Here is a 56,928-nt window from a genome sequence, read left to right as displayed (position 1 = left end):
CAGCTGCGGCTCGAAGATGCTCGACAACTTCAAGGCCCCGTACGACGCCACGGTAGTGTCCAAGCTGGCCGCTGCCGGCGCGGTGAGCCTGGGCAAGACCAACATGGACGAGTTCGCGATGGGCTCGGCCAACGAATCGAGCTACTACGGCGCCGTCAAAAACCCGTGGAACCTTGAGCACGTGCCCGGCGGTTCGTCCGGAGGGTCGGCCGCCGCAGTAGCCGCCCGCCTGTTGCCAGCCGCTACCGGCACCGACACTGGCGGTTCGATCCGCCAGCCCGCCGCGTTGACCAACCTCACCGGCCTGAAACCGACCTACGGTCGCGTCTCGCGCTGGGGCATGATTGCCTACGCCTCCAGCCTCGACCAAGGCGGCCCGTTGGCGCGCACGGCTGAAGACTGCGCCATCCTGCTGCAAGGCATGGCCGGTTTCGACCCGCAAGATTCCACCAGCATCGATGAGCCCGTGCCGGACTTCAGCGCCAACCTGAACACTTCGCTGCAAGGCCTGCGCATTGGCGTACCGAAAGAGTTCTTCAGCGAGGGCCTCGACCCGCGCATCGCGGAGCTGGTGCACACCAGCATCAAAGAACTCGAAAAACTCGGCGCCGTGATCAAGCCCATCAGCCTGCCCAACATGCAGCACGCGATCCCTGCGTACTACGTGATCGCGCCGGCAGAAGCGTCTTCCAACCTGTCGCGTTTTGATGGCGTGCGCTTCGGCCATCGCTGCGAAGACCCGAAAGACCTCACCGACCTGTACAAGCGCTCGCGCGCCGAAGGCTTCGGCCCTGAAGTGCAGCGCCGGATTCTGGTGGGCGCCTATGCGCTGTCGGCCGGTTACTACGATGCGTACTACCTGCAAGCGCAAAAAATCCGCCGCCTGATCAAAAACGACTTCATGGCTGCCTTTAATGAAGTCGACATCATCCTCGGCCCAACCACGCCTAACCCGGCCTGGAAAATCGGCGCTAAAAACAGCGACCCGGTCTCGGCCTACCTGGAAGACGTCTACACCATCACCGCCAACCTCGCGGGCCTGCCGGGCCTGTCGATGCCAGCCGGTTTTGTCGACGGCTTGCCAGTGGGCGTGCAGTTGCTGGCACCTTACTTCCAGGAAGGTCGCCTGCTCAACGTCGCTCACCAGTACCAGTTGAACACTGACTGGCACACGCGCTCACCTGCCGGCTTCTGAGGAGAAACATATGCAATGGGAAGTTGTGATCGGGCTGGAAATTCACTCCCAGCTCGCCACCCAATCGAAGATTTTCTCCGGTAGCGCCACCACTTTTGGCTCGGAGCCGAACACCCAGGCCAGCCTGGTTGACCTGGGCATGCCGGGCGTATTGCCGGTGCTCAACGAAGAAGCCGTGCGCATGGCCGTGATGTTTGGCCTGGCAGTGGACGCTGAAATCGGTCAGCACAACGTCTTCGCCCGTAAAAACTATTTCTACCCGGACCTGCCCAAGGGCTACCAGATCAGCCAGATGGAATTGCCGATCGTCGGCAAGGGTCATTTGGACATCACACTGGAAGACGGCACGGTCAAACGGGTGGGCATTACCCGTGCGCACCTTGAAGAAGATGCCGGCAAGAGCCTGCACGAAGACTTCAGCGGCTCGACCGGTATCGACCTGAACCGCGCTGGCACCCCGCTGCTGGAAATCGTTTCCGAGCCGGACATGCGCAGCGCCAAAGAAGCAGTCGCTTACGTCAAGGCCATGCACGCCCTGGTGCGCTACCTGGGCATCTGCGATGGCAACATGGCCGAAGGCTCGCTGCGTTGCGACTGCAACGTGTCGATTCGCCCGGTGGGTCAGGCCGAGTTCGGCACCCGCTGCGAGATCAAGAACGTCAACTCGTTCCGCTTTATCGAAAAGGCGATCAACAGCGAAGTACAACGCCAGATCGAGCTGATCGAAGACGGCGGCAAGGTGGTTCAGCAAACCCGCCTGTACGACCCGAACAAAGACGAGACCCGCGCCATGCGCAGCAAAGAGGAAGCCAACGACTACCGTTACTTCCCGGACCCGGACCTGCTGCCGGTCGTCATCGAAGACTCGTTCATCGAAGACGTTCGCGCCACCCTGCCGGAACTGCCGCCGCAAAAGCGCGAGCGTTTCCAGTCGCAGTTCGGCCTGTCGACCTATGACGCCAGCGTCTTGGCATCCAGCCGTGAGCAAGCGGACTACTTCGAAAAAGTGGTCAGCATCAGCGGTGACGCCAAACTGGCCGCCAACTGGGTCATGGTCGAGCTGGGCAGCCTGCTCAACAAACAAGGCCTGGACATCGACCAGTCGCCGGTTACGGCCGAACAACTGGGCGGCATGTTGCAGCGCATCAAGGACAACACCATCTCCGGCAAGATCGCCAAAGTGGTGCTTGAAGCCATGGCCAACGGCGAAGGCAGCGCAGACGACGTCATCGAAAAACGCGGTCTCAAGCAAGTGACCGACAGCGGCGCGATTGAAAAAGTGCTGGATGAAGTGCTGGCGGCCAACGCCGAGCAGGTTGAGCAATACCGTGCGGCAGACGAAGCCAAGCGCGGCAAAATGTTCGGCTTCTTTGTCGGCCAGGCCATGAAAGCCTCCAAAGGCAAAGCCAACCCGCAACAAGTCAACGAACTGCTCAAGAGCAAGCTCGAAGGCTAACGCACCGGCTACACACGATACCTGTGGTCACGGACGAGGCCTCAGGCTGCGAGGGGTTGCGAAGCAGCCCCCCCCTTTATCGGGAAGGCCTCACCCGGCCTTGTCGCAGCCTGGCACCTCGTCAGCGGCTACACCGGTTAACACGCTTACGAGGATTCCCCCCCCATGAAGCAGCTACTCGGCGCCTGCGCCCTGCTGAGCCTGCTCGCGGGTTGTGCCAGTCACGACATAGACCCGCGCGGCTATGACAAAACCGGCGTTGCCTCTTATTACGGCGCCCGCCACCATGGCAAACGTACTGCCAGCGGCGAACCTTTCGATCAGCACGCCCTCAGCGCCGCCCATCGCCAACTGGCGTTCGGCAGCCGCGTCCTGGTCACCAATCTGAGCAATAACAAATCGGTTGTGGTGCGCATCAATGATCGCGGCCCTCACACCCGTGGCCGATTGATTGATCTTTCGCGCCAGGCCGCCCGGCAGTTGGGTATGCTGCGCAGCGGCACCGCCAATGTCCGAATCCAGGGCTTGAGCGATTAATCAGGGAGTGGCTGCGATTTGGGCTTGAACGCGTTATCGACATGGAACCTGCTGCAATTGCTCTGCGGTCTCGGCCTGCTGGTCGCCGGTGCAGAACTGCTGGTGCGCTGCGCCGTCAGCATGGCAGCCACGCTCAAAGTCCGCCCATTGCTGATCGGCCTGACCGTGGTCGCACTGGGCAGCAGCGCCCCGCAAATGACCGTCAGCCTGCAAGCCGCCTTCAATGACACCCCGGACATTGCCGTCGGCAGCGTGATCGGCAGCAACATCTTCAACGTGCTGGTAACCCTGGGGCTTTCCGCACTGATTATCCCGTTGCGCGTCTCTCGCCAGCTGGTACGCCTGGACATCCCGCTGATGGTGATTGCCAGCGCACTGGTGCTCGCCCTGGCCCTCAACACGGAACTCGACCGGCTGGACGGCGTAATCTTGCTGTGCGGCCTGACAGGCTACCTGGGCCTGTTGCTGCGCCAGTCGCGCCATGGCAGCCATCATCATGTCAGTCACGACCAACCCCAGCATTCCTGGCTGCGCAATGTGCTGATGATGCTCTGCGCCCTGCTCCTGCTCGGGCTTGCCGGTCGGCTATTGCTAGGCGCGGCGGTTGATGTCGCGACGCAGCTCGGGCTGTCGGAGCGCATCATCGGCCTGACCATCGTTGCCGTGTGCACGTCGCTGCCGGAGCTGGCCACCTCGCTGATTGCCGCCTTTCGCGGGCAACGTGAAATTGCCGTGGGCAACGTGATCGGCAGCAACGTCTTCAACCTGCTGGGCGTGCTGGGCATCACCGCACTGGTGTCCCCCGCGCCGCTGTCCGTTTCACCGAACGCCCTGGCCTTTGACTTGCCCGTCATGCTCGGGGTCGCGGCCTTGTGCCTGCCCATTTTCTACAGCGGCTACCGCGTTACGCGGGCAGAAGGCGTGTTGCTTCTGGGGTTGTATCTCGTCTACGGGCTGCATGTCGTGTCCTTCACCACCGGCATGCCGCTGGCCGGAAAACTCGAACACCTGATGCTGTTTTTTATCCTGCCGGCGCTGCTGGTGTATGTGCTGTTCAGTACCCTGCGCGCGTGGCGTCGACAACACTGAGGAGTCTTCCCTTGAATAATAAAAAGACCGGACTTGAAATGCGCCGCCAGGTGATGGGCGATGAATTTGTGGACCGCGCCCTGGGCAACGCCACTGACTTCACGCAGCCGTTACAAGACTTCGTCAACGAGCACGCATGGGGCGGTGTGTGGAACCGAGAAGGTTTGCCCCTCAAGACCCGCAGCCTGATCACCCTGGCCACCCTGACCGCGCTCAAGTGCCCTCAGGAACTCAAAGGCCACGTGCGCGGCGCGCTGAACAACGGCTGCAGCGTAGAGGAGATCCGCGAAGCCCTGCTGCATTGCGCGGTGTACGCGGGGGTTCCGGCGGCCATTGATGCATTTCGGGCAGCGCAGGAAGTCATCGACAGCTACGACGTTTAAATCCAGCCGCCCCACTGCAAGACAAAAATCCCGATATTGGTCGTGACCGCCGCCATCACCGTGGTGATCACGATGATGGCAGCCGCGAGTTCATGATTGCCATTGGCGGCGCGCGCCATGACAAAACTGGCCGCGGCAGTCGGGCTGGCGAAATACAGAAACAGCGTGCCCAGTTCCGGCCCGCGAAAACCGTACAACCATGCGCCCCACGTGGTGATGAGCGGCAGGCCAATCATCTTCAGCAAGCTGGCGCTGAAGGCCAGATCGCCACTTTTGCGCAGGGCCGCGAGTGACAACGTGCCGCCGATACAGATCAGCGCCAACGGCAAGGTCATCGCCGCCAGATATTCCCCGGATGCCTGCAACCAGCCGGGCAACACTATCTTGAATGCAGCAAACGGCACGGCTGCCAGCACACTGATAATCAGCGGGTTGCGAAACACGCTTTTGCAGATGCTCCACGGGTCGGATTTGATCACCGGGCTGTACACGGCCAGCACGATGGTCGACAACGTGTTGTACAGCAGGATCACCAGCGCCGCGAGCACAGCCCCCAACGAGATGCCGTAGGCGCCGTACATACTGGCGGCCAGCGCCAGCCCGATCACCGCGTTATTGCCGCGAAAGGCGCCCTGCGTGTAGATGCCACGGTCTTCGCGTGGGCACCGCCAGATCGACCAGCCCCAGGCCAACGCGAAGCTCACCAGGGTCGCCACCGTGAAGTAGCCCAAGACTTTAGGCTGCAAGGCGGCATTAAGGTCCGCGTGCACAATGCCCAGAAACAACAACGCCGGCATGGTGACGTTAAACACCAGAGCCGACGCGGTATGGATGAAGCTGTCATTGATCCAGCCGACACGCTTGAGCACTACCCCCACAAACAGCATGGCAAACACGGGCGCAGTGATGGTCAGGGTCTGAAGGAAGATAGCCAGCATGCCAAGCAATTCCGATTGCAATCGTCAGACCGCGAATCTTATGCCAGGGACAGGAGCAACACCTAATATTGAAAAGCCATTATTGCCCGGATCAATCGAACTGGGCGCGCATCCAGGCTTGGTACTGGGCCACTTCAGGCTCACCTTCGCGAGGCGCCCAAGGCGCCAGTTCGCCATCCCCGACAGGCCGGTAGGGTCCGGCTTTGCACTCGAACATCACGCTGTCAGGCTCAAGCACTACCAGGCCATGAAATACTCCCGGCGGCAGGTCTACGCCGAGGCTTTCGCCCCCGGCCATCAACACGCGCGTTTCGAGCAACTGACCGTTGCGGTCAAAAATCAGCACCCCCAGCTTGCCCCTGAGCACCAACAGGGTTTCAGCCTTGTCGCTGCTCAGGTGACAGTGGGGCGGGATGTACGTGGCGGGTTGCAGGCCCACCACCATGCGATGACAAGGCTCCTGCATCTGATGCAGGTTGTGGTGCTGGCGACCACGAGGGTTACCGGCAGCCTTCTCGGCCAGTTCGTTAAACAGTGTCTGATCGAGAAAGCTGGGGGTAGTCATGGTTTCAACGTCCTTGTTTACAAACCTTTAACGGCATAAATGCCGGCGGCGTTACGCCAGTAGCCTTTGTAGTCCATGCCATAACCGAATACGTAGCGGTCGATGCACGGCAGGCCTTCGTAAGTGGCCTTGAGGCCAGCACTTGCCTTGCGGTCGTGTTCTTTGTCGATCAACACCGCCGTGTGCACCTGACGTGCGCCAGCGTGATTGCAGAAATCCACAATGGCGCTCAGGGTGTGACCTTCATCCAGAATGTCGTCGATGATCAGCACATGGCGGTCCATGAACGACACTTCCGGCTTGGCCTTCCAGAACAGATCGCCGCCGCTGGTCTGATTACGGTAGCGCGTGGCGTGCAGGTAAGACGACTCAAGCGGAAATTTCAAATGCGTGAGCAGCTTGCCGGCAAAAATCAGCCCGCCGTTCATCACACAAAAAACCACTGGATTCATCTCGGCCATGTCGGCCGTGATTTGCGCGCCAACACGGGCAATGGCCGCCTCGACTTCAGCTTCGGTGTACAGGCAGTCAGCCTCTCGCATGACTTGACGGATATGCTCGAGATCAGCAGACATGACGCTCTCCAGGGGGGGTTGCTCAAGAAAAGCGGGCAAAGGTACGCATCCGCATGGCTCAGATCAAGCATTTATGGACTAACGTGCTGTTATGTCTATAGGACATCACCCCGGATTAGATTAATCTAGGCCGGTTTTTTTGCCTGCCCCCGGAGCTTTTCCCTATGCCTATCCGTGAGATCCGCCATCCGCTGATCCGTCACAAGCTCGGCCTTATGCGCCGTGCCGACATTAGCACGAAGAACTTCCGCGAGCTCGCTCAGGAAGTCGGCGCGTTGCTGACCTATGAAGCCACCAGCGACCTGACGCTCGAAACCTACGAGATTGAAGGCTGGAGCGGCCCTGTTCACGTTGAGAAAATCGCCGGTAAGAAAATTACTGTCGTGCCTATCCTGCGCGCCGGCATCGGCATGCTCGAAGGTGTGCTGAGCCTGATCCCGGGCGCCAAAGTCAGCGCCGTCGGCGTTGCCCGTAACGAAGAAACCCTGCAGGCCCACACTTATCTGGAAAAACTCGTACCGGAAATCGACGAGCGTCTGGCGATGATCATCGACCCGATGCTGGCCACCGGTTCTTCGATGGTTGCAACCATTGACCTGCTGAAAAAAGCCGGCTGCAAAGAGATCCGCGCCATGGTGCTGGTTGCCGCCCCCGAAGGGATCGCTGCGGTAGAAGCCGCTCACCCGGACGTCACCATCTACACAGCGTCCATCGATAACCGTCTGGACGAACACGGCTACATCATTCCGGGCTTGGGCGATGCCGGCGACAAGATCTTCGGCACCAAGCAAAAGGACGCATAACATGCAGGACGAGTTCAACGACCCGCTCTGGCGCCAGATCCTCTCTGGCGCGCAGATGCTCTTCGTGGCCTTTGGCGCGTTGGTGTTGATGCCTTTGATTACAGGCCTGGACCCTAACGTTGCGCTGTTCACGGCGGGTCTCGGGACTCTGCTGTTCCAGATCGTGACCCGGCGCCAGGTGCCGGTCTTTCTGGCTTCGAGTTTCGCTTTCATTACCCCGATCATTCTCGCCAAGGGTCAATTCGGCCTGGCGGCGACCATGGGCGGCGTGATGGCAGCCGGTTTCGTGTACACCTTTCTCGGTTTCGCGGTAAAGCTCAAGGGCACCGGTTTCATTGATCGCCTGCTCCCGCCCGTGGTCATTGGCCCGGTGATTATCTCCATCGGTCTGGCGATGGCACCGATTGCCGCGCACATGGCCATGGGCCGCGCTGAAGATGGCACCGAGCTGATCCACTACCAGACCGCCATGATGATCTCGATGCCAGCCTTGCTGACCACCCTGATCGTGGCGGTGTTCGGTAAAGGGATTTTCCGTCTGGTTCCGATCATTGCCGGTGTGTTGGTGGGGTTTGCCCTGGCCTTCTATTTTGGCGTGGTCGACACGGCCAAAATTGCCGCAGCCCCCTGGTTTGCCTTGCCGCAGTTCACGGCGCCGGAGTTCAACTGGCAGGCGATTCTGTTTATCGTCCCGGTGGCATTGGCCCCGGCCATTGAGCACATTGGCGGCGTGATTGCCGTGGGCAGCGTGACCGGTCGTGACTACCTGAAAAAGCCCGGCCTGCACCGCACCCTGTTCGGTGACGGTATTGCTACCACGGCTGCTGGTCTGCTGGGCGGCCCACCCAACACCACCTACGCCGAAGTGACAGGCGCCGTGATGCTGACCAAGAACTACAACCCGAAAATCATGACCTGGGCGGCCATCTTTGCCATCAGCCTGGCATTTATCGGCAAGTTCGGCGCACTGCTGCAAAGCATTCCAGTGCCGGTCATGGGCGGGATTTTGTGCCTGCTGTTCGGCTCGATTGCGGCGGTGGGGATGAACACCCTGATCCGTCATCAGGTCGACCTGAGCGAGGCACGCAACCTGGTGATTGTTTCGGTCACGTTGGTGTTCGGTATTGGCGGTGTGCTGATCGGCACCGGGATGGGACCTGAAGACTTCGGTCTCAAGGGCATCGCGCTGTGCGCCATTGTGGCGATAGCGCTGAACCTGCTCCTGCCGGGTAACGACAGTTGGAAAAAGAAAAAAGGTGACGAGCCGATTATCTAAACCGGCCTGCGTCACCTGCAACCCTCTCCCCTCGGGAGAGGGTTTTTTATTTCACAGCGCCAGCGGCGCCCTTTCGCATAACGTATTCAACGCAGCCGCCCATTCAGGGTTGTCGTTGAGGCACGGCACCAGCACCAACTCCTCGCCCCCCGCCTCGATAAACTGCTCGCGACCGCGATCGCCAATCTCTTCCAGCGTCTCGATGCAGTCGGCGACAAAGGCTGGGCACATCACCAGAATTTTCTTCACGCCCTCTTTGGCCAGCGCATCCAGTCGCGCTTCGGTATAGGGTTCGATCCACTTCGCGCGCCCCAAACGGGACTGAAAAGCCACCGACCACTTACCGTCCGGCAAGCCCATTCGCTGCGCAAACAACTCAGCGGTACGCAGGCATTGCGCGCGATAGCAGGTAGCCATCACCGCAGGGGACGCGTTTTGGCAGCAGTCTTCATTTTTGAAACAGTGATTACCGGTCGGGTCGAGCTTGTGCAGGTGCCGCTCGGGCAAACCGTGGAAGCTCAGCAGCAGGTGGTCGTATTCCTGCGCCAGATGCGGTTTGGCACTGGCCACCATCGCTTCCAGATACTCGGGCTGGTCATAAAACGGCTGCAGGATTGAGAACTGAATCGGCAGCTTTTTAGCCTTGACCACCCGCTTGGCTTCTTCAATCACCGTGGTCACGGTGCTGTCCGCAAATTGCGGGTAGAGTGGCGCAAGGGTGACCTTCTTGATGCCCTGAGCGGCCAGCCGGGTCAGCACGGTTTCAATGGACGGCTCGCCATAGCGCATCGCCAATTCCACCGGCCCCTGCTTCCACTCGCGGGTCATGGCCTGCTGCAAACGACGGCTGAGCACCACCAACGGTGAACCTTCATCCCACCAGATTGACGCGTAGGCATGCGCCGACTGCTCGGGGCGTTTGATCAGGATCAGCGACACCAGCAAGCGTCGAACCGGCCATGGCAAGTCGATCACGTACGGGTCCATCAAAAACTGGTTCAAGTAGCTGCGAACATCCGCTACCGACGTAGACGCCGGTGAACCCAGGTTTACCAGCAACAGCGCGTGGTCGGTCATGCAACATCCTATTTCAGAGGCGGGCGGACACATCATCGAGTGCCGCTCGCAAATCGGTGAACTGAAAAGTGAAACCGGCTTCGAGCAAGCGTGCGGGGGTCGCCCGCTGCCCGCCCAATAACAACTGCGACATTTCACCCAGCAATACGCGCAATACAAACGCGGGCATGGGCATCACGGCCGGGCGATGCAGCACGCGGCCAAGGGTTTTGGCGAACTCGGCGTTACGCACCGGGTGCGGGGCGCAGGCATTATAAGGACCGGTTGCCGCATTCTCATGCACAAGAAAATCAATCAGGGCGATTTGGTCCTGGATATGAATCCAGGGCATCCATTGCCGACCATTGCCTATCGGCCCGCCGAGCGCCAGCTTGAAGGGCAGCAACAGGCGTGACAAAAAGCCGCCCTCGGCTGACAACACCAGCCCGGTGCGCACCAACACCACACGTATCCCCAATGCCTGCGCACGCAGCGCGGTCTCTTCCCAGGCGATGCACAGGTGACTGGCAAAATCTTCACTGACCGGCGCGGCGTCTTCGGTCAACTCGCGCTCACCGCCATCCCCATACCACCCCACTGCCGACCCCGAGACCAGCACTGAAGGCTTCTGCTCGCGGCTTTCGAGCCATGCCAGCAGGGTTTCGGTCAGGGTGATCCGACTGCTCCAAAGCAACATCTTGCGCTTGCGCGTCCAGGGCCGATCCGCAATCGGTGCCCCCGCCAAATTGATCACGGCATCCACGGGGTCCTGCCCCAGCTCTTCGAGCGTGGCGATGCCCCTGACGCCTGTTCCACAGCGTTCACTCACCTGCGCGGGGCGTCTGCTCCACACCGTCAAACGATGACCTTGGGCCAACCAGTGACGACAAAGCTGGCGCCCTATCAAGCCTGTACCGCCTGTCAGCAATATGTGCATCTGTTCAACCTCGCAGGAAGTTTTATCGCAAGCACTGGTCTATTTTTAGAGAAAGCCCCAATTCGTCGCGCCGTCGGCTGTGTATAAGAATAGGCCAGATGGACCCAGCGAGCACGCTAAAACTTATACCAATAAATAGATTTGTACAGGTATTACCGTCGGCGTAGTCTGTGCAAACAGGAATCGAGGCCACTATGACTGTACCCATCGCAATCATCGGCACCGGCATTGCCGGTCTTTCAGCAGCGCACGCCCTTCAAACAGCAGGTCACACGGTGCACCTGTTCGATAAAAGCAGGGGTAGCGGTGGCCGTATGTCCAGCAAACGCAGTGAAGCAGGCAACCTGGACATGGGCGCGCAGTACTTCACTGCCCGCGATCGACGTTTCGTCGAAGAAGTGCAACGCTGGCAAGCCAAAGGCTGGGCCAGTGAATGGGAACCGCATCTGTACAACCACAAACATGGCCAGTTGACTCCCTCCCCCGACGAGCAAACGCGCTGGGTCGGCAGCCCGCGCATGAGTGCGATCACCCGCGGCCTGCTGGGCAAATCCCACGTGACCTTTTCCTGCCGGATCACCGACCTGATCAAGGGTGAGGCACACTGGCACCTGCAAGACGCAGACGGTCAGGATCATGGCCCCTTCAGCCATGTGATCATCGCGACTCCCGCGCCACAGGCCACGGCGTTACTGGCCGTGGCCCCTAAATTGGCCAGCATGGTGGCCAGCGTGAAGATGGACCCCACGTGGGCCTTGGCGCTGGCCTTTGAAACCCCTCTGGCGACCAAAATGGATGGCTGTTTTGTACAAGACAGCCCGCTGGACTGGCTGGCACGCAACAGCAGCAAACCGGGCCGTGACAACCAGCCCGACACCTGGGTGCTGCATGCCACCAGCGCCTGGAGCCGACAAAACCTCGACCTGCCCAAAGAAGCGGTCATTGAGCAACTGCACGGCGCCTTTGCCGAGCTGATGCACTTCCCCACACCGGCCCCGATTTTTACGCTGGCCCACCGCTGGCTCTATGCACGACCCGCCACGGCCCATGAATGGGGCGCTTTGGCAGACTCAGACCTGGGCTTATATGCCTGCGGCGACTGGTGTTTGTCTGGCCGGATCGAAGGTGCCTGGCTCAGCGGCCAGGACGCCGCCCGCAAGTTGCTTGAGCATTTGGAATAACGCCCCGCAGGACACGCTCCCCGGACGCCGCCTCGTGCGGCGTCTGCCTACACGGCCTTGGCGTGGGCAGCCTACTCGGGATGCGATACCCCCATAAACACCCAATACCTGTACAAGCTATTTGACTTGTACAAGATCAAGCCTATGATGACCTTAAGTTGTACATCAAACAAAAGATGTACAAGTAATTCTTGGAGGTTCATCACATGGCCAGCGCCGTCTCAGCTCATGACAAACCGAAAATCGCCATCAGCGCCTGCCTGCTGGGAGCTGAAGTTCGCTTTAACGGCGGCCATAAAGAGTCGCGCCTATGCAGCCAGGCCCTGAGTGAACATTTCGAATTTGTGCCGCTGTGCCCCGAGGTCGCCATCGGTCTTGGCATTCCCCGTCAACCCATCCGTCTGATTGGCAACCCGCAACAGCCCCTGGCCGTCGGCAGTGTCGACAGCGCGCTGGACGTCACCGGCCCCCTGCATGACTACGGGGTGGACATGGCGGCCGAACACACCGACATCTGTGGCTACATTTTTATGCAGAAGTCCCCGTCCTGCGGGCTGGAGCGGGTCAAGGTCTATCAGGACGGTGGCCGCCCGGCCGAACTCAGTGGCCGCGGCATATACGCCCGCGCCTTCTGTGACGCGCACCCCAACCTGCCGGTGGAAGAAGACGGTCGTTTAAATGACCCGGTATTGCGCGAGAACTTCATGACCCGGGTCTACGCCTACCGGGACTGGCAAGCGCTGCTCAAACAAGGCATCACACGGCGCAGCCTGACTGAGTTCCATGCCCGGTATAAATATCAACTGATGGCAAACCATCCGGTCCAGTACAAAACCCTGGGCAATTTACTGGGCAGCCTTGGCAAACAAGACCCGCGCGCTATTGCACCGCAGTACTTCAGCGAGCTGATGAAAGCCCTCAAACGATGTGCCACCCGCCGCACGCACACCAATGTGCTGCAACACCTGAGCGGCTACCTCAAACAATCCATCAGCAGTGCCGACAAGCAAGAGATCCAGCAGATCATTGGCCAATACTTGCAGGGCATCGTGCCGTTAGTGGTGCCGCTGACCCTGCTCAAGCACCACTTCCGTCAGCACCCGGACCCCTACATCTCGCGTCAGGTGTACCTGCAGCCGCACCCGGAAAACCTCAGCCTGCGCAATGCCATCTGACCATGAACGACGACCTGATTATGTCCAACACACCTGATACGGACTACAGCCAGGCACTGGCACAAGGTTGGCTGCCCATACGTGATGTTTCGCGTATTACGGGGGTCAACGCAGTGACCTTGCGCGCCTGGGAGCGTCGCTACGGATTGATCGTCCCCCATCGCACCGCCAAGGGGCATCGGCTGTTTTCCACAGAGCATATTCAGCGGATCCAGCAGATTGTGCTGTGGCTCAACCGCGGCGTGGCTGTCAGCCAAATCAAGCCATTGCTTGATGCTCCCGGTCCGTCTGACGAAGCACCCGGCAGCGACTGGCAGGTTTGGCGTCATACCCTGATTGAAGCCATCAGTGAATTGGCCGAGCGCCGCCTCGATGATTGCTTCAACCAAGTCATGTCGCTCTACCCCACACGCCCCTTGTGCGAGCGACTGTTGATGCCGCTGCTCGATGAGCTGGAACAGCGCTGGCAAGGGCAGTTCGGCGCCCAACTGGAGCGGGTGTTCTTTCACACCTGGCTGCGCAGCAAGCTGGGCGCGCGCATTTATCACAACAACCGTTCGCTCAAAGGCGAGCCCGTGCTGCTGGTTAACCACTCGGACCTGCCCTTCGAACCCCAGCTGTGGCTCACCGCCTTGCTGATCAGCAGCAGTCATTGCCCGGTTGAAATGTTCGATGCGCCTTTGCCGGTGGGCGAGCTGGGCCTGGCGGTTGAGCGGCTGGAGCCGCGTGCGGTGGTGCTGTATTCCAGCAAGACCATTAACACCCAGGCATTGAACAAATTACTCAACGGCATCGAGTGCCCGACGTTGATTGCCGGTCCGGCGGTACGCATTCATTACGACGTGTTGTCCGTTAGCACAACCGAGATCGCAGGGCTGTGCCTGGCCAACGACCCCGTCGAAGCGCATCTACGTCTCAACCAACTCGGGCTTTTGTAACGCTCTGCAAGGGGCTCAAGGAACTGACATGCAACTTTTTTGGCTACGAAGCGACCTGCGTCACATGGACAACACCGCCCTGAGCGCCGCCGCAGAGCGTGGCCCCACACTGGCGGTCTATGTGATCAGCCCGCAACAATGGCTGATGCACGATGACGCGGCCTGCAAAGTCGACTTCTGGTTGCGCAACGTGCATACCTTGAGCGAGCGTTTGCGCCAGCTCAATATTCCTCTTTTGATTCGCACCGCCGCCACGTGGGAAGACGTCCCTTCAGTGCTCCTCACGCTGTGCCAAGAGCAAGGCATTCAAGCGTTGCACACCAATCAGGAATACGGCATCAATGAAACCCGCCGCGATACGGCGGTGGCTCAAACCCTCGAAGCCCACGGCATCGCCTTCCACAGCTACCTCGACCAACTGCTGTTTCAACCGGGCAGCATCCTCACCCAGTCGGGCTCGTACTTTCAGGTGTTCAGCCAATTCCGCCGAGTCTGTTACAACCGTTTGCACATGGCCCTGCCGCAGACACTCGCCGCCCCTGCGGTTCAAGCGCCCTTGAATATCCAAAGCGACCCGGTGCCTGCTGCAGTCGACGGGTTTGCCACGCCCGATGACGCGCTGCGTGCGCTGTGGCCCGCCGGAGAGCAAGAAGCCCAAACACGCCTGGCGCGCTTCGCTGATGAACACATCCACTATTACAAGGATGAGCGCGACCTGCCGGCCAAGCCGGGGACCAGCCAGCTTTCCGCCTACTTGGCGGCGGGCGTAATTTCCCCGCGTCAATGCCTGCACGCAGCACTCATGAGCAACAACGGCGAGTTCGAAAGCGGTAGCCCCGGCGCGTCCACCTGGATCACCGAGTTGCTGTGGCGCGAGTTTTATAAACACATTCTGGTCGGTTACCCCCGCGTCTCACGGCATCGCGCCTTCCGCCCCGAGACCGAATTTCTGCCGTGGCGAGAGGCCCCTCAGGAGTTGGCGGCCTGGAAACAGGGCCGCACCGGCTTCCCGATTATTGATGCCGCCATACGCCAACTGCTGGAAACCGGCTGGATGCACAACCGTCTGCGCATGGTGGTGGCGATGTTCCTGACCAAAAACTTGCTGATTGACTGGCGCGAAGGCGAACGCTTTTTCATGCAGCACTTGATTGACGGCGATCTGGCAGCCAACAACGGCGGCTGGCAATGGAGTTCTTCCACCGGTACCGATTCCGTCCCGTACTTCAGAATTTTCAACCCGTTGAGTCAGTCTGAGCGCTTCGATCCCGAAGGCACCTTCATCAAACACTGGCTCCCCGAATTGGCTGATTTGAATAAAAAACAGGTGCATAACCCGGCCTCAGTGGGCGGCCTGTTCGGCGCAGTCAACTACCCTGCTCCTATCGTGAACTTGAGCCAAAGCCGCGACCGCGCGCTCAGCGCCTTCAAAAATCTTCCTACCAGGCACATGTTGGAGATGAGTCATGACTGACGGGCGCAGAATCTGGCTCACAGGAGCCAGCAGCGGTATCGGTGCGCATCTGGCTCAGGTGCTGCTTGAAACAGGCGCCCGGCTCGCCGTCAGCGCACGAAACCCGCAACCGCTTACAGCCCTGTCTGAGCGCTATCCCGGACAAGTTCTGGTTGTCCCCGGCGATTTGACCGACTGCGCTCAGGTGCGTGAGATCGGCATGCACATTGCCCAGACCTGGGGAGCGCTGGACACCGTAATTCTCAATGCGGGCACCTGCGAATACATCGACGTCGACCACTTTGATGCCGCCCTGATCGAGCGCGTCGTACGCACCAACTTATTGGCCACCAGTTATTGCATCGAGACGGCGCTGCCCTTGCTGCGCGCCGGCTCGCGCCCACATCTGGTGGGCGTTGTGAGCTCCGTCACCTATTGGGCGCTGCCACGGGCAGGCGCCTATGGCGCGTCAAAGGCGGGGCTGCGTTACTTGCTGGAATCCCTGCGGCTGGATCTTGCCCATGAAGGGATGGACGTTACCCTCGTCAGCCCGGGCTTCGTGGACACGCCGCTGACTGAAAAAAATGACTTTCCGATGCCCATGCGCTGGTCTGCCGACAAAGCAGCCAACCATATTGCCCAGCGTCTGGAGAAACGCCCGCTGGAGATCGCCTTTCCAACCCCTTTCATCGCGCTGTTGCGCCTGTTGTCCAACCTGCCCAAGCGCATGCAAGTGGCGCTGGGCAAACGTCTTGCGCGTAATGGCGAGCAACCACACCCATGAAAATCGCGATTATCGGCAGCGGCATATCAGGCCTGACCTGTGGCTATTTACTGCACAAGACCCACGACATCACGGTGTTTGAAGCCAGCGACTGGGTCGGAGGCCACACCCATACCGTCACTGTTGACGTCAACGGGCAATCCTATGCGGTCGACACGGGATTCATCGTTTTCAACGATTGGACCTATCCCAATTTCATCAAACTGATGGACCAACTGGAGGTGCGCTCCAACGCCACTGAAATGAGCTTCTCCGTGCACGATACTGACACGCGGCTTGAATACAACGGCAATACGCTCAACAGCCTGTTTGCCCAGCGCGGCAATCTGCTGTCGCCTGCTTTTTGGGGCATGTTGCGCGACATTTTGCGTTTTAACCGCGAAGCCGTCCGCGACCTGGACGAGCAGCGTATCGCTGCTGACACCCGGCTCGGCGACTATTTGCAACAGCGCGGCTATGGCGAACGTTTCATTGAGCACTACATCGTGCCGATGGGCGCCGCCATCTGGTCCATGTCACTGGCCGACATGCTGACGTTTCCCCTGCAATTTTTCGTACGTTTCTTTAAGAACCACGGCCTGCTCAGCGTCAGTAATCGCCCGCAATGGCGTGTGATTGAAGGAGGCTCAAGTGCTTACGTCAAACCGCTGAGTGCCGGCTTTGCTGATCGAATTCACCTTAATTGCCCAGTGACTCAGGTCGAGCGCTACGAGCAAGGCGTACTGATCCACACGGCAGCCGGTGTTGAGCGATTCGACAAAGTGATTTTTGCCTGCCACAGCGATCAGGCCCTCGCCTTGCTGGCCCAGCCCTCAACGGCCGAAAAGGAAATCCTCGGCGCGCTGCCCTACGCTGACAACGATGTTGTGCTGCACACCGATACGCGCCTGTTGCCTGACCGAAAACTCGCTTGGGCCAGTTGGAATTATCGCCTGGGGTCAGCCGTACAAAAACGCGCTGCCGTGACCTACAACATGAACATCCTGCAAGGTATTCAGAGCGAGACCACGTTCTGCGTCAGTCTTAACCAAACTTCAGCCATCGACCCGCTAACAGTGCTGGCCAGCTTTACCTATGCCCACCCGCAATACAGTTTGCAGGGCATTGCCGCACAAGCGCGCTGGCAAGAACTGCTGGGCGCGAACAACAGCTATTTTTGCGGCGCCTACTGGGCCAATGGTTTCCATGAAGATGGTGTGGTCAGCGCACTGCGTGTGGCCAACGCCTTCGGGCATCGCTTATGAACAGCGCCCTGTATACCGGGTGGATCGCCCACCGGCGCTTCGCGCCCACCGCCCATGCATTTCGTTACCGCATCGGGCTGCTTTATCTCGACCTGGATGAACAAGAGGCGGTCGTGGGCCTCTCCCCTTTGGCCGGAAAAAGCCGACTGGCGCCCTTCTCTTTCCGTGAAACCGATTACCTGAAAACGTACACCCAGACGGGCATGCGCCTGATCGACGCGGTGCGCCAACAAGTCGGTATCGCGTTGGGGCGCACCCCGCAAGGCGCAATCCGCGTGCTCACGCAACCGCGCAGTTGGGGGCTTTCATTCAACCCGGTGAGTTTTTTTTACTGCTTTGAGGCTGACGGCACCTTGGCTGCTGTCTTGTGCGAAGTGACCAATACGCCCTGGCGCGAGCGCTATCACTATGTTCTCCCGGCGCAAGGTGACGGTTTTCAGCACGTCGCCGTGGCCAAGGCTTTTCATGTGTCGCCGTTTCTGCCGCGCGATCTGCAATACCGCATGAGCTTCAGCGCGCCCGACGCGCGCCTCGGTGTCCACATGGCCGACTGGCAAGGTGAGTTAAAACTGTTTGATGCCACCCTCAATCTGCAACGCACGTCGCTGGACCGTGCGGGACTGCATCGCTATGTGCGCCAGTTCCCATGGATGACGGCGAAGACGTGCGTGGCGATTTACTGGCAAGCCATGCGGCTTTTTCTCAAGCGCACACCGATTTTTTCCCATCAGGCCGCCGATGGCGCCTTTCGCATTGCTACTGCGCATAACAAGGAACAACGCCATGAAAAGCCCTAGCCTGGTGAGCAAATCGTCATCGTCGAGTACCCATAATCTGACCAGCGCGCTATTGCGCCGCGGGGTGATGCGCCAATTGGCCCAGTTGAAAAACGGCCACCTGACCGTCGTCGAAAAAGGCGAGCGCCGGACATTCGGCGACCATGGCGCGGGGCTTGTGGCGGAGGTTCACATCCACGACGCCAGCGTGTGGGGCATGATCGCCAGCAACGGTTCGATTGGCGCCGGAGAAGCCTTTATCCATGGCTACTGGAGTTCCCCGGACCTCACAAAAGTGATCCGTGTGCTGGTCAGCAATATGGAAGTGCTGGATGCCATGGAAGGAGGACTGGCGCGTCTGAGCCGCCCATTCATTCGGGGCCTGCACTGGATCAATCGCAACACGCGCAAGGGTTCGCAGAAAAACATTGCGGCGCACTACGATCTGGGCAATGAGATGTTCGAGCAGTTTCTCGACCCGACCATGATGTATTCCGCCGCCCAGTTCCTTACGCCCGACGACACGCTGGAGCAGGCGCAGCTCAATAAATTGGCGCGTATCTGTCAGAAACTCGGGCTGACTGCCGACGACCATTTGCTGGAAATCGGCACGGGCTGGGGCAGCATGGCGTTGTTTGCCGCTCAGCAATACGGGTGCAAAGTCACCACCACGACCTTGTCCAAGGAGCAGTACGACTACACCCTCGCGCGCATCCATGCACTTGGCCTACAAGATCAAGTGACATTGCTGCTTGAGGATTACCGTGATCTGACAGGGCAGTACGACAAGCTGGTGTCCATCGAAATGATCGAAGCAGTCGGTCACCGCTTTTTGCCCAGCTATTTCAAACAGTGTTCCCACTTGCTCAAACCCCACGGCTTGATGCTGCTGCAAGCCATCACCATCCGCGAACAACGCTATGAGCAGGCAAAACGCAGTGTGGATTTTATCCAGCGCTACATTTTCCCCGGCGGCGCTTTGCCCAGCGTGCAGAAGATGCTCGAAATCGTCGGCCAGGACACCGACATGAACTTGATGCACATGGAAGACTTCGGCCTGCATTACGCCAAAACCCTGCACCTGTGGCGCGAGAATTTTCGACGCGCCCATGGCCGTTTGACTGAGTTGGGCTACGACGAATACTTCCTGAGGCTGTGGGAGTTTTACTTGTGCTACTGCGAAGGCGGCTTTCTGGAGCGCAGCATTGGCACCGCGCAATTGCTGCTGGCCAAACCGGGCGCCACTCTCGAACCGCTGTTGGGCCGACTCGATGCTTAACAAGACGCTGGCCAACGCCGCGCTGTTTCAGGTCGGCTGGTTTGCCTGCGTGCTGGGCGGCCACAGCGCCTGGCTCCTGCTGGCAGGCGCGGCCTTGGTTATTCAAGTGCTGTGGATAAAAGCTGACATCCGCCTGGTGCTGCTGGTGTGCGTGCTGGGCAGCGTCATCGACAGCGCTCTGTTGAACGCGGGCGTGTTTGCATTCGACAGTCCAGGAAAGATCATCCCGTTCTGGCTGATGCTGCTGTGGGCCCTGTTGGCCACTACCTTGAATCATTGCCTGGCGTGGACCGCGAAACCGCTCTGGCTTTGCGCAGTGCTGGGCGCCGTGGCAGGTCCGCTTTCGTACTATGCAGGGCAGCGCCTGGACGCCGTGGCGTTTCCATTGGGCCTGTGGCCTACCCTGATCGGGCTGGGGGTTGTTTGGGGGGCGTTGTTCCCAACCCTGCAATGGCTGGCAGGTAAATTTTCTCACCCGGCCGGATAGGTGCAGCTGTCAGCTGTTTCACACCTTGATGCGGCACTGCCTTACACTGCGCGCCTATGACCACCATCCCGTTGACTGAAATAACCGAACCCGCCGTCACGTGCTCGACCTGCGCGGCGTGCTGTTGCCAGCTCGAAGTGATGCTGATCACAGACACGGGTGTGCCCGAGCGTTTTATCGATACCGATGACTGGGGAGGCGAAGTGATGTTGCGCCTGGACGATGGCTGGTGTGCAGCCCTGGACCGCAACACCATGATGTGCACCATTTACGAAAAGCGTCCGCTGATTTGCCGCGAGTTCGAAATGGGTGAGGTTGAATGCCTCAACGAGCGTCAAGGCATTGCCACCGCGTATCGCTGAGGTTACAGCGGCATTGTGTAATGCAGGGCGTAGCTCTCAACCCCGTCATTGGTACTGGAAAGCCCGGCGTTGGAGTAATGCGTCGCACGAATCCCGACTTCATGACCACCGTTGAAACGCAGGCCAACACCAATGCGGTCTTCAAACTGGAACGCGGTGCCCAGCTTTTGCTCTTCCACTTCGGTCTTGGAGAACAACGCCATGCCGATCCCCGCTTCGATGTAAGGCTTCACCGTTTCGCCGGCAAATTCGTACACAAATACAGGGGAGAACGACAGGCTGTTACTGCTGGATGACTTCTTGCCATCCCAGAACGTGTAAGCACCATCCCAATAGCCGGTCAGGCGACCGACATCACTTTGTAGCCAGCTCTTGTCCCAATCGGACTTCAAACCCAGGCGATAGGTCATGCTCGATTGGCTTGTATGCCCTACCCCAAACTCGATACCGGCCGCTTGTGCCGTGTAACTGTGCCCCAGAACCGTTGCTGCGAGAGCAGCCAAGCCTAAAAAGCGCTTCATAAGAAAATCCTATTTTCGTATGCATAGGTCATTTGTTGTGTGCCCCATCAGGCAGGCGTTATGAATCCGATCACAACGTGAAAGTTCAACCCATTTGAACGGACACACATTTTTCTACAGGGCAAAGCTTCGCACAACGCCAGACTTATTCCACAGTGCAGGTAGGATATTTCTCATCTGTTCAGGTAAGGCGCTTGTCCAGAACTGGGTTTCTTGAGCCGGCCCAGTGGCCAAAAGCCCACGTTCACGGAGTAAACGCTGCAATTGACGGGCGACAGCCGCACCGGTATCGATCAGGCAGATCGACGGCGGGAGCATCTGACGGAGCAGAGGCTTGAGGAAGGGATAGTGGGTACACCCCAGGATGATCGTGTCGCACCCGGCAGCCAGCAGCGGCTCGACATAGCCTTGCAACCGTGAGCGCAAGGCCTGGCTTTGCAGGTCGCCGGTTTCGATCAATTCCACCAGCCCGGGGCAAGGCTGGGTGATGACGCGCACATCATTGGCAAACCGGTCCAGCAAGGCGGCGAATTTGGCGCTCTGCAACGTGCCCGTGGTGGCCAGAACCCCCACGACGCCACTTCGGGTCGCGGCCGCAGCAGGCTTGACGGCAGGCTCCATGCCAACGATTGGCCAGTGCGGATAGCGTTGTCGCAAATCTGCCACACCCGCCACCGTGGCGGTATTGCAGGCCAGCACGATGGCTTTGGCGCCCTGTTGCTGAAAGAAGTCGGCAATCACCGCACAACGCTGGCGGATAAATTCCGGGGATTTCTCGCCATACGGAATATGCCCACAATCACCGACGTACAGCAGCGACTCATTGGGCAGTAAGGCGTGAATCTCGTTGAGCACTGACAAGCCGCCGACGCCCGAGTCGAAGACGCCAATCGGTGCTTCACTCATGGGCTGAACCGCACACGCTGCACGCCGGGTCACGCTTGACCCGCAGCTCGCGAAAACGCGTGCCGAGGGCATCAATCAACAGCAGTCGACCGACCAGCGGTTCACCAAAACCGGCCAGTAGCTTCAAGGCTTCAAGGGCTTGCAAACTGCCCACCAACCCCACCAGCGGGCCGATGACGCCGGCTTCGCTGCAGGTCAATTCATCTTCGCTGCCGTGCCCGTATAAACAGTGGTAACAGGGGCTGGAAGGCTGGCGCGAATCGAAGACCGACAACTGGCCTTCCAGGCGGATCGCAGCCCCGCTCACCAACGGCTTGCGCGCCGCCACACACGCTCGGTTCACGGCTTCACGGGTGCCAAAGTTGTCGCAACAGTCGAGCACCAGATCCACGGCGGCGACTGCATCGGCCAATGAGTCTTCGTCCAGCGCCGTACGGTGGGCAATCAGGGTGATCGCCGGGTTGGTCGCGGTAAGCCGGGTCAGGGCCGAGTCGACCTTGCTCTCACCGACACTGGCCGTGTCGTGCAGGATCTGGCGTTGCAAGTTGGTGACGTCGACGCTGTCGAAGTCAGCCAGGTGTAACTCGCCCACCCCCGCCGCGGCCAGGTACAACGCCACCGGCGAGCCCAGCCCGCCAAGGCCGACGATCAATACACGGCTGTTTTTGAGGGCCAACTGCCCGGCGATATCGACCTGTTGCAACAGGATCTGTCGGCTATAGCGCAACAGTTCCTGATCGGTCAGCACGGCAGGCGACCCAACGTAATACGTTCGTGAGTGCCCAGGTCTTTGCGGCTTTCAACCTCAACGAATCCCGCGCCCTGCAACAGGTCACGCACGGCAGGCGCCTGATCGTAACCATGCTCAAGCATCAACCAGCCCCCGGCATTCAGGTGGTGCGGGGCTGCGGCGACAATCTCACGAATGTCATCCAGCCCGTCAGCACCGGCGACCAGCGCACTTTCGGGCTCGAAACGCACGTCCCCTTCATCCAGATGCACATCCCCGGCCGCAATGTAAGGCGGGTTGCTGATGATCAAATCAAAACGGTGGCCTGCCAACGCGCTGAACCAATGGCTGTTGAGCACGGTGACATTATTCAATTCAAGGCGCTGCCGGTTGCGCTCTGCCAGCGCCACAGCTTCGAGGATGCGATCAACGGCCGTGACCTTCCAGGCCGGGCGTTCACTGGCCAGGGCCAAGGCGATGGCGCCGCTGCCGGTGCCCAGGTCCAGCACGCTGGCCGGGGTTGCAGGCAGCAATTGCAGGGCCGTCTCCACCAGCAGTTCGGTATCCGGACGCGGGATCAACGTGTGCGGGGCCACTTCCAGATCGAGGTTCCAGAAACCTTGCTGCCCCAGAATGTAGGCCACGGGTTCGCCCGCACGGCGGCGTTGCAGGAAGTCGGCAAAGGTCAGTGCGGCTTCGCTGCTGACAATTTTCTCGGGCCATGTGTGCAGGTAACTGCGCGACTTGCCCAAGGCGGCTGCCAACAACAGCTCTGCATCCAGACGCGCCGTCGGTGAATCGGGCAATTGGGCGGCGCGCAACAAGCTGGCAATGATGGTCATTTATTCACCCAGGGCTGTCAGTTGATCAGCCTGATATTCCGCTAACAACGGTTCGATCACGGCTTCGACGCCGCCTGCGAGCACTTCATCCAGTGAGTACAACGTGAGGTTGACGCGATGGTCAGTCACTCGGCCTTGGGCAAAGTTGTAGGTGCGAATGCGCTCGGAGCGATCTCCCGACCCCACCAACAGTTTGCGTTCACTGGCAATCGCGCTCGCGGCGGCGCTGGTTTGCTGGTCGTTCAATTTAGCTGAAAGCCACGACATCGCCCGCGCACGGTTTTTATGCTGGGAGCGTTCTTCCTGGCACTCCACCACAATGCCCGACGGCAAGTGCGTGATGCGGATGGCGGAGTCGGTCTTGTTGACGTGCTGACCACCCGCGCCCGAAGAACGGTAGGTGTCGACGCGCAAATCGGCCGGGTTGATCTCGATCGCTTCTTGTTCGTCAGGCTCAGGCAATACCGCGACGGTGCAGGCCGAGGTGTGAATACGCCCTTGGGATTCAGTCGCCGGGACACGCTGAACACGGTGAACGCCCGACTCGAACTTCAGCTTGCCGTACACGTTCTCGCCTTCAACCCGCGCAATGACTTCTTTATAGCCGCCATGCTCACCGGGGTTTTCCGACAGGATTTCCAGCCTCCAGCCACGCCGTTCGGCATAACGGGAATACATGCGAAACAGATCGCCTGCAAAAATCGCGGCCTCATCGCCCCCGGTGCCCGCCCGGATTTCGAGGAAGACGTTGCGTCCATCGTTCGGGTCCTTGGGCAGCAACATGCGCTGCAGGTCACCTTCGAGCTCAATCAGTCGCTCTTTGGCTTCGCGCACTTCCTCGACAGCCATTTCACGCATGTCGGGGTCGCTGTCCTTGAGCAAGGCTTGAGCACCTTCCAGGTCGCCCTGAACCTTCAGCCACTGGCCGTACGCGCCAACAATGGGCTCAACTTCTGCGTATTCCTTGGAATAAGCGCGGAATTTGGTTTGGTCGGAGATAACTTCGCCATCGCCAAGCAATGCGGTCAGTTCCTCAAAACGGTCCTGGAGGATGTCCAGCTTATTAAGCAATGACGCTTTCATTACGATTTTTTATCCGCAGAGCTATGCGATGAGCCCTCACCGAGGGCAAAAAGTTCTTGTGCCATGGCCAGCGCATCGAGGCGGCCTTCGGCGGAAAGCTTTTTCAACTGCACGCTGGGCGCGTGCAGCAATTTATTGGTCAGACCGCGCGCCAATTGGGCCAGCACGTCTTCAGGGTTGCCGCCATTGGCCAGCATTTTCAACGCTTTTTGCAGCTCTTCATCGCGCAGGCGTTCGCCTTGCTGGCGGTAGGCCTTGAGCACATCCACGGCCGCCAGCTCACGCAAACGCACCATGAATTCTTCGGCGCCGATGCTGACCAACTCTTCGGCGGCTTGAGCAGCGCCCTGGCGGCTCTTGAGGTTTTCAGCCACTACTTCATGCAAGTCATCGACGGTGTAGAGGTAAACGTCGTCCAACTCGCCGACTTCTGGCTCGATATCGCGAGGAACAGCAATATCGACCATGAAGATGGGTTTGTGCTTGCGCAGCTTCAGCGCGCTTTCAACCGCGCCTTTACCGAGAATAGGCAACTGACTGGCCGTCGAGCTGATGACGATGTCGCTGTGCACCAACTCTTGAGGAATGTCCGACAACAACACGGCATGCGCGCCGAACTGTTCGGCCAACAGACTGGCACGCTCCAGCGTACGGTTAGCAACCACGATACGTTTGACCCCCAAGTCATGCAGGTGTCGGGCGACCAGGGTGATGGTTTCGCCAGCCCCTATCAACAATGCCTGACTGCGCTGCAAGTCACTGAAAATCTGCTTGGCCAGGCTGACCGCGGCAAACGCCACGGAAACCGGGTTTTCGCCGATGGCCGTGTCGGTGCGCACTTGCTTGGCCGAGTTGAACGTGGCCTGAAACAGGCGCCCCAGCAGCGGCCCGACGGTGCCCGCCTCACGCGCCACCGCATACGCCGACTTCAACTGGCCGAGAATTTGCGGCTCGCCCAACACCAATGAATCGAGGCCAGCGGCCACACGCATCATGTGACGAACGGCAGCATCGTCTTCATGGATGTAGGCGCAAGACTTCAATTCTTCAAGGTCGAGCTGATGGTAATCGGCCAGCCATTTCAGGACGGTATCGGCTGAAATCTGGTCTTGCTCTATATACAGCTCACTGCGATTGCAGGTTGAGAGGATCGCAGCTTCACGACTGTCGGTCAGTCGGCAGAGCTGCTGCAAGGCCTCAACCAACTGCTCCGGGGTAAAAGCCACGCGCTCGCGGACGTCTACTGAAGCAGTCTTGTGGTTAATACCGAGTGCGAGGAAGGCCATTCAAGATCGCTGATGATGACGAGAAGCCGGCAATTGTCCTACTTCGCCAGATTCAGAACAACCATTGCTGACTATTGTCTCTATAGTTAAGGTCTGTTGACGCCCAATTAGCCATCATCTGCATCCTGATATCGATAGTCGCAGCCGTTAGGTTTGCCCTTTCGCATGTGTCATGATGCCCCGACCGCAGGTAAGTCGCCCTTCTCTTATATGAATAGATCCTCCGCGTTGCTCCTTGCTCTTGTCTTCCTCAGTGGCTGCCAGGCCTTGGCTCCCACGTCGCCGGATGAATCGTCCGCGGTTGAAGACACCACTTCTGTGCCCGAAAAGCCAAAGGTCTACAGCTCTTTCAGCGAAGACACGCTGTACAGCCTGTTGAGTGCCGAACTGGCAGGGCAACGTAATCGTCTGGACATTGCGCTGGACAACTACGTGACCCAGGCCATCAATACTCAGGACCCGGGCATTTCCGAGCGCGCATTTCGCATCGCCGAGTACCTGGGCGCCGATCAGGCCGCACTCGACACGTCGCTGATCTGGGCCAAAAACGCACCGGACGACCTTGAAGCTCAACGCGCCGCCGCCATTCAGCTGGCGCGCAACGGCCGTTACGACGATTCCATCGTGTACATGGAAAAAGTCCTGCAAGCCAAGGGCGATACTCACTTCGACTTTTTAGCGTTGTCAGCCTCTGAATCAGACCCCGAAACCCGCAGCGGCATGTTGAAAAGTTTCAACAGCCTGCTCGCCCGGCATCCGGACAACGGTCAGCTGATTTTCGGTAAAGCCTTGCTCATGCAGCAGGATGGAGACGCCGAAGGCGCACTCAAGTTACTGGAGAACAATCCGCCGCAAGCCGGTGAAGTCGCCCCCGTGCTGTTGCGGGCCAGAATCCTGCAAAGCCTCAATCGCGGCGATGAAGCCCTGCCGCTACTGAAGAAAAGCATTCAGCAATACCCGCAAGACAAACGCCTGGCGCTCACCTACGCCCGCGCGCTGGTTGAGCAAAACCGCATGGATGAGGCGAAGGCGCAATTCGCCAGCCTGGTCCAGCAATACCCAGAAGACGACGAACTGCGTTTTTCTCTGGCGCTGGTGTGCCTCGAAGGCAAAGCCTGGGATGAAGCCGAAGGGTATTTGCAAACGCTGATCGAACGCGACAGCCATGTCGACGCGGCGCACTTGAACCTCGGGCGTATCGCTGAAGAGCGCAACGACCCCCAAGGCGCGTTGATCGAATACGCTCAAGTCGGCCCCGGCAATGACTACTTGCCCGCTCAACTGCGACAGGCCGACATCCTGATCAGCCACGGTCGCGGCACAGAAGCCTCTGCCAAATTGGCGGCGGCCCGCGACGAGCAACCCGATTACGCCATTCAGCTGTTTTTGATCGAAGCAGAAACGCTGAGTGCGAATAATCAGACAAACCGCGCATGGGATGTCCTTCAGCAAGCGCTGAAACAGTACCCGGATGACCTGAACTTGCTCTACTCGCGCGCCATGCTCGCCGAGAAGCGCAATGACCTGCCTCAACTGGAGAAGGACCTGCGTGCCATCATCGCCCGCGAACCTGACAATGCCATGGCATTGAACGCGCTGGGTTACACCCTGTCAGATCGGACAACACGTTACGCCGAAGCCAAAGCGCTGATTCAACAGGCTTATGACATCAACCCCGACGACCCTGCCGTGCTCGACAGCTTGGGCTGGGTCAATTACCGCCTCGGCAATTTGAATGAAGCCGAGCGGTTATTGCGTCAGGCGCTGGATCGCTTCCCGGACCAAGAAGTCGCCGCGCATTTGGGCGAAGTGCTTTGGGCCAATGGCAAACAGCGTGAAGCCAGGCAAATCTGGGCCAAGTTCCTTAAAGACAACCCAGAAAGCCCTATCCTGCGCAAAACCGTTTTGCGCTTGACCGGATCCGAGACTCTTTAAATCATGCGTTATCGCACCCTGCGACACCTTATTGCCTTTAGCCTAATCGCCTTGCTGGCCGGCTGTTCCATGTTTGGCGCCCGTGAATCGGTCGAAGGCCATGGCAGCCCGGCATTGTGGTCAGCGCATAAACAGCATTTGACCCAACTCGACGGTTGGCAGATCAACGGCAAAGTCGGCATCCGCGCCCCGAAAGACTCCGGCAGCGCCACGTTGTTCTGGCTGCAACGCCAGGATTATTACGACATTCGCTTGTCAGGCCCGCTAGGCCGTGGCGCTGCCCGCCTGACCGGGCGCCCGGGCAATGTCACGCTGGAAGTGGCCAATCAGGGCCGCTACGAAGCCTCTTCTCCTGAAGAGTTGCTCGGCGAACAGCTGGGTTGGAGCCTGCCCGTGTCGCACCTGGTCTGGTGGGTTCGCGGCTTGCCGGCGCCGGGCAGCAAAAGCCGCGTTGCCTTGAATGCAGACAGCCGCCTGGGCCAACTGGAACAGGACGGCTGGAAAATCGAATACCTGAGTTACGTCGAGCAGAACGGCTTCTGGCTCCCTGAGCGCGTAAAACTGCACGGGAAAGATTTGGACGTCACCCTGGTGGTGAAAGATTGGCAACCCCGTCAGTTGGGACAATGACATGCAAAACGATCCACTGATTTTGCCCTCCCCGGCAAAATTGAATTTGATGCTGCACATTCTCGGCCGCCGTGAAGATGGCTATCACGAACTGCAGACGTTGTTTCAATTCCTCGACTATGGCGATGAAATGACGTTTTCAGTGCGAGAGGACGGTGAGATTCGCCTCCTCACTGAGTTTGCAGGCGTGCCGCACGACCACAACCTGATCGTGAAAGCGGCTCGACAACTTCAGGCGCAATCAGGTTGCACGCTGGGCATCGATATCCACATCGATAAAATTTTGCCCATGGGGGGCGGAATCGGCGGCGGAAGTTCGAATGCCGCCACCACATTACTGGGCCTCAATCATCTGTGGGGGCTGGGCTGGAGCGAGGATCAACTGGCGGCACTGGGGTTGAACCTGGGCGCGGATGTACCGGTTTTCGTTCGCGGGCATGCCGCTTTCGCTGAAGGGGTTGGCGAAAAACTGTCACCCGAATACCCGGAAGAACCGTGGTACGTCGTGCTCGTCCCGCAAGTCTCTGTAAGCACAGCAGAAATTTTTTCGCATCCTTTGTTGACACGTAACTCTTTGCCCATTAAAGTGCGCCCCGTTCCCAAGGGAAACAGCCGAAACGACTGCGAAGCAGTAGTAACGGAGCTTTACCCAGATGTACGTAAGGCTTTGAATTTGTTAGGTAAATATACCGAAGCAAAATTAACTGGAACTGGAAGTTGTATATTTGGGGCCTTCCCAAACGAAGCAGATGCTGATAAAGTCCTGCACCTTCTTGCAGACACCCTTACAGGGTTTGTAGCGAAAGGAAGCAACGTTTCGATGTTGCATCGCAAGCTACAAGATCTGTCAAAGGAAACGGGTACACGGTACTCGTAGCAACAGATACAGGGGCGTCGCCAAGCGGTAAGGCAGCAGGTTTTGATCCTGCCATGCGTTGGTTCGAATCCAGCCGCCCCTGCCATTTCTTATACTCATCCAGGTTACCCTCAGCCTTCAGGTACTGCGCGTGTCCAAGATGATGGTCTTTACGGGGAACGCTAACCCCGATCTGGCTCGGCGTGTCGTACGTCAGCTGCATATCCCACTCGGTGACATTTCTGTCGGTAAGTTTTCCGACGGCGAGATTACCGCTGAGATTAATGAAAATGTCCGCGGTAAAGACGTTTTCATCATTCAGCCGACTTGTGCTCCGACCAACGATAACCTGATGGAACTCGTCGTGATGGCTGATGCCTTCCGCCGCTCCTCAGCGACTCGTATTACTGCTGTTATTCCTTACTTTGGTTATGCCCGTCAGGATCGCCGTCCGCGTTCCGCACGTGTGGCTATCAGCGCAAAAGTTGTGGCTGACATGCTTACCGTTGTCGGCATTGACCGTGTTCTCACGGTTGATTTGCATGCTGACCAAATCCAGGGTTTCTTCGATATTCCTGTAGATAACATCTATGGCTCCCCAGTTTTGGTGGATGACATCGAAGATCAGCGCTTTGAAAACCTAATGATCGTGTCCCCGGATATCGGCGGCGTCGTGCGTGCACGTGCTGTTGCCAAATCCCTGGGCGTTGATCTGGGTATCATCGACAAACGCCGTGAGAAAGCCAATCACTCGGAAGTGATGCATATCATTGGTGATGTCGAAGGGCGTACCTGCATTCTGGTTGATGACATGGTCGATACCGCCGGCACTCTGTGCCACGCGGCAAAAGCCTTGAAAGAGCATGGTGCTGCCAAAGTGTTCGCCTACTGCACACACCCTGTGCTGTCGGGTCGGGCAATCGAGAATATCGAAAATTCCATGCTGGATGAGCTGGTGGTGACTAACACCATTCCGCTGTCCGCTGCCGCACAAGCCTGTTCGCGTATCCGTCAACTGGATATCGCACCGGTTGTGGCTGAAGCGGTTCGCCGCATCAGCAACGAAGAATCGATCAGCGCGATGTTCCGATAAGGGCCCTGCCCTTCTCGAATGCCTCGTTGACGAAAAGCGCCCCGCCCCAACAGCCTGTTGGGGCGGGGCTTTTTTGCCCATACCGTCCATAGCGCTGGTCGCAAACGCTAGGCCGGATGTGGTTATTTTGGAGATACAACATGAACGAATTTACTCTGAATGCTGAAGTGCGTTCCGACCTGGGGAAAGGTGCGAGCCGCCGCCTGCGTCGTCTCGCAAGCCTGGTTCCAGCTGTCGTTTACGGTGGCGAAAAAGCCCCTGAATCCATCAGCCTGCTGGCTAAAGAAGTTGCCAAACTGCTCGAAAACGAAGCGGCTTACAGCCACGTTATCGAACTGACTGTTGGCGGCACCAAGCAAAACGTAATCATCAAAGCGCTGCAGCGTCACCCGGCCAAAGGCCACGTGATGCACGCTGACTTCGTACGCGTTGTTGCCGGTCAGAAGCTGACTGCAATCGTTCCAGTTCACTTCGTTGGTGAAGCTGCTCCGATCAAGAAAGGCGGCGAGATCTCGCACGTTGTTGCTGAAATCGAAGTTTCCTGCCTGCCAAAAGACCTGCCTGAATTCATCGAAGTTGACCTGGCTAACGCCGAAGTCGGCTCGATCATTCACCTGTCGGACATCACCGCTCCTAAAGGCGTTGAGTTCGTAGCACTGGCACACGGTAACGACCTGGCAGTAGCCAACGTTCACGCTCCACGTGTTGCACCAGAAGCTGAAGCAGAGTAATTCATTACTCTGTCTGGAGTTTTGAGGAACATCGCGAGCTAACACGCAGCGAGTAAAGCGGACAAGATCGCGAAGTTTACTCATGTAAACCCGCTTTTTTGTCCGTTTTCGCCGCTGCTGTCAGCGGCGATGTTATCCACAACTCCATAGAAGGGCCCTTGTCGTGACCGCCATAAAACTGATCGTTGGCCTGGGAAATCCAGGCACCGAATACGAACAGACCCGGCATAACGCAGGGGCCCTTTTTGTTGAGCGTCTCGCGTCCGCGCACGGGGTTAACCTCGTTGCAGACCGTAAGTATTTTGGCCTGACCGGTCGATTCAGCCATCAAGGTCAGGATGTTCGTCTGTTGATTCCCACCACCTATATGAACCGAAGCGGCCAGGCCGTTGCGGCGCTTGCCGGTTTTTTCCGGATTGCGCCGGAATCCATATTGGTGGCCCACGACGAACTCGATCTCCCGCCAGGTGTTGCCAAGCTCAAACTGGGCGGCGGCCATGGAGGTCACAACGGGCTGCGTGACATCATCGCGCAACTGGGGAACAACAATAATTTCTACCGTCTGCGGCTCGGCATTGGCCACCCAGGCGTCGCCAGCATGGTCTCCAATTTTGTCCTGGGTCGCGCGCCGCGCGCCGAACAGGAAAAACTGGATGCCAGCATCGATTTTGCCCTCGGCGTGCTGCCGGATATCCTCGCCGGGGAATGGAACCGTGCGATGAAAAACCTGCACAGCCAGAAGGCCTGACTCTACTCCTCGGGGAAAACACCATGGGATTCAATTGCGGCATCGTCGGCCTGCCTAACGTCGGTAAGTCCACCCTGTTCAACGCCCTGACCAAATCCGGTATTGCGGCTGAGAACTTCCCCTTCTGCACGATCGAACCGAACACCGGTATCGTGCCGATGCCCGATCCGCGTCTGGACGCGCTGGCTGCCATTGTGAACCCGGAGCGGGTGCTGCCGACCACCATGGAGTTCGTCGATATCGCGGGCCTGGTAGCTGGCGCCTCCAAAGGTGAAGGCCTGGGTAACAAGTTCCTGGCCAACATTCGTGAGACCGATGCCATCGCTCACGTAGTCCGCTGCTTTGAAGACGAAAACGTGATTCACGTTTCCAACAGCGTTGACCCGAAACGCGACATCGAAATCATCGACCTTGAACTGATCTTCGCTGACCTCGACAGCTGCGAAAAGCAGTTGCAGAAAGTGGCGCGCAACGCCAAAGGCGGCGACAAAGAAGCCGTGGCTCAAAAGGCTCTGCTGGAGCAGTTGATCGCCCACTTCACCGAAGGCAAACCAGCCCGCAGCCTGATCAAGAACATGTCGGCAGACGAAAAAGCCATCATCCGTGGCTTCCACCTGCTGACCACCAAGCCGGTTATGTACATCGCCAACGTCGCTGAAGACGGTTTCGAGAACAACCCGTTCCTCGACGTGGTCATGGCCATTGCCGAAGAAGAAGGTGCACTGGTCGTTCCGGTCTGCAACAAGATCGAAGCGGAAATCGCAGAACTGGAAGAAGGCGAAGAAAAGGACATGTTCCTGGAAGCGCTGGGCCTCGAAGAGCCGGGCTTGAACCGGGTTATCCGTGCCGGTTATCAGATGCTGAACCTGCAAACCTACTTCACGGCAGGTGTTAAAGAAGTACGCGCCTGGACTGTAAAAGTAGGCGCAACGGCCCCGCAAGCCGCCGCCGTGATTCACACCGACTTCGAAAAAGGCTTTATCCGCGCCGAAGTCATCGCCTACGACGATTTCATCCAGTACAAGGGTGAAGCCGGTGCCAAAACCGCTGGCAAATGGCGTCTGGAAGGCAAGGACTACATCGTTAAAGACGGTGACGTTCTGCACTTCCGCTTCAACGTGTAAACACCACACGTAAAAAACCGCGCTCAGGCGCGGTTTTTTTTGGCTCTGAGTTGGACGGCGGCACCTTGGCGCACGCTATCGGCACGCGAAGGTCTATGGTTATCACCACCATTGTTCAATTTCAGGAGCCTGAATGATCGCCCGCCCCAACTTCCTGACACGCTCTATCGATTCGCTGGTCGAAAAAATCAAAACCCGCTGGGCCTCCGGCTGGCGTGATGCGCTGGCCTCAGCCATTGCCGCCGCGCTGGCGTGGATTCTGGCGGTGCATTTCCTGGGGCATGAACACCCGGTGTTTGCAGCCATCAGCGCTGTCGTGTGCCTGGCGCCCGGCCTGCCCAGCCATGGCAAACAGGCAGTAGGACTGATGGTCGGGGTGGCCACCGGGATCATCGTGGGGGAAGCCGCGCTTTGGCTGCCTGACGGCTATCCCCTGCTGCGGATCGGATTTGCCACGTTTTCCGCCATCGCCATTGCAGCGCTGTATGGCCTGGGCGCTGTCGTACCGATTCAAGCGGGCGTCTCGGCCGTGCTGATGCTGGCTGTGGGGCCAGAAAGCGCCGGTGTTGTGCGCATGATGGACGTGCTGGTGGGCGCGGGTGTCGGGCTGGTGTTCAGTCAGATCCTGCTGACCCCGAACCCCATCGGGATCATCGACAGCTCGGCAAAGGACTTGCTGGAAAAGCTGGCGAAAGGTTTCGGTAAAAGCCTGCAATCACTGGAAGAGAACGACGCCAACAAAGCCAAAAATGCCGTGCTGATCTTCTCGGCCGCCCATGACAGCCTGATTGCTCTGGAAACCGGCATCAGCAGCGCCCGTAATACGGCGCGCTGGACGTTACGCGGGCGCTTTGTATCACGGGAAGTCAAAGACATTGCCAGCCGCTACGAACGCCATGCCGTGCGCCTGTACGCCAGCTCGCTACTGTTCGCCGAGGCCTTTGCCGATGCCTTGCGCAAGGAACAAGGCCCGCCTCCAGCGTCATTGCACGAACGGTTGGCCAGTGTGGCGTCAGGCTGCGCGGCCATCGCCAGCGACAACCAGCGCCCGGTATTGCTTCCCGTGGCGCCCAATGAAGTGGCCGATGCGGTGTCCGCGCCGTGGCAACTGTGCCTGCAACACATGAGCACGGTTGAAAGTGCCCTGCTGACGTTTGGCTTCACCACCCAAAACGACAAACCCACTGTTTAAGCGCTGAGGCTGATTACCTGCGCGGATCAGACCTTTTTGGTCCGCGGCAGGAAAATCGCCAGCACACCCAGCAGCGGCAGGTATGAGCACAAGGTGTACACGTATTCGATACCGTGAATATCCGCCAGATGGCCCAACAGCGCCGCACCGATCCCGCCAAAACCAAACATCAGGCCAAAGAAGATACCGGCAATCATGCCCACATTGCCTGGCACCAATTCCTGCGCATACACCACAATCGCCGAGAACGCCGAGGCCAGTACAAAGCCGATGATGACGCTCAACACGCTGGTCCAGAACAAGTCCGCATAGGGCAGCAGCAAAGTGAACGGCGCTACACCCAGAATCGAGAACCAGATCACGGCTTTACGCCCGATGCGGTCGCCGATCGGACCGCCAAAAAACGTACCGGCCGCCACCGCACCGAGGAACAGGAACAAGTACATCTGCGAATTGGCGATGGAGACGCCGAACTTCTCGATCAGGAAGAACGTGTAGTAGCTGGTCAGGCTCGCCATATAGAAATATTTGGAGAACACCAGCAGCCCAAGCACGACCAACGCGCTCAACACCCGATTTTTAGACAGCCCGTGGGTGGCCTTTTGCCCGGCTTTGAGCTTGAACAGGTTTAAGTGGCTGCGATACCAACGACTGATCGCATACAGCAAGCCAACGGCGAACAGCGCAAAGAGGCCAAACCAGGCCACATTGTCTTGCCCGAATGGAATGATGATCGATGCTGCCAGCAAAGGACCAAACGCAGAACCGGCATTACCGCCCACCTGAAACGTAGACTGTGCAAAACCGTAGCGCCCGCCTGAGGCCAGACGCGCCACCCGTGAAGCCTCGGGGTGGAAGGTCGACGAACCGATGCCCACCAGCGCGGCGGCCAGGAGGATCAAGGGAAAACTGCCGACCTGGGACAACATCAAAATCCCCACCAGCGTACACACCATGCCCGCAGGCAAGAGCAACGGGTTGGGATGGCGATCGGTGTAATAACCTACCCAGGGCTGTAACAGCGAGGCGGTCATTTGGAAGGTCAGGGTAATCAGGCCGATCTGGGTAAAGGTCAGGTCATATTTGGCCTTGAGCATCGGATAGATCGAAGGCAGAACGGCTTGAATCAAGTCATTGATCAGATGCGCCAGCGCCACTGCACCGATAATGCGTAGCACCAACGGGCTGGTTTGAGGCGTTTGTGAGGCAGTCGTTGTTGTTGTTTGAGCGTTGCTAAGGGCCATGAGACTTTCCGTACATCAGGTGAATGCGCACTTGCAGGTCGGTCAATGTGCCATTTTTTAACAGGATATTGCCATCCAAACGCCGTAAATTCTTAAGCGGTTGATTGAACAAAGAATTTTTTAAGATATTTGCTTGACACATGCCCTGCTCGAAGGAATAATGCGCGCCATTGGCTACATAGCTCAGTTGGTTAGAGCATAGCATTCATAATGCTGGGGTCCGGGGTTCAAGTCCCTGTGTAGCCACCAAACGCTTGTTTACAGATGTCTCAATGAGTCTATAAACAGTACAAGAAGCCCGCCTAGTGCGGGCTTTCTTGTGTCTGGGGGTTTCTCCTTGTCTCTCTCCATACCTCCCCCTCCGTGCATCCCACGTCTACCTCCGTCGTTACGAACTCGAATCGACGTGCCCCCCCCAATCCAGCGCAACCCATTCAAAACACCTACGCAGCACAGTCGCTACTCCATCGGCGCTAACCGCTTTCTGGCCTGATAAGGCCCCTTGAATAACGTGCCCAAAGCTATCGCACATGCCCCCACCGCACTGGTGAGCCGCAGGCAGCCTCGTGCTCAGCAAGGTGAGGTTTTCGCCTCTGCATAAAAAGATTGCCGATGGATTGTCAGTTGATTTTTTTCAGCCTATCTTGAATAAAACCTATACAAGTCGATTGGGCTTGTACAAGTATTTAGATGAGGGTTGATACTGACCCAAAAGGCCGACGCAGAACCCTCTACCGGGACTGCCCACCGAACGCACCGATGGCGCGATGCTTCGCACGCGTGAGCCGCGTGCTTCAGGGAGAAAGGCAATGAAACGATTACTGCTGTTACTGGCGCTGGCCCTCAGCATCACCAGTTGTACCGGTGTGGATGTCGCCCGGTACGCGGATCAGCAACCGGCGTTGAATCTGGAGCAGTTTTTCAGCCAGCCCGTCAAAGCCTGGGGGATGTTTCAAAAGCGCAGCGGTGAGGTGGTCAAGCGTTTCGAGGTCAATATCGTCAGCCGTCGCGAGGGCAACAACCTGATTCTCGACGAGCGCTTCCTCTACAGCGACGGCACCCGCCAACGCCGCGTCTGGACCCTCACGCCCGAGGGCCAGGGACGCTGGAGCGGCCGCGCCGAGGATGTGGTGGGTATCGCCAACGGCCAAATCGCCGGAAACACGTTGCACTGGCGGTACCGCCTGAACCTGCCGGTCGATGATTCGACCTACGAAATGAGCATGGACGACTGGATGTACTTGATGGACGAAGACACGTTAATCAACCGCACCAGTATGTCCAAGTTCGGGGTTGAGGTGGGTCAGGTGACGATATTCTTCCGCCGTCAGGGCGCCGGGGTGAGCCAATGAACCACGTCGTGACCATGACCTCCCTCGACGACAGCTATCGCGCGCTGGTGATCGGCGCCAGCGGCGCCCTCGGCACGGCGTTTTGCGAACACCTGAGGCAAGATCCGCGCTGCGCCGGGGTTCGTGCGATAGGGCGCCATACCGTGCCCGAGCTGGACCTTGAACGTCCCGAAACGATTGCCAGCGCCGCCACCGAACTGGCAGCCGAAGCGCCGTATCACCTGATCGTACACGCGGCCGGCCTGCTCCATCGCGAGGGGATCAAACCGGAAAAAAGCATCAGCGCCCTCGAACCCGAGGCGCTGCAGGCTGTGTTTCAAGTCAACACGCTGGGGCCGGCCATCGTGTTGCGCGACTTTCTACCACTGCTCGCACCGCGCGGCGCGATGGCGATGCTCTCAGCAAAAGTCGGGAGCATTGGCGACAACCGTTTGGGCGGCTGGTACGCCTACCGTGCTTCCAAGGCCGCGCTGAACATGCTGATCAAGACTGCCTCCATTGAACTGGCGCGCACTCGTCCGCACAGCCGCTTGCTCAGCCTGCACCCGGGCACGGTCATCTCGGGGCTGTCGCATCCTTTCCGCGTCGCCGACACCGCCCGTCCCGCAGACGTTGCCGCGGCCCGATTACTGACCTTGATTGACCAGTTGACTCCGGCCGACAGCGGCCATTTCTTTGCTTACGATGGACAACGCCTGCCCTGGTAGGCAAGGAGTGAAGCATGAACCTGCACACCCTCACCCAACATGCGGCCAACAGCGAAATACGCGAGCTGGAGCTGCTGTCACTCGAAGGTGGTGTTTATCTGGCACGAATCCGCCTGGATCACGGCCAGTTCACCTTGCTTGACGAGGCGGCCCAGCCGATGCACCTGCGCTCAATCCCCCACCTGCGGCAGGTGCTGCACACCGTGCCGGCATTTCCGTGCGTGCTGGTGCAGCACTGCGTGCACGACGAAATGTGCGGCCGCGATACTGGGCCTGTCGGGGAACTGCGCATTCCGTTTTCGCTCTCCACACCGTTGTGAACACGAAGTCGACGCGCGTGAGCGGATGAGCGTTTTTCGCTGGTTTGGGCGCCCCCTTGCCCTTGGACCTCAGAGGTGACCGTCGCGTCAAACCCCGGTTGATAAAGACCGTGTACCCATACCGAAAAATGGCTTGCCGCACGGTCAGCCATTTTTTTTGCCTGGGGCAAATCCCCCGTCTCAATCGTCCGCCACGGCCTTTTAAGAATCGTCTGATTAAAGCCCGGTCCTGCCCCCGATAACCTGCACTGGCTGAATCTGCTCCTGACCGACTCCACGAAGAATGGGTTGGGCTCGAGCCTCATCTCCAGTTATCAGGATTATTACTATGAAGCGTACTGCTCTGCTCATCGCGATGACGGCATTCCCGGCGATCTCGTTCGCCGCCAGCCAAAACACCATCACTTTCAAAGGCCAGGTGTCTGACCAGACGTGCCAGGTGTCGGTCAACGGTAACGCTGGCAGCCCGATCGTGGTGTTGCCCACCGTGGCATCCAGTGATCTGGACACCGCAGGCAAGTTCGCCGGTGAAACGCCTTTCACCATCGCCGTGACGGGTTGCACCGCCCCCACCACGGGCGACCTGAACATTCGCACCACGTTCCTGGGTGCCAACGTCAACACAGGCGGCAACCTGGGCAACACCGGAACGGCGCAAAACGTTGCAATCCAGTTGCTGGATGCCAGCGGTGGCACGCCGATCACCCTGAGCGGCATGACGTCGGTTGAAGGCCTGGTGCTGAAAAAAGACGAAACCGCCACCAGCCACGACTTCGCTGCGCGTTACATCAGCACCGGCGCTGCCACGGCCGGTACCGTTTCAGCGTCGGCTCAATACGCCCTCGACTACCTGTAAGCGTAACCCCCTGACCTGCCGTCTTCGCGCCTTGCGAAGCGGCGGGTCCGCACCTCGCTTGTCCTTTTCTGTTTTCCCAGCCTTTCGGAAGGAGTTGGCCATGACCTGCCTGAAACGCTTAGCCCTGTCCGTCGGTTTGCTGATCGGCGTAACGCTTGCCCAGAGCGCGATGGCCAGTGTGGTCATGAGCGGCACGCGGGTGATCTACCCCGCCGCCATTCGCGAAAAAGCCCTGCAACTCACCAGCCATGACGCGTACCCCAATCTGGTGCAGATCTGGGTGGATAAGGGCGACCCGGCGTCGACCCCACAAACCGCTGACGCCCCTTTTATCGCCAGCCCGCAGATTTTCCGGATGAACCCCAAGGCCGGGCAAATCGTGCGTCTGGTGTACACCGGCAAGGACCTGCCGCAAGACCGTGAGTCGGTGTTCTACATCAACTTCATGCAAATGCCCGCGCTCAAGGCTCACGACATGGAAGCCAACAAGCTGATGCTCACCGTGAGCAGCCGGATGAAGATCTTTTATCGCCCGCAAAGCATTCGCGGCAACCCCGAAGACATCGCCAGATCGATGACCTTCACCCTGCAAGGCAGCGGCTCGAACCAGCACCTGAGCGCTGAAAACAACAGCGGTTATCACGCGGTTATCCGCCAGGCCAACCTGCTGGTGGGCGGCAAGCCGGTCAACGTGGCCAAGGCCGTGATGGTCCCGCCCTTCTCCAAGGTGCAATGGCCGGTCAAAGGGGCCAGCGCCGGCAATCAACTGCGCCTGACGCTGGTGAACGATTACGGCGCCGACGTCACCACCGACCAGCCTGTTCAGTAACCTCGGGAACTACACATGTCCGTGGCTCAATACATCCCCTGCCGGATCCGCACCCGCGCCCCGCATAGCCGCTGGTTGTGGGCCATGTTGCTGGCGTCGTCGTCGATCCTGTGTGGCGCATTGACGGCGGGCACGGCACAGGCTCAAACCGATTCAGCCAGCACCAGCGACGACTACCAGTTCGACGACAACATGATGTTTGGCGGCGGCTCCCTGTCGCGCTTTAACACCATCAACGCCATTGATCCCGGCCACTACACGGTCGACCTGTACCTCAATGACCGTTTTGTCGAGCGCGTGCCGGTGCAGTTTGTCGCCGTGGCGCAGGGCGATGTGCAACCTTGCCTGCCACGGGCGCTGCTGGAAGGCGCGGGCGTGCTGGCCACGGCGATCACCGACACCCCCGGCAGCCAATGCCCGTTGCTCGGGGACACGGTCAAAGGCGCCAGCAGCCATTTCGATTTCGCTCAGTTGCGCCTCGACATCAGCATGCCGCAAAGCCTGATGCTGCAGGTGCCGCGCGGCTATGTGTCACCGCAGAACCTGGACGCGGGCAACACCATCGGGTTCATCAACTACAGCGCCAACCAGTACCACGTCAGCCGCAGCGCCAGTCATGCCCAAGACTCGGACTCCAGCTATGTGGCGCTCAACAGTGGCCTGAACCTGGGCATGTGGCGCCTGCGCCAACAAGCGTCCCTGCGCTATGACTCGAAAAACGGCAGCGACTGGAACGCTACCCGCACGTATGTGCAACGTGCTCTGCCCAGCCTGCGCAGTGAACTGACGGCGGGCGAAGGTTACACCTCGGGGCGTTTCTTCTCCGGGCTGGGGTTTCGTGGGGTACAACTCACCTCCGACGAACGCATGTTGCCCGAATCGGTACGCGGCTATGCGCCGACGGTGCGCGGCATTGCCAAGACCAACGCCAAGGTCACTGTGCGCCAGAATGGCAATGACATTTACGAAGCTACCGTCGCGCCGGGGCCGTTTGAAATCAGCGACCTGTACGCCACCAACTACAACGGCGACCTTGACGTCACGGTGCAGGAAGCCGACGGCAGCATCAGCCGCTTCAGCGTGCCATTCTCGGCAGTGCCGGAATCCCTGCGTCCGGGCACCTCGCGCTACAGCGCGGCCGTGGGCAAGACCAGCGACGTGGGCGATAACGACCTGTTCAGCGAATTCACCTATCAACGCGGCCTGACCAACACCCTCACGGCCAACACCGGCTTGCGGGTCGCGGACGGCTACCAGGCGCTGGTGTTCGGTGGCGTCTATGCCAACTGGCTGGGGGCGTTCGGCCTTGATGCCACCTACTCGCGTGCCGACATGCCGCAAGAAGGGCTGATCGATGGCTGGATGGCACGCCTGTCGTACAGCCGCACCTTCGCACCGACCAACACCACGCTGTCGATTGCCGGTTACCGCTACTCAACCGCCGGGTATCGCGACCTGGGCGACGTGCTCGGTGTGCGCGAATCCCTGAACAAAGGTGAGACCTGGGACTCGGCCAGCTACCTGCAACGCTCGCGCTTCGAAGTGTCCGTGAACCAGAGCCTGGAATCCTACGGTTCGATTTATGTGTCGGGCTCGACTCAGGATTACCGCAACGGCCGCGAGCGCGACACGCAACTGCAATTGGGTTATGCCAACACCCTGCAAAACTCGGTGAGCTTCAACTTGTCGGTCTCGCGCCAGTCCACCGGCAGTGTCGAGAACACCCGTAACGGCGGCTATGACGGCCACAACGCGGGCAATAACGTCAACGGCGGCCGCTGGAACCCGGCCTCCCCCGGCACGACTGAAACAGTCACGTTGCTCTCGGTCTCGTTCCCGCTGGGCAGCCCGTCGAAAAGCAACACACCGACGTTGAGCAGTTCCGTCAGCCACAGCTCGACGTACGGCAACGTGTACCAGACCTCAATGTCCGGCACCGCCGGGGCCGAGCAGACCCTGAGCTACGGCGTGGATGTGTCCCGGGACGCCGAACAAAAACAGAACACCTGGAGCGGCAACCTGCAAAAACGCCTGCCCAAGACCAGCCTCGCCCTCAGCGCGTCCAAGGGTGAAGACTACTGGCAGGCGTCCGGCAGCGCCCGCGGCGCGGTGGCACTGCACAGCGGCGGCGTGACCTTCGGCCCTTATCTGGGCGATACCTTTGCGCTGATTGAAGCCAAAGGCGCCAGCGGTGCAAAAGTCATGAACAGCCAAGGCACGACCATTGATGATTCGGGTTATGCCCTGGTGCCAGCCCTCACGCCTTACCGCTACAACACCGTGGCCATCACCCCGGAAGGCATGAACCAGAAAACCGAACTCGACGATGGCCAGCGCCGGGTGGCGCCGTACGCCGGTGCCGCGGTCAAGATCACGTTCAAGACCCGCAGCGGCAACGCCCTGCTGGTCAAGGCCCTGCTGCCCGACAACCAGGCCGTACCGATGGGCGCGGATGTACTCGATGAAACCGGCAGCGTGATCGGCATGGTGGGTCAGGGCAGCCAGGCCTACTTGCGCAGCGAGAAGCCAGCAGGCGCCTTGACCTTGCGCTGGGGCGATCGCCCTGAAGAGCAATGCGCCCTGCACTACGACGTCTCCGGACGCGATCTGGACCAGCCCTTGCTGCGTGTGACCAGCGACTGCCGCCCAGTGGATTCATCGCGTTAATTCACCCCCGAAAATCGAGGCTTTCTTATGTTCACCTTACGCCCACGATTGAATCAGTTACTGCTGCTGGCGCTGACACTCGGCTTGCTTCCCACGGCTGAGGCCACGTGCCGACGGGTCTACAACGGCATCACCGTGCTTGACCCTTACTCGGCGCAAATCAACTTTGGCCGGGTCAACCTCACCAGCACCTACCTGCAACCGGTGGGGACGCCGCTGGGCACGACGATTGTGGACAGCGCCACCGCCACGGGCCTCAACAGCGAGACGGTGCTGTGGGAATGCGACCTGGCGGACAAGGACGAGCTGTATGAAGTGTTTGCCACCAACGGCGATGACCGGGTCGGTGGCTACTGGGAAATCGGCAACGGCGCCGGTACCGCGACCAATGACGGGTTGCCCGGCTACTACGCCACCTACTTCCCCTATGTCGGGCTCAAGCTGACGCACCTCAACTCCGGCAAAGTGTTCACCCGCTACTGGCAGCAAAGCAAAATCACCCAATACGACGTGGTCGGCACCAAGCTGCAAATCAAACCCAAGCACCTGAGCATGGTGCAAGCGGATCTGGCCCGCGTCTCCAGCCTGCCGCCCACATCCGGCAGCGGCAGTAACTATTGCGGCGGCATGGCGGCTGCCAGTGGCAGCGGCACCTACAGCTACACCTGCACCCAGCCCAATGGTTATGTGCAATTTCAGGGGCCAGGCTATAAGTCCGACACCGTGGGCACCGACTCCAATACCCATTATTCCTTCTGGGGCCAGTACAACGGCATCGGCTTTGGCATGCGCAGCGCGGCCTCCATCAGCTACACCGCCACCTGCGTCGCGCGCAATGTCACGCCGCTGGTGGTGTTCCCGCCGGTCACGGCCCAGGAACTGAACGACAACATGACCCGCGAAAGCGATTTCAGCATCGAGATTGAATGCAGCGATCAGGCGGTGTCGGGGGTCAACACCAATCAGACCGCGCTGGGCGTGCAAGTCTCTTCAGCTGCGTATGCCAAGGCCGTGGAGCTGGGGTTGCTGACCGGGACACAAGGGGTGACGCATCTGGTTTCCAACGGCTACGGCACCGACCCCACCATCGCCACCGGGGTAGGCATTGCCCTGAACAAGGACGGCAAAGCGATGAATTTTCTGGGCACCGGGATCGCCGGGGGCGGAAATGCCAGCGGCTGGTACCCGGTCAAGGACGGAGCCAGCGCCAACGGCAGCGCAGCCTCGGGTTACACCACGTACACACAGACACTGACCGCGGTACTCAAAACCCTGCCGGGCCGCAAAGCCACACCGGGCAAGGTGAATGCCACCGCCTATGTTCTCGTTAAGGTGCAGTAATCATGACTCAAAAAATAACCCTCATCCTCACGCGCCTGATGCTGATCGGCCTGCTGTTTGTGTTCATTCTCCCGGCGCAGGCGGGCGTCATGGCGTCCCGCACGCGGGTGATTTACGAACAAGGGCAAACCGAACGTTCGCTGATGCTGGCCAACATCAACCCCTATCCGGTGGTGGTGCAAACCTGGGTCAATGATGGCGAAGATCAGCAAGCCCCCGAGAAAAGCACGTCACCGATGATTGCCTTGCCCTCGGTCTTTCGCATGCAGCCAGGGGCGGTTCAGGGGTTGCGCATTCTTTATAACGGCGATGCGTTGCCCAAGGACCGCGAATCGGTGTTTTGGCTCAACCTCTATGAAATCGCCCCGAAATCCGGTGCCACGCCCGCCCCTGAAGCGGCTGTAGCGCTGGCCATGAACACCCAGATGAAAATTTTTTATCGCCCGAAAAACTTGCCCTCCACCCCGGATGAAATGCCCGCCAAGCTGACCTTCACGCTGGAGCAGCAGGGCGAACACTGGGTGCTGGTGCTGCGCAATCCGACCCCGTATCACGCGTCGATGGCGTCACTGCGCCTGGTCGACCGCCACCAAGAAATGGCGGTGCCGCAAACCCTCGACATGATGGCGCCGCCCTTTGGTGAAAAGCGTTACCCCATGGCCTCCGGCAGCCAGATTAACCCTCAAGGGCTCAACGTCAGTTTTACCTGGGTCGATGACGGCGGCCACTTCCACACCGGCACCGCCCCGGTGCTCCACCCCTGAAACCGCCACGGTTCAAATCAGATTCATACTGATGCAGAAGGTCAGCAAGGCGTGGTCGTTTTCCACATCCAGCTTGCGCATGGCGGAGACCTTCTGCGAACTCACGGTCTTCACGCTGCGGTTAAGCGAGTGAGCGATATCACGCACATTCATGCCCGAGGCAAACCGGCGCAGCACCTCAAACTCCTTGACTGACAGACTGGCAATCCGCGCCTGCACCGCATCTGAGCGCTCGACCACACTGGCCGCCCCCTGACCGGCTTTGCTGTGCCATTTATCGCCTTTGGCCAACGCACCGAGCGCCAGCGGGATCTGGTTCAAGTCGCCGTTTTTCAAAATAATCCCGCCCACCCCCAAGTCATAGAGTCGCGACAGGATCAGGTTGTTGGTGAGCATGGTCAGCACCAGAATCTTGACCTCGGGGAAGTGCCGGATCAGGTATTCGATGAGCTTGACCCCGTCACCGTAGGTTTCATCCCCCGGCATGCTGTAGTCGGTGACCACAATGTCGGGCCGCAAGCGCTGCAACTGCTCGATCAGCTCTGTGGAGGTCTGAGCCTGGCCCACGATCTCATAACGCTCGTCGCGCTCGATCAGCTCGCTAACGCCCATCAGCACAATCGGATGGTCATCTGCTAATACGACTTTTATTTTTGGCACAGGTACATCCTGTCAAAAGAGCCATCACACGGTGAACGGCTCAATCGGTGGCGTGGGAAAACGAAAATATCAGACAGCGGCGACGGCACGCTTGATACGCGCCAACAACACCTCGATCTGATTGTGCAAAGACTCATCCAGTACATGACCTTCGAGGCGGCGCTCAAGTTCGCCGCAACCTTCGGCCAGCGCATGGGCCTGAACCACGGCCAGCGCACCACGGATGCAATGCAGCCGCGCTTTGAGTGCGTCACTGTCACGCCCCGTCAACGCTTGCTGCGCGGTGGTGATGTCCGCGCCCATGGTGTTGATAAACAAGTCACGCATGCGCGCACTGACCACAATCGGGGCGTCGGCGGGCGCGTGATCATGCCCCATTGCAACGGTTTTGGCCTCCGGCAACACGTCTGGCGTGCCGATGTCGCACGCGCGGTTCAGCTCGGTCCATAACGTTTGCAAGGTCATGGGTTTGACCATCCGTGCGTTCATGCCGACGGCGATACACCGCTCGCCTTCCTCGCGCATGGCGTTGGCAGTCACCCCGATGATGGGGATGTGGGCATCCTGCTGGCGAATGGCACCGGCCAATTCGTAACCGTTCATGATCGGCATGTTGACGTCAGTCAGCACCACGTCGAAGGCGTCCGGTGACCACAGGCTGAGCGCTTCCTGCCCGTGGGACGCCAGCACCACGCGACAGCCCAGCTCTTCAAGCTGCTCTTTGAGGATGGTCTGGTTGATCGGGTTGTCTTCGGCCACCAGCACGCGCAGCGCCAGCTTCTCGCGGATCAAAGGCACCCGCCCGGTGTCGGCAGCGACCCGCCCGAGTTGGGCCAGCATCACCGCCCGTGCCAGCCCACGGATCATGTGCACACCCACTTGCCAGCCCTGGGGCGTGTGCTCGGGCTGCCCGGCACCCGGCACGCCAATCACGCGCGGGCCGTCCCATTCCAGCGACCCATGACGGCCCGGCAGCAAATCCACTAATACCGCGCCCGGCGACAGGTTGATCGGCCCGGCAGACGCCACCAGTGCCTGTGCGCCCCAGCGGTTCAACCAGCCGCAGGTGGTTTCGGCCAGCTCGGTGACCGGCGCACGCACGTACACCGGCGACGGACGCAACTGCAAGTCACTGACGGCCGGTAACGTCCCCTCCAGAATCGGCAGGCTCAGCAGCAAACTGAAACTGCTGCCCAGGCCCGGCTCACTGACCACGCGCAGTTGCCCGCCCATCAACTCGGACAGGCGCATGCAAATCGACAACCCAAGCCCCGTACCGCCCGCCGAGTGGCCGTTGAACACTTGATAAAACGGTTCGAACAAGCGCTGTTGCTGGATTTCGGAAATCCCCACGCCGGTGTCGGTGACTTGCCATTGCAAGGTCACGTGCTGGGTGTCGCGCTGCACCACTTTGAGGCGCAGCACCACGCGCCCATAGTCCGTGAACTTGATCGCGTTGTTGAGCAGGTTATTAAGGATCTGGCGGATGCGCGACTGGTCGCCATCCAACTGATCGGGCACCTGGGGGTCAATGCAGGCATAGATTTGCAGCCCCTTGCCTTCGGCCGCTGCCGCGTAGGCATCCACCACGTCCTCGACCATGTCGAGCGGGCAGAACCGCCCCGGCTCCAGCGCCATTTGCCCCGCCTCAATCTTCGACACATCCAGGATGTCGCTGATCAACTGCAACAAGGTGGAGGACGAACGCGAAATGGTGTTCAGGTACACCTGCTGGCGCTTGTCCAGTGGCGTCAGTTCCAGCAATTCAAGGGTGCCCAGTACGCCATACAGCGGCGTGCGGATTTCGTGGCTCATGGTGGCCAGAAAGGTAGTCTTGGCCTGGCTGGCCTCTTCGGCCTGTTGCCGGGCGCGGGTCAACGCGGCGGCATCGTCCTTGTGCCCGGTCACATCGCTGAAAGCGCACACAATCACGTCCTGCCCCTGGTAGCGCGTGCTGCTAAAGCTGACGTGCAAGTAGCGCCCACCCACCTCAACGCACGCCTCCCCCATATCGGCTTGCTGCTCGCGGATCAAGCGTGAGATGTACTGAGAGTTGCCCAGCCATGCTTGCGCCCGTTTGTTGGCCAGCAACATCCGGTTATCGGACTGACGCACCACGCACAAACCGGTGGGCGCGGTGTCGATCACCGCGCGGCTGAAGATTTCGCTTTCAATCACCTGCCGATGCGCCTGCTCGGCCGGGCGCACCACGCGTAACCGATACCAGCGGTTCACCAGCCAGCCCACGTAAACGCAGAGCAAGGCAACGCCGAAAATGCTCAACAACTGCCATTTTGCGTAATGAAAAAAACTGTCGTAGCTGATCCGGTACACCGCCGTCCAACGCTCGTCACCGTCGCTGGCGACTTTCATTTCCAGCCCGCTGGAGGTGAAGCGCATGCCGTCGGGCCGCGTGTTGTTTTCATCACGACGCCCCAGCAACACCTCGCCCGAGGGTGCAATCAGGGTCAAATCATCAAACGCCGGGGTGTCCACACTGGTGGGGGTTTCCGACAGGCGCCGCACATTGATCAACGCGGCCAGCAGTACTTCGCGATCATCACCTTCAACCCGCAGAAACCGGGTCGGCAAATTGATTTTTATAAACCCGAACACCTTGGCGTTGCCTTCACTGACATTGCCCGTATTGGCCCAATACACCTGCCCTTCTTGCAGCGCGGATTGGCGCTCCTTGAACAGTTGCAACAGGCCTTTGCTGGTTTCCAGATACGACTCAAGGCTCAGGATCGCCGCATGCCCGCGACGGGCGCCGATGGCGGGCACGGCAAGGGTGAATTCATGCCCGGACGGCAACAGAAACAATTGCGGTGAAGGGACCACAGAGCCCGACCAAAACTCGCTATAGAAGTTGGCCAAGTGCATGCCCAGTGAAAAGGCCGTTTGGCTAACCGTCTCGCTCGCGTCGCTTTGTGCCAGGTTGAAGGGGGTCGAAAACGAAAACTCTTTGCCTTCGTAAATGTTCACCCCGGCGCCATGAAACACCAACCTGCTTTGCAGCGGGGTGATGTTCTTGGTCAGTACATCCTGGGCGTCATTGACCGCAGTGTTGACGTTGCTTAAAAACAGACGGTTTTCATTCAGGCTCTCGACCAGCCGTGAAAAATGGTAATCGACCTTGTTCACTTCCACGTCCAGCAAACGCTGCAACGCCCACGCACAGGTGCCGACCAGCACGACCGCCACCCCGACCAAAATCAGGACGCCACGGTTCAAGCGCATGGAGCTCAATGCGAGTTTGCCCAGTGAGGTGCTGTCGGTGGTCATGGTACGTCCTGTAATTTACGTGAGGGTCTGACCGGCGCTGGCTCGAAGTTTAGTCGAGCGCACGCCGGCCGATGCGTGCGGTCTTCACCTTTTAGAAACAACGGGATGCCGAGGGTGAGGTCAGTGCAGACGCGGCGGTGCGTCTTCGTGCAGCAGGTGACCGAAGTGGCCCGATGATACGGCACGCGAGATGAGAAAACCCTGCACCCGGTCACAGTTGAGCTTGCGTAACAAGGCCAGCTCTTCCTGACTTTCAACCCCTTCGGCCACCACTTCTAGCCCCAATTGCCGCCCCAGCGCAACGATACTGGCCAGCGCCGACGCTAGGTTCTCGTTTTCCACACACCCGTGTACCAGCGCCCGGTCGATTTTCAACTCGGTGAACGGCGTGGACACCAAGTTGAAGTACGAGCTGAATCCCTGGCCAAAGTCGTCCTGTGCCAGCCCGAACCCTTTCATGCGCAACCGGCAGGCGCCCGCGTAATACTTGCTGATGTCCTGCGTGGTCGAGCACTCCATCAGCTCAAAAGCGAGTTTCGCCGGGATCCCGCCTTGCGCGCGCACGTAATCATGAAGCGCATCCGCCAGGTCATCGTCGTCGAGCAAATGGGTGGGCAAATTGATCGACACCGGGATGTCGTACCCCTGACTGGTCCAGCTCGCCTGGGCAGCAATCGTTTGCTTGATGAACAGCAGCAACAGCTCTTTTTCCAGGCCCAGGCTCACCAGCGAGGGCAGGAAATCAGCCGGCATCAGCAACCCCAGTTCAGGATGGACCCAACGCGCCAGCGCCTCGGCGGCCACGATATGCCCGTCGTGCAGGGATTTTTTCGGCTGGAACCACGCCTGTAACGCCCCGCTGCGCATGGCGTCACGCAGGGTTTCGCGCTCCAGCACCAGTGGCTCGCGGGCGACGGGTTGATCGGTGGTGATCAATTTATCCAGCGTGGTCATCAACGTACGCACCGCCAGCGGCACGACCGGCTTGGACAACTGCCCCACCACGCTCAACCCCATGCTTTGCGCCACCAGACTGGCGCTGACAATCATCCGCCGCGAAGCCGCGCTCATGATCGCCAGGGCAGGTTTGTGTGGCAAAGACGCCAGCCGCTGAATCAATTGCACGCCGTCCATGCCCGGCATCAGCAAGTCGGTGAGCACCAGATCAAACGGTTGTTTTTGCAGCCACTCAAACGCTTCATTGCCGTCGCGGGCGGCTTCGACACGAATGTTGCCCAGGTCGCGGAACAAGTTGAGCAAGTATTCATGCTGGAAAGGATGGTCCTCCACAATCAGAACGCTATACGGCATGAGACTTTCTCCCGGTTTGCTCAAGGCAGGTAAATAGGGCACTGAGGCCAAAGGGTTTGACCAGGCATTCATTCATGCCCACCGCCAGGCAGCGCTCGCGCTCTTCGTGCTGAGCGTTGGCGGTCGCGCCGATGATCGGCACGCTGCTATCGCGTTGGCGCAATTGCGTGGCCAGTTCATAGCCGTTCATGCGGGGCATGTTGACGTCGGTCAGCACCCGGTCAAAGGTCGACTGTTGCCACAGCGCCAGCGCCTCCAGCCCGTCCGAGGCCAGATCCACCGTGCAGCCCAGCTCTTCAAGCTGATCCTTGAGAATCAACTGGCTGATGGCGTTGTCTTCGACCACCAGTACATGCAGGCCCAGCGGTTTGTAGACACGGGTGCCCGGCCCGACAGGCCGCGCATAGGGGCTCAACCCCTGAGCCTGGCTGACCGCGCGACGCAGGTCTTGCAAGTAGCTCAAGTTGACGTGCCATTGCGGTGTTTCTTGCTCGGGCGGGGCAAAGCAAACGTTGCCGCAGGCCACGATCACCGGCCCCGGCCAGTCGGGCGCAAGGTGCTGCTGGTATTCGCCGGGGTGCAGTTCAACCAGCACGGCGCTGCTGTCGCTGATGTCCATGCCCGCCCGCAACACTTGCGCCCTCGCGCCCCAGCGGCGCAACCAGCCACAGATGTTCTCGGCCATTTCCTGCATCGACGACACCACAAACACCGTTTCTGGCAACAACTCGACCAGCGCACTCACGGGCGTCGCGTTGCTCTGCTCAAGCGGCAAGGTCAAGGTAAAGCTGCTGCCGAGCCCCGGCTCGCTGACCACCCGCATGCTGCCGCTCATCAGGTACGTCAGGCGCTGACAAATCGACAGGCCCAGCCCGGTGCCGGTAATCACATTGGCGCGGTTGCCGGTCTGGTAAAACGGGTCGAACAGGAACGGCTGGTCTTGCTGCGCGATCCCCTGCCCGGTGTCTGTGACTTGCCACAGCACGGTGACGCGCTCGTCGATCCGGCTTTGCACGTTGACCCGCACCACGATCTGCCCGCTTTCGGTGAATTTGACCGCGTTGCTCAACAGGTTGTTGAGGATCTGCCGGATACGCGGGCTGTCCCCGATCAATTGATCGGGCAAGTGCGGGTCGATGTGTGCGTACAGCTGTAACCCCTTGCTTTGCGCGGCGGCCGAATAGCCGTTGACCACCTCTTGAATCAGGTCCAGCGGTGCGAATTCATTGACTTCCAGCGCCAATTGCCCGGCCTCGATTTTCGACACGTCGAGCACGTCGCAAATCAACTGCAACAAGGTCGACGACGAATTCTGAATGGCGTGCAGGTATTCCTGTTGCCGCGGGTTGAGCTGGGTGCGGCCCAACAATTCCAGGGTGCCCAGCGCGCCATATAAAGGTGTGCGGATTTCATGGCTCATGGTGGCGAGGAACAGGGTTTTGGCTTCATTGGCCTTGTCAGCCTCTCGCTTGGCCTGCTCCAGCGCCAGTTCGACTTCCTTGTGCGCACTGATATCGCTGAATGCACACAGCAACACGTCTTCACCCTTGTAACGGGTGGCGACAAAACTGATGTGCAGATGACGCCCCGCCACCGAAAATTCATCGATGCGGTGAATGCCGTCGTTGTTGTACGCGTGATCGATCCATTCATGGCACAGCTCATCGCGTTCACGGCCGCGCCCCAGCCAATGCTGGGCGAGGGTGTTTTCCAGCACCACGGCACCGTTGGCGCGACGCAGCACACACAACGCGACAGGGGCGGTCTGGATCACCGCGCGGCTGAACGCCTCGCTTTCGATCAGGGCCTGTTTGCGGTAAATCGCCGGGGTGATTAACTGCCGCTCAATGCGCCGCACCAGCAAGCCCATCCCGAGCGCACTGCCAAACCCCAGCAGCAGGGCAATCAACAACGGCTCGCGCATGGCCAGCAGCAAGTGGCTGAACTCCATCGAGTACACCACGTGCAGGTCGGCATACCCCAATTGGTTGCGCATGATCAGGTAATCGGGCAACAGCCCGTCGCCGGTAAAACCAAAATGCCGATCACCGGGAAACCGTTGCAGGGCCTGTCGCAGGCCAGGGTTCAAGGCACTGGCGAAGATTTCTTCCCCCCGTGCATTGAGCACGACAAAGTCACCCGCGTGCTTGCGGTCCATGGCCGCGGAAATATCCGCGCCTTCGATCTCCAGTCCGAGCCAGCCTGACGCCGGGTCACGCTTGTCGAGCAAGGTAAACAGGTACAGCGCCGAGCTTTCTGTCATAACCAGATTCGGCGTGGCGTTAAACCAATGCTCACCGGTGACCGTCGCCTGCGAGTGCTCAAGCGCCTTGAGCTGACGCAATACGTCTTGGTTCACTGCCACGGGGTTGAGTGCCGCCTGCGTCAGGCGCTCGGCCTGCAAAGCGTTGCCCGCCTTGACGTACAGCAGGTTTATTTTTTGGCTGCGCAGGTAATCCAGTTCGCGGGACGTTTGCCACAGGCTCCACGAATGGACGCCCTGCCCCAACACCAGCTGGAACTCGTCGCTGTCTGCTTGCGCTTCAGGGGGGGCGGGTCTGGTGTTGCGCACCGCCGACAAGCTCAAGTTCTTGAGGAGAATTTCATGGCCGGTAAAAAAGCGCTGGGCTTCGAGAATGGCGCCGCTCATGTAGCCGCGACGCTTGGATATCTCCCGGTCAAAGCTGGAATTCACATAGACATAGAGCCCGCCGAACAACGAAAGCAGCAACGCCACGAAAAAAGAACGCAGCAACGTACGCGCTGCGATTGAGGTCGAGAACGAGGCATCTAACGGACGGAAAAACTGTTTGAGCTTCATGCTGCCAGCCTAGGGAGCCAGCAGCATGTGAAACATCAGACAAACCTTAAAAAAACGGTTCAGCCAAGGCAGGGGGAGAACACCAAAACGGGTTAGCCCGCGCACACCGCTGCGAGGTCCAGGCGGCCATCTTTCATCGGTGGGCACCAGTAATAGCCGCCATTGAGCGGTCGGCTGTAGCGGTACAGACCATCAATGATGCCGTCTTCCATGCCGCTCATGCGGCGCAGTTGCACTTCAAAGGCGTTGAGGGTGCGACCGAAGGCGACAAACATCAGGCCCGACTTGCCGTTTTCAGTCCACGGCATCGAGCGGCGCACGATAAAGGCCTCAGGTGTGAAGCTTTCCTGGGCAGTGCGCTTGACGTGGGCGGACGCTGGCGCGTCGTCCAGTTCCTCGTTGTCGCTCATGCGACGGCCCATGATGTTGTCTTGCTCTTCGGACGGCAGCGCCGCAAAACCGTTCAAATCATGCTGCCACTGCTGGATCGCAACAAAGCTGCCGCCGTCCAGGCCCGGGCCTGCATGGGCAACGATGGCGGCCTCAACCGCTGCATCGTCCACCGGGTTTTCCGTGCCGTCTTCGTAGCCGGTCAGGTCGCGGTCGGTGCCGTAGCGGAAGCCTTCCGTCACTTGCAGCAGGTTGAAGGCTGACGCCAGCGCCGTCTCGATTTTTTGGCTGCGATGCAGCAGCTCGCCACGGTCATCACCCAACAGCCACAACCACAGGGCGTGCTGGGTCGACGGGTTTTCAACCATGGCATTGAGTGCCGGAAAGACGCGCAAGCCTGGAACCTTAGCCCCCAACGCCATTACCAGCGGCGAGCCAAACCCCGCCACCACGCTTTTGCCGTCCACCCACTGCGACAGAACGTCGAGTGCAGCCGGCAATGCTTCTACTGACTTGAGGGCGAAAAACAGGTAACGCGCTTGCGAAGGGATAGGTTTAGCCAGAATGCTCGACTGGTAGAGACTCATAGAAACTCCTTTGGAAAGCGCAGAGTTTACTCCCAGACGTTCTTTTTCCGTCACTCGAAGGTTACTTTTCTTATGCGCAACCCTCGTGCATCACGACTCAGGTCGACAGTTGGTTGGCGAATTGCCCGACCGCATCCACCACTTTTTGCGCGCCGTCCTGAATTTCGACAATCACCGTGCCCGCTTCCGCCGCCAATGCCAGCCCCTGTTCGGCCTGCAATTTGCCGTCGGCCATCAGGGTCACGGCGTCACGCGCCATGTCCTGGTTTTGACGCACCACGTTGATGATCTCTTCCGTGGCTTTGCTGGTGCGCGAGGCCAATTGCCGCACTTCGTCGGCCACCACCGCAAAACCGCGCCCCTGCTCCCCGGCGCGGGCGGCTTCAATCGCGGCGTTGAGCGCCAGCAGGTTGGTTTGCTCGGCAATCGCGCTGATGGTTTTGACGATGCTCCCAATCACTTGCGACTGGTCGTTAAGGGCTTCGATGCCATCGCCGGCCTGCTGCATGTGTTTGGCCAGATCCCGCATGACCTCAACGGCCTGGGTCACCACCTTGGTGCCGCGCTGGGCGCTTTCATCGGTTTGCAAAGACGTGCTGTAAGCGATACCCGCCGCCTCTGAAACCGCCTGCTCCCGGTGGACCTGATCGGTAATCACCGTCGCGAACTTGACCACTTTGTACAGGGTGTTATTGGCGTCACGCACAGGGTTGTACGAGGCTTCAAGCCAGACGTCACGGCCATGGCTGTCAACGCGCTGAAAACGCCCGGCAACAAATTCACCGGCAATGAGCCGCTTCCAGAACGCCTCGTATTCAGCGCTGTTCTGCTCCTGAGCCGTGCAAAACAGGCTGTGATGCTTGCCCTGAATTTGCGCCAGGGTGTACCCCATGCCGTGCAGAAAACGATCGTTGGCCGTCAGCACTTCGCCAGCGAGGTTGAACTCGATCACGGCCGTGGAACGCAACAGGGCACTCATCAGGTTTTCGTGGTCGCGGGAGGTTTCGATGGTGCGCGTCAGGTCGCTGGAGAAAATCGAAATCCGCAGCACACGCCCGCTGGAATCCAGAATCGGCTGCATGATCGAGCGCAGCCATGCCTCCTGGCCATTGCCGCGCAACAAACGCACGGTGCCGCTGAAATGCTCGTTGCGGGTCATCGCCGTTTTGAACCGACGGTAATGTTCGTCGTTTTTCAGGTGCGCAGGCACCAGCTCATCAATGTGCCGCCCCACCAGCGCACTGTTTGCATACTGCATTTCTTGCGTGAAGTTGTGATTCGCCGTCTCGATGCGCCCATCCGCTCCCAGCGAGAGCACCAGCATTTCGCTGTCCAAGCTCTCTCTGACTTGCTGCAGGCTGGACAATTCTTCACGAAGAGCCGCTAGCTCTTGCTTCATGCGTTTGTTAAACATGGGATACCTGAGGGAATGGGGGCTGCATACCACGACATCGGCGTCAGGCCGATTTTCTAGAGAGGGTGAGACGACCGCTCATCAAAAAAATTCACCTTTTAATGGATCCACATCAGTCCACTGGCAGATAGCCCTGAACCGATGGCGGCGACCGTCAATTGGAGTGAATTTTTTGAAAGCCACAGACTCACTTACTCAACACAGGGAGAAATGTCTGAATCATGAACTCGGCAAAATTATTCATTATTGATTACACGCTGCATGGCGAGCCCAAGTCATTCATCATCCGCCACGCCGCGCTGGACAATCTCACGGCCTGGTACTGGGCGGGTTGTGACGCTGGGGTTGAACGCATTGCCCGCAATGAACGCGAAGCCGCCAAAAAGCTCGATCGCGCGCAAATGGAACGAAAAGGCGTTGCCAACGTGAAATGGCGCCTGGCTTCAACATGAAGGGCAGTGGCGCAAACGCGCAGTCCACGACTGCGCGAGTCTGCACTCAGCTCATTTAGCGTTTATCGCCGCAATGGCAACCGCTGGATGACGCACACCCCTGACCGTCGGGGTGATGATCGGCGCACGCCTTGCAGCAGTACTGTTTCCCGTCGCGCTCCACCCCTTGGGCACCCACTTTGCAGTTGCAGTCCGGACAATCACACGTTTGCTCTTTCATCGTGAACTCCTTGTAGTCAGGTCGTTACACAACGGCACCATTGCCGCTTACAGGCAGTGACTGTAGACCTCGCGAGTTGGTTCAAAGCGACTGCCCATCGGAAATCCCCGTCGATTGATTTACTGTATTGGCCCGCCGCCGCTGATGCCTTGACGCTCTGCAAGGCTGCGCGCAGGCGTCACCATAATCATAAGAACAACGAGGTACTTCCCATGGCCGCTGAGATTGAATCCAGCCGTTATGCCCGCTTTGCCCTGCGCTGCTCCAATTGGGCGGAGCGCTGGTTCCCTGACTCCTGGGTGTTTGCCGCCGTCGCCGTGATCACCGTGGCACTGGCCACCCTGGCGATGGGCGCCAAACCCACGGATGCCGCGAAGGCGTTCGGTGACGGCTTCTGGAGCCTGATCCCCTTCACCCTGCAAATGTGCTTCGTGGTGATTGGCGGTTACGTGGTGGCCAGCTCACCGCCTGCGGTCAAACTCATCGACAAACTGGCACACGTCCCGAAAAACGGCCGACAGGCGGTGTGCTGGGTCGCCCTGATTTCGATGGTGGCGTCGTTGCTCAACTGGGGGTTGTCGCTGGTGTTCGGCGGGTTGCTGGTGCGCGCGCTGGCCCGCCGCACGAACCTGCGCATGGACTATCGCGCCGCCGGTGCAGCCGCCTACCTGGGATTGGGGGCGGTGTGGGCGCTGGGGCTGTCATCCTCGGCCGCGCAGTTGCAGGCCAACCCCGCCAGCCTGCCGCCTTCGATTCTGGCAATCACCGGGGTGATCCCGTTCACTGAGACCATCTTCCTGTGGCAGTCCGGTGTGTTGCTGGCGGCGCTGGTGGTGGTGTCGCTGATCGTTGCCTACGCCACGGCGCCGGGGCCGGAATCGGCCCGGGATGCGGCGGCCTGCGGCGTTGATCCGGCCTTCAGCCTCCCCAAACTGCCGGCGCGCACGCGACCCGGCGAGTGGCTGGAATACAGTCCGGTGCTGACCCTTTTGCTGGTGTTGATGGCGGCGGGCTGGTTGTTCCACGAGTTCTCGACCAAACCGGCAATCAGCGCCATTTCAGGCCTCAACACCTACAACTTTTTGTTTCTAATGCTCGGTGCATTGCTGCACTGGCGCCCGCGCAGTTTTCTGAATGCCGTGGCCAGCGCCGTGCCGACCACGACCGGGGTGCTGATCCAGTTTCCGCTGTACGGCTCGATTGCGGCCCTGATGACCGTGGTCAAGGGCACAAACGGCGAAACCCTGGCGCATCACATCTCCACGTTCTTTGTGCAGATTGCGTCCCACGATACCTACGCCGTGTTGATGGGCGTGTACTCGGCGGTGCTGGGGTTCTTCATCTGTATGGACCGGGGACATAGCGAACACAATGTTCGGAGACATCGCGAACACTTTTAATAGGACACATTGACCCCTTAGGAGGTGTGATGTGTCCTGGAAAGAGGTGTCCGCCATGGATCTTCGTCTCGAATTCGTTGCCTTGGCTTTGGCTGAGGGCGCTAACATCACTGCATTGTGCGAGCAGTTCAATATCGGCCGC

At 59.3% G+C, this 56,928-nt stretch carries 53 protein-coding genes, 2 tRNA genes and 2 pseudogenes (1 of these 57 only partly in view); 37 read left to right on the top strand and 20 right to left on the bottom strand.

The window, feature by feature from the left end; genetic code table 11:
* The 5 genes from gatA to HBN61_RS04285 form a co-directional block, all read left to right on the top strand.
* Window positions 1-1,195: the 3' portion of an Asp-tRNA(Asn)/Glu-tRNA(Gln) amidotransferase subunit GatA gene (gatA, locus tag HBN61_RS04305; RefSeq protein ID WP_047273346.1), read on the top strand. 257 nt of this gene lie to the left of the window's left edge; the window shows 1,195 of its 1,452 coding nt (coding positions 258-1,452); the start codon falls outside the window, past its left edge; its stop codon occupies window positions 1,193-1,195.
* 10 nt (window positions 1,196-1,205) lie between these two features.
* Window positions 1,206-2,651, top strand: a complete 1,446-nt coding sequence (gene gatB, locus HBN61_RS04300) for an Asp-tRNA(Asn)/Glu-tRNA(Gln) amidotransferase subunit GatB (RefSeq protein ID WP_047280035.1) — start codon at window positions 1,206-1,208, stop codon at window positions 2,649-2,651.
* 165 nt (window positions 2,652-2,816) lie between these two features.
* The gene (locus HBN61_RS04295; protein WP_047273344.1) at window positions 2,817-3,188 is read left to right on the top strand and encodes a septal ring lytic transglycosylase RlpA family protein; all 372 of its coding nucleotides are present in this window, start codon (window positions 2,817-2,819) and stop codon (window positions 3,186-3,188) included.
* 48 nt (window positions 3,189-3,236) lie between these two features.
* Window positions 3,237-4,277, top strand: a complete 1,041-nt coding sequence (locus tag HBN61_RS04290) for a calcium/sodium antiporter (RefSeq protein WP_047273458.1) — start codon at window positions 3,237-3,239, stop codon at window positions 4,275-4,277.
* Between the two features lie 38 nt (window positions 4,278-4,315).
* Entirely contained in the window at window positions 4,316-4,660 is a 345-nt protein-coding gene (locus HBN61_RS04285) for a carboxymuconolactone decarboxylase family protein (protein WP_047280034.1), read from the top strand.
* On the opposite strand, the gene HBN61_RS04280 is transcribed toward HBN61_RS04285, so the two are convergent.
* The 3 genes from HBN61_RS04280 to HBN61_RS04270 all read right to left on the bottom strand — a co-directional run bounded on the left by HBN61_RS04280 (window position 4,657) and on the right by HBN61_RS04270 (window position 6,738).
* Window positions 4,657-5,598: an AEC family transporter gene (locus HBN61_RS04280; RefSeq protein ID WP_047273342.1), complete on the bottom strand. Its 942-nt coding sequence runs from the start codon at window positions 5,596-5,598 to the stop codon at window positions 4,657-4,659. The genes HBN61_RS04285 and HBN61_RS04280 overlap by 4 nt on opposite strands.
* Window positions 5,599-5,689: 91 nt before the next feature.
* A complete protein-coding gene (locus tag HBN61_RS04275) occupies window positions 5,690-6,163 on the bottom strand; it encodes a WbuC family cupin fold metalloprotein (RefSeq protein ID WP_047273341.1) in 474 nt (157 codons plus the stop codon).
* 17 nt (window positions 6,164-6,180) lie between these two features.
* Window positions 6,181-6,738 (bottom strand): hypoxanthine-guanine phosphoribosyltransferase, encoded by a 558-nt coding sequence (locus HBN61_RS04270; RefSeq protein WP_047273340.1) that lies wholly within the window; start codon window positions 6,736-6,738, stop codon window positions 6,181-6,183.
* A 164-nt stretch (window positions 6,739-6,902) separates the two neighbouring features.
* Here HBN61_RS04270 and upp point away from each other — a divergent pair, with 164 nt between their 5' ends.
* Both upp and HBN61_RS04260 read left to right on the top strand, forming a co-directional pair.
* Window positions 6,903-7,541 carry a uracil phosphoribosyltransferase gene (upp, locus tag HBN61_RS04265; protein WP_047273339.1) on the top strand — a complete coding sequence of 213 codons (639 nt, stop codon included), beginning with the start codon at window positions 6,903-6,905 and terminating at the stop codon, window positions 7,539-7,541.
* A 1-nt stretch (window position 7,542) separates the two neighbouring features.
* Window positions 7,543-8,817 (top strand): uracil-xanthine permease family protein, encoded by a 1,275-nt coding sequence (locus tag HBN61_RS04260; protein WP_047273338.1) that lies wholly within the window; start codon window positions 7,543-7,545, stop codon window positions 8,815-8,817.
* Window positions 8,818-8,868: 51 nt separating this feature from the next.
* Here HBN61_RS04260 and hemH read toward each other — a convergent pair whose 3' ends face one another.
* Window positions 8,869-9,894 carry a ferrochelatase gene (gene hemH / locus HBN61_RS04255; RefSeq protein WP_047273337.1) on the bottom strand — a complete coding sequence of 342 codons (1,026 nt, stop codon included), beginning with the start codon at window positions 9,892-9,894 and terminating at the stop codon, window positions 8,869-8,871.
* A gap of 13 nt (window positions 9,895-9,907) precedes the next feature.
* Window positions 9,908-10,810, bottom strand: coding sequence for a TIGR01777 family oxidoreductase (locus HBN61_RS04250; protein WP_047280033.1), 903 nt, complete (start codon window positions 10,808-10,810; stop codon window positions 9,908-9,910).
* 194 nt (window positions 10,811-11,004) lie between these two features.
* Between HBN61_RS04250 and HBN61_RS04245 the strand changes: the two genes are divergently transcribed.
* The 10 genes from HBN61_RS04245 to HBN61_RS04200 all read left to right on the top strand — a co-directional run bounded on the left by HBN61_RS04245 (window position 11,005) and on the right by HBN61_RS04200 (window position 20,489).
* The gene (locus tag HBN61_RS04245; RefSeq protein WP_170046232.1) at window positions 11,005-11,991 is read left to right on the top strand and encodes an NAD(P)/FAD-dependent oxidoreductase; all 987 of its coding nucleotides are present in this window, start codon (window positions 11,005-11,007) and stop codon (window positions 11,989-11,991) included.
* A gap of 206 nt (window positions 11,992-12,197) precedes the next feature.
* Window positions 12,198-13,166: a YbgA family protein gene (locus tag HBN61_RS04240; protein WP_047273334.1), complete on the top strand. Its 969-nt coding sequence runs from the start codon at window positions 12,198-12,200 to the stop codon at window positions 13,164-13,166.
* 2 nt (window positions 13,167-13,168) lie between these two features.
* Entirely contained in the window at window positions 13,169-14,104 is a 936-nt protein-coding gene (locus HBN61_RS04235) for a MerR family transcriptional regulator (protein ID WP_047273333.1), read from the top strand.
* 28 nt (window positions 14,105-14,132) lie between these two features.
* Window positions 14,133-15,578 carry a deoxyribodipyrimidine photo-lyase gene (gene phrB, locus HBN61_RS04230; RefSeq protein ID WP_047280032.1) on the top strand — a complete coding sequence of 482 codons (1,446 nt, stop codon included), beginning with the start codon at window positions 14,133-14,135 and terminating at the stop codon, window positions 15,576-15,578.
* Entirely contained in the window at window positions 15,571-16,341 is a 771-nt protein-coding gene (locus tag HBN61_RS04225; protein WP_170046231.1) for an SDR family NAD(P)-dependent oxidoreductase, read from the top strand. The genes phrB and HBN61_RS04225 overlap by 8 nt, the downstream gene beginning before the upstream one ends.
* Window positions 16,338-17,585: an NAD(P)/FAD-dependent oxidoreductase gene (locus tag HBN61_RS04220; RefSeq protein ID WP_170046230.1), complete on the top strand. Its 1,248-nt coding sequence runs from the start codon at window positions 16,338-16,340 to the stop codon at window positions 17,583-17,585. The genes HBN61_RS04225 and HBN61_RS04220 overlap by 4 nt, the downstream gene beginning before the upstream one ends.
* On the top strand, window positions 17,582-18,382 hold the full coding sequence (locus HBN61_RS04215; RefSeq protein ID WP_047273329.1) for a DUF1365 domain-containing protein: 801 nt from the start codon (window positions 17,582-17,584) through the stop codon (window positions 18,380-18,382). Before HBN61_RS04220 ends, HBN61_RS04215 begins: the two co-directional genes overlap by 4 nt.
* The gene (locus tag HBN61_RS04210) at window positions 18,369-19,640 is read left to right on the top strand and encodes an SAM-dependent methyltransferase (protein ID WP_047273328.1); all 1,272 of its coding nucleotides are present in this window, start codon (window positions 18,369-18,371) and stop codon (window positions 19,638-19,640) included. The genes HBN61_RS04215 and HBN61_RS04210 overlap by 14 nt, the downstream gene beginning before the upstream one ends.
* Window positions 19,633-20,127 (top strand): DUF2878 domain-containing protein, encoded by a 495-nt coding sequence (locus tag HBN61_RS04205; protein WP_083333247.1) that lies wholly within the window; start codon window positions 19,633-19,635, stop codon window positions 20,125-20,127. Before HBN61_RS04210 ends, HBN61_RS04205 begins: the two co-directional genes overlap by 8 nt.
* A 56-nt stretch (window positions 20,128-20,183) precedes the next feature.
* Window positions 20,184-20,489 (top strand): YkgJ family cysteine cluster protein, encoded by a 306-nt coding sequence (locus HBN61_RS04200; protein ID WP_047273326.1) that lies wholly within the window; start codon window positions 20,184-20,186, stop codon window positions 20,487-20,489.
* Window positions 20,490-20,491: 2 nt separating this feature from the next.
* Here the strand turns inward: HBN61_RS04200 and HBN61_RS04195 are convergent, their stop codons facing one another.
* The 6 genes from HBN61_RS04195 to hemA all read right to left on the bottom strand — a co-directional run bounded on the left by HBN61_RS04195 (window position 20,492) and on the right by hemA (window position 25,857).
* A complete protein-coding gene (locus HBN61_RS04195) occupies window positions 20,492-21,010 on the bottom strand; it encodes an acyloxyacyl hydrolase (RefSeq protein ID WP_047273325.1) in 519 nt (172 codons plus the stop codon).
* Between the two features lie 114 nt (window positions 21,011-21,124).
* Window positions 21,125-21,916: a glutamate racemase gene (murI, locus tag HBN61_RS04190; protein WP_047282068.1), complete on the bottom strand. Its 792-nt coding sequence runs from the start codon at window positions 21,914-21,916 to the stop codon at window positions 21,125-21,127.
* The gene (locus tag HBN61_RS04185) at window positions 21,909-22,664 is read right to left on the bottom strand and encodes a molybdopterin-synthase adenylyltransferase MoeB (protein WP_083333246.1); all 756 of its coding nucleotides are present in this window, start codon (window positions 22,662-22,664) and stop codon (window positions 21,909-21,911) included. The genes murI and HBN61_RS04185 overlap by 8 nt, the downstream gene beginning before the upstream one ends.
* Window positions 22,658-23,488 (bottom strand): peptide chain release factor N(5)-glutamine methyltransferase, encoded by an 831-nt coding sequence (prmC, locus tag HBN61_RS04180; RefSeq protein ID WP_047273322.1) that lies wholly within the window; start codon window positions 23,486-23,488, stop codon window positions 22,658-22,660. The genes HBN61_RS04185 and prmC overlap by 7 nt, the downstream gene beginning before the upstream one ends.
* Window positions 23,489-24,571 (bottom strand): peptide chain release factor 1, encoded by a 1,083-nt coding sequence (gene prfA / locus HBN61_RS04175; RefSeq protein ID WP_047280025.1) that lies wholly within the window; start codon window positions 24,569-24,571, stop codon window positions 23,489-23,491.
* Window positions 24,571-25,857, bottom strand: coding sequence for a glutamyl-tRNA reductase (hemA, locus tag HBN61_RS04170; protein ID WP_047273320.1), 1,287 nt, complete (start codon window positions 25,855-25,857; stop codon window positions 24,571-24,573). Before hemA ends, prfA begins: the two co-directional genes overlap by 1 nt.
* Window positions 25,858-26,067: 210 nt before the next feature.
* Between hemA and HBN61_RS04165 the strand changes: the two genes are divergently transcribed.
* The 9 genes from HBN61_RS04165 to HBN61_RS04125 all read left to right on the top strand — a co-directional run bounded on the left by HBN61_RS04165 (window position 26,068) and on the right by HBN61_RS04125 (window position 34,166).
* Window positions 26,068-27,792 carry a tetratricopeptide repeat protein gene (locus HBN61_RS04165; RefSeq protein ID WP_047273319.1) on the top strand — a complete coding sequence of 575 codons (1,725 nt, stop codon included), beginning with the start codon at window positions 26,068-26,070 and terminating at the stop codon, window positions 27,790-27,792.
* A 3-nt stretch (window positions 27,793-27,795) separates the two neighbouring features.
* Window positions 27,796-28,422 (top strand): lipoprotein insertase outer membrane protein LolB, encoded by a 627-nt coding sequence (lolB, locus tag HBN61_RS04160; RefSeq protein ID WP_047275357.1) that lies wholly within the window; start codon window positions 27,796-27,798, stop codon window positions 28,420-28,422.
* A 1-nt stretch (window position 28,423) separates the two neighbouring features.
* Window positions 28,424-29,299 carry a 4-(cytidine 5'-diphospho)-2-C-methyl-D-erythritol kinase gene (gene ispE, locus HBN61_RS04155; protein ID WP_083333245.1) on the top strand — a complete coding sequence of 292 codons (876 nt, stop codon included), beginning with the start codon at window positions 28,424-28,426 and terminating at the stop codon, window positions 29,297-29,299.
* Window positions 29,300-29,309: 10 nt separating this feature from the next.
* Window positions 29,310-29,384: transfer RNA gene (locus tag HBN61_RS04150), tRNA-Gln, on the top strand.
* Window positions 29,385-29,429: 45 nt separating this feature from the next.
* Window positions 29,430-30,371 carry a ribose-phosphate pyrophosphokinase gene (locus HBN61_RS04145; protein ID WP_003208392.1) on the top strand — a complete coding sequence of 314 codons (942 nt, stop codon included), beginning with the start codon at window positions 29,430-29,432 and terminating at the stop codon, window positions 30,369-30,371.
* A gap of 140 nt (window positions 30,372-30,511) precedes the next feature.
* The gene (locus HBN61_RS04140; protein WP_047273316.1) at window positions 30,512-31,102 is read left to right on the top strand and encodes a 50S ribosomal protein L25/general stress protein Ctc; all 591 of its coding nucleotides are present in this window, start codon (window positions 30,512-30,514) and stop codon (window positions 31,100-31,102) included.
* Window positions 31,103-31,265: 163 nt separating this feature from the next.
* Entirely contained in the window at window positions 31,266-31,850 is a 585-nt protein-coding gene (gene pth, locus HBN61_RS04135; RefSeq protein WP_047273315.1) for an aminoacyl-tRNA hydrolase, read from the top strand.
* 23 nt (window positions 31,851-31,873) lie between these two features.
* Window positions 31,874-32,974, top strand: a complete 1,101-nt coding sequence (gene ychF / locus HBN61_RS04130; protein ID WP_047273314.1) for a redox-regulated ATPase YchF — start codon at window positions 31,874-31,876, stop codon at window positions 32,972-32,974.
* A gap of 133 nt (window positions 32,975-33,107) precedes the next feature.
* Complete coding sequence (locus tag HBN61_RS04125) at window positions 33,108-34,166, top strand: FUSC family protein (RefSeq protein ID WP_047273313.1); 1,059 nt, start codon at window positions 33,108-33,110, stop codon at window positions 34,164-34,166.
* A 26-nt stretch (window positions 34,167-34,192) separates the two neighbouring features.
* Here HBN61_RS04125 and HBN61_RS04120 read toward each other — a convergent pair whose 3' ends face one another.
* Window positions 34,193-35,410, bottom strand: coding sequence for an MFS transporter (locus tag HBN61_RS04120; protein WP_047273312.1), 1,218 nt, complete (start codon window positions 35,408-35,410; stop codon window positions 34,193-34,195).
* Window positions 35,411-35,582: 172 nt separating this feature from the next.
* On the opposite strand from HBN61_RS04120, the gene HBN61_RS04115 reads away from it, so the two are divergent.
* From HBN61_RS04115 to HBN61_RS04075, 9 genes are all read left to right on the top strand, one after another.
* Window positions 35,583-35,659: transfer RNA gene (locus HBN61_RS04115), tRNA-Met, on the top strand.
* Window positions 35,660-36,219: 560 nt separating this feature from the next.
* A complete protein-coding gene (locus HBN61_RS04110; protein ID WP_047273311.1) occupies window positions 36,220-36,762 on the top strand; it encodes a DUF3833 domain-containing protein in 543 nt (180 codons plus the stop codon).
* The gene (locus tag HBN61_RS04105; protein WP_047281806.1) at window positions 36,759-37,469 is read left to right on the top strand and encodes an SDR family NAD(P)-dependent oxidoreductase; all 711 of its coding nucleotides are present in this window, start codon (window positions 36,759-36,761) and stop codon (window positions 37,467-37,469) included. The genes HBN61_RS04110 and HBN61_RS04105 overlap by 4 nt, the downstream gene beginning before the upstream one ends.
* 14 nt (window positions 37,470-37,483) lie before the next feature.
* Window positions 37,484-37,789: a DUF6482 family protein gene (locus HBN61_RS04100; RefSeq protein ID WP_047273309.1), complete on the top strand. Its 306-nt coding sequence runs from the start codon at window positions 37,484-37,486 to the stop codon at window positions 37,787-37,789.
* Window positions 37,790-38,117: 328 nt separating this feature from the next.
* Window positions 38,118-38,645, top strand: coding sequence for a fimbrial protein (locus HBN61_RS04095; protein ID WP_047273308.1), 528 nt, complete (start codon window positions 38,118-38,120; stop codon window positions 38,643-38,645).
* 100 nt (window positions 38,646-38,745) lie between these two features.
* A complete protein-coding gene (locus HBN61_RS04090; protein WP_047273307.1) occupies window positions 38,746-39,474 on the top strand; it encodes a fimbrial biogenesis chaperone in 729 nt (242 codons plus the stop codon).
* Window positions 39,475-39,558: 84 nt separating this feature from the next.
* Window positions 39,559-42,141, top strand: coding sequence for a fimbria/pilus outer membrane usher protein (locus HBN61_RS04085; protein ID WP_047281811.1), 2,583 nt, complete (start codon window positions 39,559-39,561; stop codon window positions 42,139-42,141).
* Between the two features lie 27 nt (window positions 42,142-42,168).
* A complete protein-coding gene (locus HBN61_RS04080) occupies window positions 42,169-43,482 on the top strand; it encodes a fimbrial protein (protein WP_047273306.1) in 1,314 nt (437 codons plus the stop codon).
* Window positions 43,483-43,484: 2 nt separating this feature from the next.
* Window positions 43,485-44,246, top strand: a complete 762-nt coding sequence (locus HBN61_RS04075) for a fimbrial biogenesis chaperone (protein ID WP_052892911.1) — start codon at window positions 43,485-43,487, stop codon at window positions 44,244-44,246.
* A gap of 12 nt (window positions 44,247-44,258) precedes the next feature.
* Here the strand turns inward: HBN61_RS04075 and HBN61_RS04070 are convergent, their stop codons facing one another.
* The 7 genes and pseudogenes from HBN61_RS04070 to HBN61_RS22905 form a co-directional block, all read right to left on the bottom strand.
* The gene (locus tag HBN61_RS04070) at window positions 44,259-44,906 is read right to left on the bottom strand and encodes a response regulator (RefSeq protein ID WP_047273305.1); all 648 of its coding nucleotides are present in this window, start codon (window positions 44,904-44,906) and stop codon (window positions 44,259-44,261) included.
* Window positions 44,907-44,975: 69 nt separating this feature from the next.
* On the bottom strand, window positions 44,976-48,191 hold the full coding sequence (locus HBN61_RS04065) for a hybrid sensor histidine kinase/response regulator (protein ID WP_169836324.1): 3,216 nt from the start codon (window positions 48,189-48,191) through the stop codon (window positions 44,976-44,978).
* A 120-nt stretch (window positions 48,192-48,311) separates the two neighbouring features.
* On the bottom strand, window positions 48,312-49,502 hold the full coding sequence (gene pvrR / locus HBN61_RS04060; protein ID WP_047281803.1) for a response regulator cyclic di-GMP phosphodiesterase PvrR: 1,191 nt from the start codon (window positions 49,500-49,502) through the stop codon (window positions 48,312-48,314).
* On the bottom strand, window positions 49,492-52,323 hold the full coding sequence (locus HBN61_RS04055; RefSeq protein WP_047281802.1) for a response regulator: 2,832 nt from the start codon (window positions 52,321-52,323) through the stop codon (window positions 49,492-49,494). Before HBN61_RS04055 ends, pvrR begins: the two co-directional genes overlap by 11 nt.
* Before the next feature lie 92 nt (window positions 52,324-52,415).
* Window positions 52,416-53,300, bottom strand: a complete 885-nt coding sequence (locus HBN61_RS04050) for a Dyp-type peroxidase (protein ID WP_047273301.1) — start codon at window positions 53,298-53,300, stop codon at window positions 52,416-52,418.
* Window positions 53,301-53,397: 97 nt separating this feature from the next.
* A pseudogene (locus HBN61_RS22910) lies at window positions 53,398-53,829 on the bottom strand (methyl-accepting chemotaxis protein); the annotation flags it as partial.
* A gap of 108 nt (window positions 53,830-53,937) precedes the next feature.
* Window positions 53,938-54,699 (bottom strand): annotated as a pseudogene (locus HBN61_RS22905) (PAS domain-containing protein); the annotation flags it as partial.
* A 236-nt stretch (window positions 54,700-54,935) separates the two neighbouring features.
* Between HBN61_RS22905 and HBN61_RS04040 the strand changes: the two are divergent.
* The gene (locus tag HBN61_RS04040) at window positions 54,936-55,166 is read left to right on the top strand and encodes a DUF6555 family protein (protein ID WP_070411401.1); all 231 of its coding nucleotides are present in this window, start codon (window positions 54,936-54,938) and stop codon (window positions 55,164-55,166) included.
* A gap of 55 nt (window positions 55,167-55,221) precedes the next feature.
* On the opposite strand, the gene HBN61_RS04035 is transcribed toward HBN61_RS04040, so the two are convergent.
* Window positions 55,222-55,386 carry a metallothionein gene (locus HBN61_RS04035; RefSeq protein ID WP_080960279.1) on the bottom strand — a complete coding sequence of 55 codons (165 nt, stop codon included), beginning with the start codon at window positions 55,384-55,386 and terminating at the stop codon, window positions 55,222-55,224.
* Between the two features lie 212 nt (window positions 55,387-55,598).
* Here HBN61_RS04035 and HBN61_RS04030 point away from each other — a divergent pair, with 212 nt between their 5' ends.
* The gene (locus HBN61_RS04030; RefSeq protein ID WP_262498696.1) at window positions 55,599-56,786 is read left to right on the top strand and encodes a TIGR00366 family protein; all 1,188 of its coding nucleotides are present in this window, start codon (window positions 55,599-55,601) and stop codon (window positions 56,784-56,786) included.
* The last annotated feature ends 142 nt before the right edge of the window (window positions 56,787-56,928 follow it).

The organism is Pseudomonas sp. WS 5071, from assembly GCF_012985765.1.
In the GTDB taxonomy this organism is placed as follows: domain Bacteria; phylum Pseudomonadota; class Gammaproteobacteria; order Pseudomonadales; family Pseudomonadaceae; genus Aquipseudomonas; species Aquipseudomonas lundensis_A.
This window is presented reverse-complemented; position numbering and strand designations above follow the sequence as displayed.

Coding starts and splice junctions, on each gene's coding strand:
- gatB (WP_047280035.1), top strand. CDS start 1,206: ATGCAATGGGAAGTTGTGATCGGGCTGGAAATTCACTCCCAGCTCGCC.
- HBN61_RS04295 (WP_047273344.1), top strand. CDS start 2,817: ATGAAGCAGCTACTCGGCGCCTGCGCCCTGCTGAGCCTGCTCGCGGGT.
- HBN61_RS04285 (WP_047280034.1), top strand. CDS start 4,316: ATGCGCCGCCAGGTGATGGGCGATGAATTTGTGGACCGCGCCCTGGGC.
- HBN61_RS04280 (WP_047273342.1), bottom strand. CDS start 5,598: ATGCTGGCTATCTTCCTTCAGACCCTGACCATCACTGCGCCCGTGTTT.
- HBN61_RS04275 (WP_047273341.1), bottom strand. CDS start 6,163: ATGACTACCCCCAGCTTTCTCGATCAGACACTGTTTAACGAACTGGCC.
- HBN61_RS04270 (WP_047273340.1), bottom strand. CDS start 6,738: ATGTCTGCTGATCTCGAGCATATCCGTCAAGTCATGCGAGAGGCTGAC.
- upp (WP_047273339.1), top strand. CDS start 6,903: ATGCCTATCCGTGAGATCCGCCATCCGCTGATCCGTCACAAGCTCGGC.
- HBN61_RS04260 (WP_047273338.1), top strand. CDS start 7,543: ATGCAGGACGAGTTCAACGACCCGCTCTGGCGCCAGATCCTCTCTGGC.
- hemH (WP_047273337.1), bottom strand. CDS start 9,894: ATGACCGACCACGCGCTGTTGCTGGTAAACCTGGGTTCACCGGCGTCT.
- HBN61_RS04250 (WP_047280033.1), bottom strand. CDS start 10,810: ATGCACATATTGCTGACAGGCGGTACAGGCTTGATAGGGCGCCAGCTT.
- HBN61_RS04245 (WP_170046232.1), top strand. CDS start 11,005: ATGACTGTACCCATCGCAATCATCGGCACCGGCATTGCCGGTCTTTCA.
- HBN61_RS04240 (WP_047273334.1), top strand. CDS start 12,198: ATGGCCAGCGCCGTCTCAGCTCATGACAAACCGAAAATCGCCATCAGC.
- HBN61_RS04235 (WP_047273333.1), top strand. CDS start 13,169: ATGAACGACGACCTGATTATGTCCAACACACCTGATACGGACTACAGC.
- phrB (WP_047280032.1), top strand. CDS start 14,133: ATGCAACTTTTTTGGCTACGAAGCGACCTGCGTCACATGGACAACACC.
- HBN61_RS04225 (WP_170046231.1), top strand. CDS start 15,571: ATGACTGACGGGCGCAGAATCTGGCTCACAGGAGCCAGCAGCGGTATC.
- HBN61_RS04220 (WP_170046230.1), top strand. CDS start 16,338: ATGAAAATCGCGATTATCGGCAGCGGCATATCAGGCCTGACCTGTGGC.
- HBN61_RS04215 (WP_047273329.1), top strand. CDS start 17,582: ATGAACAGCGCCCTGTATACCGGGTGGATCGCCCACCGGCGCTTCGCG.
- HBN61_RS04210 (WP_047273328.1), top strand. CDS start 18,369: ATGAAAAGCCCTAGCCTGGTGAGCAAATCGTCATCGTCGAGTACCCAT.
- HBN61_RS04205 (WP_083333247.1), top strand. CDS start 19,633: ATGCTTAACAAGACGCTGGCCAACGCCGCGCTGTTTCAGGTCGGCTGG.
- HBN61_RS04200 (WP_047273326.1), top strand. CDS start 20,184: ATGACCACCATCCCGTTGACTGAAATAACCGAACCCGCCGTCACGTGC.
- HBN61_RS04195 (WP_047273325.1), bottom strand. CDS start 21,010: ATGAAGCGCTTTTTAGGCTTGGCTGCTCTCGCAGCAACGGTTCTGGGG.
- murI (WP_047282068.1), bottom strand. CDS start 21,916: ATGAGTGAAGCACCGATTGGCGTCTTCGACTCGGGCGTCGGCGGCTTG.
- prmC (WP_047273322.1), bottom strand. CDS start 23,488: ATGACCATCATTGCCAGCTTGTTGCGCGCCGCCCAATTGCCCGATTCA.
- prfA (WP_047280025.1), bottom strand. CDS start 24,571: ATGAAAGCGTCATTGCTTAATAAGCTGGACATCCTCCAGGACCGTTTT.
- hemA (WP_047273320.1), bottom strand. CDS start 25,857: ATGGCCTTCCTCGCACTCGGTATTAACCACAAGACTGCTTCAGTAGAC.
- HBN61_RS04165 (WP_047273319.1), top strand. CDS start 26,068: ATGAATAGATCCTCCGCGTTGCTCCTTGCTCTTGTCTTCCTCAGTGGC.
- lolB (WP_047275357.1), top strand. CDS start 27,796: ATGCGTTATCGCACCCTGCGACACCTTATTGCCTTTAGCCTAATCGCC.
- ispE (WP_083333245.1), top strand. CDS start 28,424: ATGCAAAACGATCCACTGATTTTGCCCTCCCCGGCAAAATTGAATTTG.
- HBN61_RS04140 (WP_047273316.1), top strand. CDS start 30,512: ATGAACGAATTTACTCTGAATGCTGAAGTGCGTTCCGACCTGGGGAAA.
- ychF (WP_047273314.1), top strand. CDS start 31,874: ATGGGATTCAATTGCGGCATCGTCGGCCTGCCTAACGTCGGTAAGTCC.
- HBN61_RS04125 (WP_047273313.1), top strand. CDS start 33,108: ATGATCGCCCGCCCCAACTTCCTGACACGCTCTATCGATTCGCTGGTC.
- HBN61_RS04120 (WP_047273312.1), bottom strand. CDS start 35,410: ATGGCCCTTAGCAACGCTCAAACAACAACAACGACTGCCTCACAAACG.
- HBN61_RS04110 (WP_047273311.1), top strand. CDS start 36,220: ATGAAACGATTACTGCTGTTACTGGCGCTGGCCCTCAGCATCACCAGT.
- HBN61_RS04105 (WP_047281806.1), top strand. CDS start 36,759: ATGAACCACGTCGTGACCATGACCTCCCTCGACGACAGCTATCGCGCG.
- HBN61_RS04100 (WP_047273309.1), top strand. CDS start 37,484: ATGAACCTGCACACCCTCACCCAACATGCGGCCAACAGCGAAATACGC.
- HBN61_RS04095 (WP_047273308.1), top strand. CDS start 38,118: ATGAAGCGTACTGCTCTGCTCATCGCGATGACGGCATTCCCGGCGATC.
- HBN61_RS04090 (WP_047273307.1), top strand. CDS start 38,746: ATGACCTGCCTGAAACGCTTAGCCCTGTCCGTCGGTTTGCTGATCGGC.
- HBN61_RS04085 (WP_047281811.1), top strand. CDS start 39,559: ATGTTGCTGGCGTCGTCGTCGATCCTGTGTGGCGCATTGACGGCGGGC.
- HBN61_RS04080 (WP_047273306.1), top strand. CDS start 42,169: ATGTTCACCTTACGCCCACGATTGAATCAGTTACTGCTGCTGGCGCTG.
- HBN61_RS04075 (WP_052892911.1), top strand. CDS start 43,485: ATGACTCAAAAAATAACCCTCATCCTCACGCGCCTGATGCTGATCGGC.
- HBN61_RS04065 (WP_169836324.1), bottom strand. CDS start 48,191: ATGACCACCGACAGCACCTCACTGGGCAAACTCGCATTGAGCTCCATG.
- pvrR (WP_047281803.1), bottom strand. CDS start 49,502: ATGCCGTATAGCGTTCTGATTGTGGAGGACCATCCTTTCCAGCATGAA.
- HBN61_RS04055 (WP_047281802.1), bottom strand. CDS start 52,323: ATGAAGCTCAAACAGTTTTTCCGTCCGTTAGATGCCTCGTTCTCGACC.
- HBN61_RS04050 (WP_047273301.1), bottom strand. CDS start 53,300: ATGAGTCTCTACCAGTCGAGCATTCTGGCTAAACCTATCCCTTCGCAA.
- HBN61_RS04040 (WP_070411401.1), top strand. CDS start 54,936: ATGAACTCGGCAAAATTATTCATTATTGATTACACGCTGCATGGCGAG.
- HBN61_RS04035 (WP_080960279.1), bottom strand. CDS start 55,386: ATGAAAGAGCAAACGTGTGATTGTCCGGACTGCAACTGCAAAGTGGGT.
- HBN61_RS04030 (WP_262498696.1), top strand. CDS start 55,599: ATGGCCGCTGAGATTGAATCCAGCCGTTATGCCCGCTTTGCCCTGCGC.